Annotated in this window: 54 protein-coding genes (2 of these 54 cut by a window edge); 21 read left to right on the top strand and 33 right to left on the bottom strand. The window is 46.2% G+C overall.

Translation table 11 applies throughout. The annotated features are described in order from the left end of the window. Both HCZ42_RS09580 and HCZ42_RS09575 read right to left on the bottom strand, forming a co-directional pair. On the bottom strand, nt 1-905 hold the 5' portion of the coding sequence (locus tag HCZ42_RS09580; RefSeq protein ID WP_167420486.1) for a cation:proton antiporter. Its footprint begins 901 nt before the window's first position; the window shows 905 of its 1806 coding nt (coding positions 1-905); the start codon lies at nt 903-905; the stop codon falls past the left edge of the window. Nucleotides 906-1120: 215 nt separating this feature from the next. Further along, entirely contained in the window at nt 1121-2005 is an 885-nt protein-coding gene (locus HCZ42_RS09575) for a LysR family transcriptional regulator (RefSeq protein ID WP_167420485.1), read from the bottom strand. A gap of 119 nt (nt 2006-2124) precedes the next feature. On the opposite strand from HCZ42_RS09575, the gene HCZ42_RS09570 reads away from it, so the two are divergent. Further along, nucleotides 2125-2796, top strand: coding sequence for a type 1 glutamine amidotransferase domain-containing protein (locus HCZ42_RS09570; protein WP_167420484.1), 672 nt, complete (start codon nt 2125-2127; stop codon nt 2794-2796). A gap of 73 nt (nt 2797-2869) precedes the next feature. Here the strand turns inward: HCZ42_RS09570 and HCZ42_RS09565 are convergent, their stop codons facing one another. Continuing rightward, nucleotides 2870-4774, bottom strand: coding sequence for a bifunctional metallophosphatase/5'-nucleotidase (locus tag HCZ42_RS09565; RefSeq protein ID WP_167420483.1), 1905 nt, complete (start codon nt 4772-4774; stop codon nt 2870-2872). Nucleotides 4775-5203: 429 nt separating this feature from the next. On the opposite strand from HCZ42_RS09565, the gene HCZ42_RS09560 reads away from it, so the two are divergent. Continuing rightward, a complete protein-coding gene (locus HCZ42_RS09560) occupies nt 5204-6202 on the top strand; it encodes a substrate-binding domain-containing protein (RefSeq protein ID WP_167420482.1) in 999 nt (332 codons plus the stop codon). A gap of 90 nt (nt 6203-6292) precedes the next feature. On the opposite strand, the gene HCZ42_RS09555 is transcribed toward HCZ42_RS09560, so the two are convergent. Both HCZ42_RS09555 and HCZ42_RS09550 read right to left on the bottom strand, forming a co-directional pair. After that, nucleotides 6293-7636 (bottom strand): MFS transporter, encoded by a 1344-nt coding sequence (locus HCZ42_RS09555; protein ID WP_167420522.1) that lies wholly within the window; start codon nt 7634-7636, stop codon nt 6293-6295. 109 nt (nt 7637-7745) lie between these two features. Then, on the bottom strand, nt 7746-8816 hold the full coding sequence (locus HCZ42_RS09550; protein ID WP_167420481.1) for a cellulase family glycosylhydrolase: 1071 nt from the start codon (nt 8814-8816) through the stop codon (nt 7746-7748). Between the two features lie 225 nt (nt 8817-9041). On the opposite strand from HCZ42_RS09550, the gene HCZ42_RS09545 reads away from it, so the two are divergent. After that, nucleotides 9042-10061, top strand: a complete 1020-nt coding sequence (locus HCZ42_RS09545) for a LacI family DNA-binding transcriptional regulator (RefSeq protein ID WP_167420480.1) — start codon at nt 9042-9044, stop codon at nt 10059-10061. An 18-nt stretch (nt 10062-10079) separates the two neighbouring features. Here HCZ42_RS09545 and galM read toward each other — a convergent pair whose 3' ends face one another. From galM to galE, 4 genes are all read right to left on the bottom strand, one after another. Then, nucleotides 10080-11144, bottom strand: a complete 1065-nt coding sequence (galM, locus tag HCZ42_RS09540) for a galactose-1-epimerase (protein ID WP_167420479.1) — start codon at nt 11142-11144, stop codon at nt 10080-10082. A 9-nt stretch (nt 11145-11153) separates the two neighbouring features. After that, on the bottom strand, nt 11154-12314 hold the full coding sequence (gene galK / locus HCZ42_RS09535) for a galactokinase (protein WP_167420478.1): 1161 nt from the start codon (nt 12312-12314) through the stop codon (nt 11154-11156). A gap of 83 nt (nt 12315-12397) precedes the next feature. After that, nucleotides 12398-13453: a UDP-glucose--hexose-1-phosphate uridylyltransferase gene (locus HCZ42_RS09530; RefSeq protein ID WP_167420477.1), complete on the bottom strand. Its 1056-nt coding sequence runs from the start codon at nt 13451-13453 to the stop codon at nt 12398-12400. A 104-nt stretch (nt 13454-13557) separates the two neighbouring features. Continuing rightward, complete coding sequence (galE, locus tag HCZ42_RS09525) at nt 13558-14577, bottom strand: UDP-glucose 4-epimerase GalE (RefSeq protein WP_167420476.1); 1020 nt, start codon at nt 14575-14577, stop codon at nt 13558-13560. A 1031-nt stretch (nt 14578-15608) separates the two neighbouring features. Between galE and HCZ42_RS09520 the strand changes: the two genes are divergently transcribed. Both HCZ42_RS09520 and HCZ42_RS09515 read left to right on the top strand, forming a co-directional pair. After that, nucleotides 15609-16424: a phosphate/phosphite/phosphonate ABC transporter substrate-binding protein gene (locus tag HCZ42_RS09520; RefSeq protein ID WP_167420475.1), complete on the top strand. Its 816-nt coding sequence runs from the start codon at nt 15609-15611 to the stop codon at nt 16422-16424. Nucleotides 16425-16433: 9 nt separating this feature from the next. Then, nucleotides 16434-18092, top strand: a complete 1659-nt coding sequence (locus HCZ42_RS09515) for an ATP-binding protein (RefSeq protein ID WP_167420474.1) — start codon at nt 16434-16436, stop codon at nt 18090-18092. A gap of 159 nt (nt 18093-18251) precedes the next feature. Here HCZ42_RS09515 and HCZ42_RS09510 read toward each other — a convergent pair whose 3' ends face one another. The 6 genes from HCZ42_RS09510 to HCZ42_RS09485 all read right to left on the bottom strand — a co-directional run bounded on the left by HCZ42_RS09510 (nt 18252) and on the right by HCZ42_RS09485 (nt 23660). After that, nucleotides 18252-19556: an HD domain-containing phosphohydrolase gene (locus HCZ42_RS09510; RefSeq protein WP_167420473.1), complete on the bottom strand. Its 1305-nt coding sequence runs from the start codon at nt 19554-19556 to the stop codon at nt 18252-18254. Between the two features lie 117 nt (nt 19557-19673). Further along, nucleotides 19674-20984: a sensor histidine kinase gene (locus HCZ42_RS09505; RefSeq protein WP_175579451.1), complete on the bottom strand. Its 1311-nt coding sequence runs from the start codon at nt 20982-20984 to the stop codon at nt 19674-19676. 12 nt (nt 20985-20996) lie between these two features. After that, nucleotides 20997-21581 (bottom strand): chemotaxis protein CheC, encoded by a 585-nt coding sequence (locus HCZ42_RS09500; RefSeq protein WP_167420472.1) that lies wholly within the window; start codon nt 21579-21581, stop codon nt 20997-20999. Next, nucleotides 21578-21946: a response regulator gene (locus HCZ42_RS09495; protein ID WP_167420471.1), complete on the bottom strand. Its 369-nt coding sequence runs from the start codon at nt 21944-21946 to the stop codon at nt 21578-21580. Before HCZ42_RS09495 ends, HCZ42_RS09500 begins: the two co-directional genes overlap by 4 nt. A 9-nt stretch (nt 21947-21955) precedes the next feature. After that, entirely contained in the window at nt 21956-23107 is a 1152-nt protein-coding gene (locus HCZ42_RS09490; RefSeq protein ID WP_167420470.1) for an HDOD domain-containing protein, read from the bottom strand. A gap of 304 nt (nt 23108-23411) precedes the next feature. Continuing rightward, nucleotides 23412-23660, bottom strand: coding sequence for a Rho-binding antiterminator (locus tag HCZ42_RS09485; protein ID WP_167420469.1), 249 nt, complete (start codon nt 23658-23660; stop codon nt 23412-23414). 183 nt (nt 23661-23843) lie between these two features. Here HCZ42_RS09485 and HCZ42_RS09480 point away from each other — a divergent pair, with 183 nt between their 5' ends. After that, nucleotides 23844-24365, top strand: a complete 522-nt coding sequence (locus HCZ42_RS09480; protein WP_167420468.1) for a DUF2058 domain-containing protein — start codon at nt 23844-23846, stop codon at nt 24363-24365. 76 nt (nt 24366-24441) lie between these two features. Here the strand turns inward: HCZ42_RS09480 and HCZ42_RS09475 are convergent, their stop codons facing one another. The 3 genes from HCZ42_RS09475 to HCZ42_RS09465 form a co-directional block, all read right to left on the bottom strand. Next, nucleotides 24442-27165 (bottom strand): bifunctional diguanylate cyclase/phosphodiesterase, encoded by a 2724-nt coding sequence (locus tag HCZ42_RS09475; protein WP_167420467.1) that lies wholly within the window; start codon nt 27163-27165, stop codon nt 24442-24444. 148 nt (nt 27166-27313) lie between these two features. Next, the gene (locus HCZ42_RS09470; RefSeq protein ID WP_167420466.1) at nt 27314-27751 is read right to left on the bottom strand and encodes a DUF3859 domain-containing protein; all 438 of its coding nucleotides are present in this window, start codon (nt 27749-27751) and stop codon (nt 27314-27316) included. Continuing rightward, complete coding sequence (locus HCZ42_RS09465; RefSeq protein ID WP_167420465.1) at nt 27730-28122, bottom strand: ATP-binding protein; 393 nt, start codon at nt 28120-28122, stop codon at nt 27730-27732. The genes HCZ42_RS09470 and HCZ42_RS09465 overlap by 22 nt, the downstream gene beginning before the upstream one ends. Nucleotides 28123-28253: 131 nt before the next feature. Between HCZ42_RS09465 and metA the strand changes: the two genes are divergently transcribed. Together metA and pilW are read left to right on the top strand one after the other, a co-directional pair. Next, complete coding sequence (metA, locus tag HCZ42_RS09460; RefSeq protein WP_167420464.1) at nt 28254-29198, top strand: homoserine O-acetyltransferase MetA; 945 nt, start codon at nt 28254-28256, stop codon at nt 29196-29198. Between the two features lie 156 nt (nt 29199-29354). Then, a complete protein-coding gene (pilW, locus tag HCZ42_RS09455) occupies nt 29355-30068 on the top strand; it encodes a type IV pilus biogenesis/stability protein PilW (RefSeq protein ID WP_439848996.1) in 714 nt (237 codons plus the stop codon). Between the two features lie 205 nt (nt 30069-30273). On the opposite strand, the gene rlmF is transcribed toward pilW, so the two are convergent. Continuing rightward, nucleotides 30274-31335, bottom strand: a complete 1062-nt coding sequence (gene rlmF, locus HCZ42_RS09445) for a 23S rRNA (adenine(1618)-N(6))-methyltransferase RlmF (protein ID WP_167420461.1) — start codon at nt 31333-31335, stop codon at nt 30274-30276. Further along, on the bottom strand, nt 31332-31844 hold the full coding sequence (locus HCZ42_RS09440) for a M48 metallopeptidase family protein (RefSeq protein WP_167420460.1): 513 nt from the start codon (nt 31842-31844) through the stop codon (nt 31332-31334). Before HCZ42_RS09440 ends, rlmF begins: the two co-directional genes overlap by 4 nt. A 112-nt stretch (nt 31845-31956) precedes the next feature. Here HCZ42_RS09440 and HCZ42_RS09435 point away from each other — a divergent pair, with 112 nt between their 5' ends. Continuing rightward, a complete protein-coding gene (locus tag HCZ42_RS09435; RefSeq protein WP_167420459.1) occupies nt 31957-32187 on the top strand; it encodes a glutaredoxin family protein in 231 nt (76 codons plus the stop codon). Nucleotides 32188-32240: 53 nt separating this feature from the next. Here HCZ42_RS09435 and modF read toward each other — a convergent pair whose 3' ends face one another. Beyond that, nucleotides 32241-33701 carry a molybdate ABC transporter ATP-binding protein ModF gene (gene modF, locus HCZ42_RS09430; RefSeq protein WP_167420458.1) on the bottom strand — a complete coding sequence of 487 codons (1461 nt, stop codon included), beginning with the start codon at nt 33699-33701 and terminating at the stop codon, nt 32241-32243. A gap of 115 nt (nt 33702-33816) precedes the next feature. Then, nucleotides 33817-34695, bottom strand: a complete 879-nt coding sequence (locus HCZ42_RS09425; protein ID WP_167420457.1) for a LysR family transcriptional regulator — start codon at nt 34693-34695, stop codon at nt 33817-33819. A gap of 107 nt (nt 34696-34802) precedes the next feature. Between HCZ42_RS09425 and HCZ42_RS09420 the strand changes: the two genes are divergently transcribed. From HCZ42_RS09420 to HCZ42_RS09410, 3 genes are all read left to right on the top strand, one after another. Continuing rightward, nucleotides 34803-36050: an MFS transporter gene (locus HCZ42_RS09420; protein WP_167420456.1), complete on the top strand. Its 1248-nt coding sequence runs from the start codon at nt 34803-34805 to the stop codon at nt 36048-36050. Next, nucleotides 36047-36607, top strand: coding sequence for a DUF1415 domain-containing protein (locus HCZ42_RS09415; RefSeq protein WP_167420455.1), 561 nt, complete (start codon nt 36047-36049; stop codon nt 36605-36607). Before HCZ42_RS09420 ends, HCZ42_RS09415 begins: the two co-directional genes overlap by 4 nt. A gap of 145 nt (nt 36608-36752) precedes the next feature. Further along, the gene (locus tag HCZ42_RS09410) at nt 36753-37328 is read left to right on the top strand and encodes a nucleoside triphosphate pyrophosphohydrolase family protein (protein ID WP_053410464.1); all 576 of its coding nucleotides are present in this window, start codon (nt 36753-36755) and stop codon (nt 37326-37328) included. Between the two features lie 315 nt (nt 37329-37643). Here the strand turns inward: HCZ42_RS09410 and btuD are convergent, their stop codons facing one another. From btuD to HCZ42_RS09365, 9 genes are all read right to left on the bottom strand, one after another. Further along, on the bottom strand, nt 37644-38399 hold the full coding sequence (btuD, locus tag HCZ42_RS09405; RefSeq protein WP_167420454.1) for a vitamin B12 ABC transporter ATP-binding protein BtuD: 756 nt from the start codon (nt 38397-38399) through the stop codon (nt 37644-37646). Further along, the gene (btuC, locus tag HCZ42_RS09400; RefSeq protein ID WP_167420453.1) at nt 38386-39381 is read right to left on the bottom strand and encodes a vitamin B12 ABC transporter permease BtuC; all 996 of its coding nucleotides are present in this window, start codon (nt 39379-39381) and stop codon (nt 38386-38388) included. Before btuC ends, btuD begins: the two co-directional genes overlap by 14 nt. Before the next feature lie 115 nt (nt 39382-39496). Next, a complete protein-coding gene (locus tag HCZ42_RS09395; RefSeq protein WP_167420452.1) occupies nt 39497-40525 on the bottom strand; it encodes a succinylglutamate desuccinylase in 1029 nt (342 codons plus the stop codon). A 204-nt stretch (nt 40526-40729) separates the two neighbouring features. Next, entirely contained in the window at nt 40730-42520 is a 1791-nt protein-coding gene (locus HCZ42_RS09390; protein ID WP_167420451.1) for a M3 family oligoendopeptidase, read from the bottom strand. A gap of 26 nt (nt 42521-42546) precedes the next feature. Beyond that, complete coding sequence (locus HCZ42_RS09385; protein ID WP_167420450.1) at nt 42547-43161, bottom strand: histidine phosphatase family protein; 615 nt, start codon at nt 43159-43161, stop codon at nt 42547-42549. Between the two features lies 1 nt (nt 43162). Then, nucleotides 43163-43693, bottom strand: a complete 531-nt coding sequence (cobU, locus tag HCZ42_RS09380) for a bifunctional adenosylcobinamide kinase/adenosylcobinamide-phosphate guanylyltransferase (protein ID WP_167420449.1) — start codon at nt 43691-43693, stop codon at nt 43163-43165. Beyond that, complete coding sequence (locus tag HCZ42_RS09375) at nt 43694-44467, bottom strand: adenosylcobinamide-GDP ribazoletransferase (protein WP_167420448.1); 774 nt, start codon at nt 44465-44467, stop codon at nt 43694-43696. After that, entirely contained in the window at nt 44467-45495 is a 1029-nt protein-coding gene (gene cobT, locus HCZ42_RS09370; RefSeq protein WP_167420447.1) for a nicotinate-nucleotide--dimethylbenzimidazole phosphoribosyltransferase, read from the bottom strand. Before cobT ends, HCZ42_RS09375 begins: the two co-directional genes overlap by 1 nt. Before the next feature lie 6 nt (nt 45496-45501). After that, a complete protein-coding gene (locus HCZ42_RS09365; protein WP_167420446.1) occupies nt 45502-46113 on the bottom strand; it encodes a flavin reductase family protein in 612 nt (203 codons plus the stop codon). 409 nt (nt 46114-46522) lie between these two features. On the opposite strand from HCZ42_RS09365, the gene HCZ42_RS09360 reads away from it, so the two are divergent. The 6 genes from HCZ42_RS09360 (at nt 46523) to cdd (ending at nt 52653) form a co-directional block, all read left to right on the top strand. Beyond that, nucleotides 46523-47209 (top strand): NAD(P)H-binding protein, encoded by a 687-nt coding sequence (locus HCZ42_RS09360; RefSeq protein WP_167420445.1) that lies wholly within the window; start codon nt 46523-46525, stop codon nt 47207-47209. Nucleotides 47210-47393: 184 nt separating this feature from the next. Beyond that, nucleotides 47394-48767, top strand: coding sequence for an L-cystine transporter (locus tag HCZ42_RS09355; protein ID WP_167420444.1), 1374 nt, complete (start codon nt 47394-47396; stop codon nt 48765-48767). Between the two features lie 142 nt (nt 48768-48909). Then, nucleotides 48910-50334, top strand: coding sequence for an exodeoxyribonuclease I (gene sbcB / locus HCZ42_RS09350; protein WP_167420443.1), 1425 nt, complete (start codon nt 48910-48912; stop codon nt 50332-50334). Nucleotides 50335-50473: 139 nt separating this feature from the next. Next, a complete protein-coding gene (locus tag HCZ42_RS09345; RefSeq protein WP_167420442.1) occupies nt 50474-50839 on the top strand; it encodes a CidA/LrgA family protein in 366 nt (121 codons plus the stop codon). Beyond that, complete coding sequence (locus HCZ42_RS09340; RefSeq protein WP_167420441.1) at nt 50839-51516, top strand: LrgB family protein; 678 nt, start codon at nt 50839-50841, stop codon at nt 51514-51516. Before HCZ42_RS09345 ends, HCZ42_RS09340 begins: the two co-directional genes overlap by 1 nt. Nucleotides 51517-51765: 249 nt before the next feature. Next, nucleotides 51766-52653, top strand: coding sequence for a cytidine deaminase (gene cdd, locus HCZ42_RS09335; RefSeq protein ID WP_167420440.1), 888 nt, complete (start codon nt 51766-51768; stop codon nt 52651-52653). A 31-nt stretch (nt 52654-52684) separates the two neighbouring features. On the opposite strand, the gene HCZ42_RS09330 is transcribed toward cdd, so the two are convergent. After that, nucleotides 52685-53887, bottom strand: a complete 1203-nt coding sequence (locus HCZ42_RS09330) for an HD-GYP domain-containing protein (RefSeq protein WP_167420439.1) — start codon at nt 53885-53887, stop codon at nt 52685-52687. Between the two features lie 353 nt (nt 53888-54240). Between HCZ42_RS09330 and purT the strand changes: the two genes are divergently transcribed. Continuing rightward, complete coding sequence (gene purT, locus HCZ42_RS09325) at nt 54241-55416, top strand: formate-dependent phosphoribosylglycinamide formyltransferase (protein ID WP_167420438.1); 1176 nt, start codon at nt 54241-54243, stop codon at nt 55414-55416. Between the two features lie 73 nt (nt 55417-55489). Here the strand turns inward: purT and HCZ42_RS09320 are convergent, their stop codons facing one another. Then, a complete protein-coding gene (locus HCZ42_RS09320) occupies nt 55490-56137 on the bottom strand; it encodes a thiopurine S-methyltransferase (protein ID WP_167420437.1) in 648 nt (215 codons plus the stop codon). A gap of 313 nt (nt 56138-56450) precedes the next feature. On the opposite strand from HCZ42_RS09320, the gene HCZ42_RS09315 reads away from it, so the two are divergent. Together HCZ42_RS09315 and HCZ42_RS09310 are read left to right on the top strand one after the other, a co-directional pair. Further along, the gene (locus HCZ42_RS09315) at nt 56451-57224 is read left to right on the top strand and encodes a phosphoribosylglycinamide formyltransferase (protein WP_167420436.1); all 774 of its coding nucleotides are present in this window, start codon (nt 56451-56453) and stop codon (nt 57222-57224) included. A gap of 62 nt (nt 57225-57286) precedes the next feature. After that, nucleotides 57287-57671, top strand: partial view of an ASCH domain-containing protein gene (locus HCZ42_RS09310; protein ID WP_167420435.1) — the 5' portion only. 86 nt of this gene lie beyond the right edge of the window; only the first 385 of its 471 coding nucleotides appear in the window; it begins with the start codon at nt 57287-57289; its stop codon lies off the right edge, out of view.

Here is a 57671-nt window from a genome sequence, read left to right as displayed (position 1 = left end):
AACAGCAGCGCAGCGCCCCATCCTAGTGCGTGGAAATCATCTACCGTGATACGAGATGCAAGCAGTAAGAACAAGCCTGAGATCAGCAAGATCGTCAGGTTCTCTTTGAAGTGGAGAATATGTTTAATATCAACCTCTTTGGCGTTAGCAAGCCACATACCCATTACAGTAACTGCCAAAAGTCCCGCTTCAGATTCAATCGCGTTCGAGCCAGCAAATACGCCAAGTACTACTGCCAACACCGCAAAGGGCTGCAGGTACTCTGGCAACATTTGGCGGCGTAATACCACAGCAATAAACTGTCCTGCGGCTGCGCCAATCAAGAAACCGACGACGATGATAATGCCGAATACTTCAAAGCTGTGCGCTTTGCTGTTCGAGACAATGAACTCATACACGATGACGACAAACAGCGCGCCAATTGGGTCAATCAAGATCCCTTCCCAGCGCAGTATATTGGCGAGTTTTGCTTTAGGTCGAACAGTGCGCAGCAAAGGCACAATCACGGTTGGGCCAGTCACGACCGTCATACTGCCGAATAGCCAAGCCAGTGGCCAATCAAAGCCGAGAATATAATGAGTCGCACAACTGGTGATCACCCAAGTCACGAGTGCACCTAGCGTGACAATACTTTGTACTGTTCTGCTGACTTCTTTGATCTCTTTAAAGTTGAGGGTCAAACTGCCTTCGAACAGGATCACCGCGACCGCTAACGAAATGAGAGGAAACAGTAGTTCACCAAACAGCGCGTTAGGTTCAAACAGGCCAGTAAATGGTCCGATCGCCAAACCAGCAATCAATAACAATAAAATGGCTGGAAGTTTTAATCTCCAAGCCAACCATTGGCACATTAAGCCGACCACACCAAGCGCGGCCAAAGTTAAGCCAATCATTTCCTCATGCATTTTGTATCTCGCAAGTTATTTAGTTGAGAGCATGTATCTATTGAATCTAATACAAGTATTTTTATTTATCGGTATTACATTAGCGAAGCGGTTACTCGCTTTGAAATTTTAATCACTAGTTTGCGATTTTATCATTACAACTATGGTCAAATTTGATACTTCCACAAACTCTGTCTAGACGGAACCTAACCTAAAACAGTAACTCGCAATCTCTGCTATTCGCTCCAATCAGAAAAATGGGCAACTAAGAAGTCAATCGCGAGCCTAACTCGTAAAGGCAAAAATCGTCGGTTTTGGTAAACAATCCAACTGCTAGTGCCACTTCCCCAATAGTCCTCTAGCACAGGAACGAGTCGACCATCATTCAGCGCGCCGTTGTAACTGCTTTTGGGCTGATAAGCAATGCCAAGCCCCTCTTCACACGCTTTAATCACCGCGCTTGAGCTATTGCTACGCCAGCGCCCGTGAACTCGCACCTCGTTTAGCGGCATGCCGTCTTTTTCAAACAACCAATGATCATTGTTCGCGATAATACAGCTATGATGTTTCAGTTGTTCTGGATGTGTTGGGAGACCAAACTGTTCAATGTAACCCTGACTGGCCGCCGCTGCCATTGGTCTATCCACCAGCTTTCTCGCGATCAGACCAGAGTCGTTGAGTCGTCCGTAGCGAATCGCGAAATCAATGCCGTCTTCAATGAAGTTAACCATTCGCGTATTGAAGTTCATTTCCACACTGAGGTTTGGGTGTGCTTTGCAAAACTCCATTAGAGCGGGCGCGACATAGTTCTCGGCAAACGCACCGGCCGCACTGACGCGCAACGTGCCGCTTAGCTGGGTTTGTTGTGATGTGATCTGCTCGTTAGCTTGTTGAAGCCCTACTACTAAATCCTTGCAGTGTTGGTAGTACGCTTGACCTGCTTCTGTCAAGGTGACCATACGCGTCGAACGGGCAAATAACGCGACGCCGACTCTATCTTCTAGCCGTGATATTTGACGACTAACGTGACTGGTACTGCACCCAAGTTGCTTCGCCGCGGCAGAAAATCCGTGACTTTCTGCGACAGCAACAAACTCATTGATACCTTCAAAACTGTCCATGCCTCACCTTTGCTAAATAGCAATAATGTTTTGCGTATAAGCCGTATTATCACTCATTTAGTTTAAGTTTAGTATTGATGCATACAACAAAGACAAGTCAGAACAAAAAGGAAAGCGTTATGAAACGAGTACTAATCCCGGTGACTAACCACGCGACTCTTGGCGATACCGATCAAGCGAACGGGACTTACGCACCAGAACTTACCCATGCGCTCAACGAGCTTCTTGCTGCAGGCTTTGAGTATGACATCGCCTCTATCCAAGGTGGTAAAGCTCCACTGTACGGCACAGACATTGAGGGAGATGCCGTCAACGCGAGCATTTTGACAAACGATGATTTCTTAAACCGTGTCAACAACACGATTCCTGTTTCGCAGGTTAATGGCGAAGATTATGATGCGATTTTCTATCCAGGCGGCTTCGGCTTGCTGTCAGATTTGTCGAGCAATGAAGAGTTTGCTCGTATCGCCGCTAAGCATTACGAAAACGGCGGTGTGATTGCGGCAGTCTGCCATGGTCCTGGTGCGTTGCTACCCATCACGCTAAGCAATGGAGAGAAACTGTTGGCTTCTAAGTCGGTGACAGGCTTTACCCGCGAAGAAGAAATTGATTTTAACACCATCAACGACATTCCGTTTTTGCTAGAAGAGTCGCTAACGCGTAGCGCGGCTCGCTATAACAAAGTTCAGCCATGGCAAGAGTTTGTGATTGTTGACGAGCGCGTTATTACTGGTCAAAACCCAGCAAGTGCTCACGGCGTTGGTAAAGCACTGGTAGATTTGCTGTCATAGTTATATCCGCACTAACAGAAAAGGCTTGGAATGATCCAAGCCTTTTACGTTTGATAGAGAATAAGCAGAAAAATCAGTTCAGTGCGTCGATTAGAATTAACTCGCGCTCTAGTGTCACTTTCTCTGCATCACTCGCGTCCTTTAGCTTTTCATTGCGAAGCGCGATCGCTTGCTGCTTGTCTTTATCTGAAGCAAACAACAGCGGCTTAACATTAATCGACCCAATGTTACTGTAGCGCCCATCTGCACTGCTTGGTACATCAAACTTGCCGTCGTTGATCAACTGCTTAACCACATCACGCTGCTTAGCATAATTGTCTTCTAGTCCTTTAAGCTGCCAGCGCTGCATAGGTTTACCAATATAGACACCGTCTTTCACCTCAGTTAAATAACGGATGGTTAAGTTGCGAATGGTGCCCTGCTCTTCACCGTATTCCGCTTCGGTATCAAATAGGACTGGGAAGTTGCGCCCTTCTAACACACCACCTTTTTTGGTTAAGTGACCCATTCGGTAGCTGTTCATGCCAATGCGGATTTCACTGTCATCTTGCACCGGTGTTCCGTCAGCAAATTTGAGATCAGTGATTCGCTTTCCTTTCGGTTGCGTCAGATCGATGGTGTAAGTGGCGCCAGCAAAGAAGTCATTGGTCGAGTATTTTGACGCGCGTCTTTCAGGATCAAAGCTGTATGTGACATCGCCTGGTTTTACAGAGTTAAAATAGCCAGCCGACCACTCCATATAAGTTTTCAGCTCTTTGCCTGTCATCTGGTAAACCGTGATTTCACCACCCGCATATTGATAATTGTAGGCAATGTCTTTTGCTTTAATCGGGCCAACGTCCAACTCGGCGTTGTCATTGTCGATTTGCAGAGCGATAACGTTCGCTTTCGGCGCATAATAGAAGCTCGCTTCTTGGAACAGCGCACTGATGCCAGTGTCTTGAATGTGGACTTGTGGAATGCCGCGAATTTCATTTTCAGGAACGAGGTCGACGCCTTTTAACTCAGCCACTTCGCGGTTGGCCATGTCACGTAAACGCTTGTGATACGGCTGATAGAGGCTTTCCATCGTCTTATCAGAGTCAATGCCATTTATCTTATAGGTAAAGCTGTCTTTGTTGATGAGGGTGAACTTGCCATCGCGTTCCTCGAATTGGAGGTCAATTCTTGATAGCGCACGACCGTATTTATCCGGTTCGGTCACGATAACACCGTTGATCACCGCTTTATCAATGCGAGTATGCATGTGACCCGCAACAATTGCATCTAACTCTGGGTTTGAGTTGGCGATGTCACTCACGCCAGTATCCGCAATGTCATTCTCGTTATCTAATCCCATATGAGCGACAAGCACAATCGCATCGACTTTATCATCAATCTCGGTAATCAGCTTTTTCACTTCTAGGGTTGGATTGGTAAAAGTAACCCCTTCGAGACGATTAGTACCTTCTGCAAAAACTTGCGTCATTGGTGTATCCATACCAATCACACCAATCTTAATGCCATTTCTCTCGAGTACGGTATAACCCGGTAAGAAAGGATTGCCATCTGGGCGTTTGATGTTGCCACCTAACGACTGGCCTTTAAACTGGCTAAGAGAACGGTTTAAGACATTCAAGCCGAAATCGAACTCATGGTTACCCAGCACCCAAACATCGTATTTCATTTGATTAAAGCCAAGCATCATTGGATCTACAGGCTCGTCCTTAAATGTCTCAACGAAATTGCCCTGAATGGTGTCGCCTGCGTCTACCAAGATAGTATTCGGTTGTTGCTGACGGATTTCTTGTACTTTGGTGGCTATCTGGCTCAGGCTACCACGCATATTGAGCTTGTCAGCTGCGTAGTCCCAAGGCATAAAATGCCCGTGTAGGTCTGAGGTACCCAGTACGGTGACTTGATGAATATCACCGTCAGCCGCCCATGTAGGCAGCGCTAGTGATAGTAGGATTGCGCTAGAGAGGAGGTTCTTTTTCATATTGTTATTCATTCTGTTGTAGGTAAATCGAATGAATACCATTTTAGAATTAAAGCTCTATTTGTGATCGAGTTCCTCTTTAAACAACCCATTAACATGATGTTGCATATATTTGAGAGATAAGACTCACAAATAGCATTCAGATAATCGCCGTAATTTGTTCGCTGATGCGTCGGTTAGCTAATCACCTTAGTCATTTTCCCAGTACGAGTCCCAAGTTTGCCAAAGCCGAAATAAGTGATAGTTTCCATCGCTAAATCCCACATAACACGTCACTAAAAGTAAACGTTTACACCACCATTAATCCTATTAAAAACAAGTGGTAAATATCTAACTTTGGAGAGCAAGTGATGCGTTCAATTGCACTCATTACATAAACAAGGTTTAATACATTATTAAGTTGATAAATCGAGTCAGTGAAGGTTCAAAATGGCAACGATCAAGGATGTTGCGAAAGAAGCAGGCGTTTCTGTCGCAACAGTATCTCGCGTGATCAATAAATCTCCCAAAGCAAGTCGCTCTTCAATTGAGTCCGTAACCAAAGCAATGAGTAAGCTCGGGTACAGACCGAATGCGGCCGCTCGCGCGCTCGTCAGCCAGAGTACCAATACAATGGGCGTTTTAGTCGGTGATGTCTCTGACCCCTTCTTTGGCACCTTGATAAAGTCAGTTGATAACGTTGCACGTGAGAACGGCAAACACATTTTGATTGGTAACGGTTACCACAATCCAGATGACGAGCGTCAGGCACTGGAGCTACTAATAAACAGCCGTTGCGAAGCGATCATCGTCCACTCTAAAGGCTTGCCTGACGAAGAACTGATTGAATACGCGAAAGAAGTCAAAGGCTTAGTGCTGATCAATCGTCATATTCCGCAGATTGCAGAGCGCTGCATATCCTTGGACAACAAAAAAGGCGCGTACTTGGCGACGGAGCATTTGATCCGCCAAGGGCATCGCAAAATCGCTTGTATTGCCTCATCTCACCAAATTGAAGATACCCACGCACGTCTGCAAGGCTATCAAGCCGCTTTGTTGGACAACGGTATTGAACTGACGAAGAGTTACATCGAGTACGGTGAACCAAACAGTGACGGTGGTGAAGTCGCGATGACTAACCTGCTTACGAAATCGGTCGAGATAACTGGCGTAGTCGCCTATAACGACTACATGGCGGCTGGTGCAATGGCGACATTAAACCAAAACGGAATTGATGTACCCGAGAAAGTCTCGATTGTCGGATTTGATGACGGCTTAATTGCACGTTATGTCACCCCAAGCCTAACGACGGTTCGTTATCCGATTGAGATGATGGCGGAGCGAGCAGCACGTTTGGCACTGAGTTTGTCTCGTGGCGAAGAACTCGAAAATGAAACCGCGATTTATAGTCCAACGTTAATAAGCCGACATTCCGTTTCTCGTGCTTAACTATCAATACAACTTTGCCTCAAATACACAACTATTAATACAAAAAGCCCGCTACATACGTCGCGGGCTTTTTATTTTCTGAGCTTTTGATTAGTTTACCGCTTGTTGCGCGGGGGTCACTTCAACGCCTTCTGCAAATTCACCACGTTTTAGTTTTTCACGTAGGATAGCGTGTTTGTCTTCCGTGAAGGTGTAGCGAGACATGATCAGGATTCGAATCAGCGCGCCAAGTGCTGGCAGTAGAGCGATACAGAAAAACATACCATTCAACGCCGTTTCTGTTTGCTCTGCATTTGGCACATAACCAATCATGGTCAAGATAATACCAGTTAGGCCACCAGCCACTGCGACCGACAACTTACCCGTAAAGGTTTGACCCGAGAACGTAATTGCGGCAGTACGTTTACCTGAGTGGTAGTACGAGTACTCAACCGTATCGGCAATCATTGCTGAGATCAGCGGGTTGGTCATCATAAAGATACCGGTAATGACCGCCAACCAAGCCATAACGACAGTTGGGTTGGAGTATCCAGTAAAGTAGAAGCCAACGCGGGCGATGATTTCCAATACACACAGTGCGATGAAAATATCACGTTTTTTAAAGCGCTTAGTTAGCATTGGCGTCGCCAAACACGCGATGGCGCTGACCAAAGTGATGGTACCAATTAACGAAACCAAGCCTGCATCACCCATGTTGTAGGTAAAGAAGAAGATGTACAGACCGTTCACTAAGTTAAAGAACACATTCATAAAGAAGGCGGCCAGAATGAAAAACAGTGGCTTGTTTTTACGTACTGCTTGGAAAGTTTGCTTGAGCGTGACTTTTTCACAGTTTGCGGTCGAGATACGTTCTTTGGTGTTGTAGAAGCCATTGAGCATAAACAGTAAACCAGCGATCATCAGCACGATCACGGCTGGTAAATAACCTTGGTCTGCACGGCCATCAGCGAAGTACGCACTCAGTTTTGGAAAAATAACCAAAGTAGCACCGATACCCGCATTGACGCCCAACATCGCACACGTTGCCGCTTTTGCACGCTCTTGTGGTTCGTCTGTCATCACAGAAGACATTGACCAGAATGGTACGTCGGAAACCGTATACAGAGTGCCCCACAAGATGTAAGTGATACCTGCGTACATCACTTTCGTCGTAGTATCGGCATCGATATTGTAGAACGAGGCAATTGTCACCAACACAATTAAGAACGGAGTGAATAGCATGTATGGTCGGAATTTGCCGAAGCGCGATTCCAGGGTATCCATGTATCCTGCAATGATTGGGTCATTAACGGCATCCCAAACCCTTGCGATCAAAAAAATCGTACTTGCTGCAATTGGTGATATACCAAGGATGTCGGTATAAAAGTAAAGAATAAACGAACCGACTAGACCAAAGCTAAAGCACTGGCCTACTCCGTAGCCGAAGTAAGACATCAGCTCCTTGTTTGGAATTTTGTTTTGTAGAGTAGTCATATTTCACATCTCAATTGAGTTAATTATAGATTGGCTGCCGATCCAAAACTTTGGATCGGCTCTCAGGCAGTTAATCCACTTCTGCGAGTGTTTTGATTAATTGCACTTCGCTTGGGTCATATGGGCGTCCTTGCTCATCAAGCAGGTCGTGAAACCACTGACTCGCGTAATTGGCATCGTTGCGTTTAATCTCAGGCCAAGGTAAATGGGTTTGTGTTTTGCCTTTCACTAAACCCCATTGGTAACAACCAATGTTCTTTTTTTTGAAAATTGGTAGCTGCTCGTGCATGTAAGATTCAGCGTGACGAGCAAGCCATTCGGTACACATCATTGGGCGGTTGTACGCTTCCACCACTTCCACCGCTTTGTGGAAAAGGTCGATAGGTAAATAAGCGTGGAAAGTGATGATGTCTGACAATTCCATCGCTTTGCGATCGGTTGGGTGTTCATAAATAGGCAGATTGCGGTCAAGAATGCTTGGCGCGTGCCATGCACCAACGGTTAGTGGTTGCGTTGGGCTTTCTTCACGCGCCCACTCAAATGCTTTTTCCATCAACTCGTGGCTGAATGCTTCCATCTGTTCGTCGTAAGCGATTTCACCAGTGGTGGTGAAAATCATTCGATTGGTTGGCTCGTTGTATAAATCCCAAATCACGATGCGTGGGTCATTTTTATAGGTCGAAACGATGTCGCGGATGTACGCTTCAACTTCACCCCACTGAGATTTATCCATCACCACATTGCGACCAGGGCTCGCTGCTGCTTGGCTGTTGTGTAAATCAGGGATTGGCGCTTTCTGCTCGCCAAGATAAGGGTGGTCGCCAGAGAACCCGCAATCATCCATTGGCGTCATCATCACTTTGATTTGGTTGCGCTCGCAGATATCTAAGAAACGCTGAATTCGGTTATGCAGGCCTTCACGATCGGCTTGCCAAACGATGAACGGCAAGTTGGTGCGCAAGGTGTTGTACCCCACTTCACGTGCCCACGCTAACTCTTGCTCCATCACTTCTGGTGCGAACGATTCCGCTTGCCACATCTCGTTCCAGTTCACCGCCGTGCGAGGTAGGTAGTTAAAACCGCACAACCAGCCGTGCTCTTTCTGCCATTGCCACGCTTTCTCTTCTGACCATTTTTGCATCTTACTCACCTTAAAACTAAATTATTAACTAATAATATTAGCTAATATATTAAGTGATAAATTTATGACTAGGTGGTGAAAGAATAAACGTGGGTTGAATCACAGCTTTGATGCCATGTAAGGCAACTTTTGTGATCTTGCTCTTTTCAGGATGATCGCGACTTAATCTTTAGCTAATATATTTAGCTAACGAAATTAGGTTAAACATAGTAAGTTAAAATAACCATGGCTAAGAAAATCACCATGAGTGACATTGCGGCAGCGGCGGGCGTGTCTCAATCGACGGTATCTTTGGTATTGAACGGCTCGACGTCAGTAAAAATCGCCGAATCGACCAAGCGTAAAGTGCTCGAAACCGCTGAATCACTCGGCTACAAAAATAAGAAAGTCGCTCACGCTTTGGGACGCCCGAAAAAGATCGCACTGGTGATCAACGGCTTAACCAGCTATGACCCATTCATCGATGCCATTAACGCGGCGCGAGAAGAAGCTTGGTCGAATGATTACATTCTGGTGACGTTCAATTACAGCCACGACGAGGTGCTGGCAAGTAAGATTGAAGCCGAAATAAACGGCGGAGACTATGCGGGCTTGGTTTACGCATCTAGTATGACTCGTGAACTAGAAGAGCAACGCGTAAGCACCTCTCTCCCAACGGTGTTGCTTAACTGCACCAATGATAAGCTCTCCGATGCTCCGAGTATTTTGCCTGCAGATATGATCGGCGCTTATAAAGCGGTTTCGCACCTGACTGAGCAAGGCTACCGTCGTATTGCGATGCTCTCTGGTGAAAGCTGGATGCTAGCGAGTAAACAACGTACTGAGGGCTATCGTCAGGCTTTGGTTGATGCCGATATCATCCCAAATTCAGACTACTTATTGGAAGCAAACTGGTCGCTAAAAGAAGCGCATCAGCAAACGCTAGCGCTGTTTCATTTAACTCAGCCACCAGAAGCAATTTTCTGCAGCAGTGATTATATGGCAATGGGCTGTTATCAAGCGATAGCGGAGTTGGGTATGAAGATTCCACAAGATGTGGCGGTGGTTGGTTATGATAACCAACAAATCGCGTCAGAGAGTTTTCCGGCGTTAACCTCTGTTGACTTACCCTACTCGGATATGGGCAAACTGGCGGTAGAATCTTTGATGGCGTTAATTGAAGATCAGCCTTTGTTGTCTAACAAACGCAAAGTAGAGGGAGAATTGATCATTAGAACTTCTTCGACAAAAAAGGTGGGTATCTAGCCCACCAAAAAACGCCATCTAAAATTCAAACTGGTATACGGTCTGATGCTGATAGCAGTCCCCAGAGTTCAACACCCCACTGTTGAGTCCCCATTCTGGTTTGTTTGGTCCGTCCGGGAAGTATTGTGTTTCCAAAGCCAGCCCGTCATAAAGTTCATAGGTTTTGCTTACGCCCGGTGTGCCCGCTAAGAAATTCCCAGAATAGAATTGAATCGCGGGCTTAGTGGTGACCACCTTCATGATGACATCCTCTTTCGGTGCAATCAGAACCACGGCCGTCGACACACCATCGATCACTTCAGGCTTGAACACAAAGGTGTGATCATAACCGCTTGCAGTTTTCTGATCTTGCTCACTCAAGAACTCATCACCAATACGCTTCGGCTGCGTAAAGTCGAAACTGGTACCGAATACTGGCTTTTTCTCGCCAGTTGGGATCAACCCTGAGTCAGTTGGCAGATAGTAGTCGGCGTTTAGCTGCAACGTATGATCCAAACTTTTCGCACCACTGTCCTCTCCCGCCAGATTGAAATAGGCATGGTTAGTTAGGTTCACCGGACAGGTTTTATCGGTGTAGGCTTCATAAGCGATAGAAAGCTCATTCGCATCCGTTAACGTGTAAGTCACTTTAATGTCGAGATTACCGGGATAGCCTTGGTCGCAATCTTGTGAGCGCAGCGAAAACACGACCTGATTTTCACTACACTCGACAACTGTCCAGCGCTTTTTATCAAACCCTTCCAAACCGCCATGTAGCGAGTTTTCACCGTTGTTAACCCCCACTTGATAGCGTTTTCCGTCAACCTCAAACTGCCCTTTTGCAATTCGGTTAGCAAAACGCCCCACTATCGAACCAAAGTACGCGTCTTGCTTCATGTGCTCGGCCATCGTTGGCGAACGCAGTAATACTTCACGACGCTGTCCATCGAGCGGAAGCGTACAACTCAGCCAAGTTGCGCCAATGTCCATGAACGACGCTGTCATACCATGCGCGTTCGTTAGGTGAATAAGCTTAGCAATTTGACCGTCAAACGATGGTGTTTGTGCCATCGCTTGCTCTAGTTGTGTAAAATAGGTTTTCATCACTCACCCTTACAACACTTCAACCAGACTTGCGCCATCTTTGGCTTGGCAAACATAGATCGCCTCTTTTAACCCTGTCGCTGCTTGGTACTTTGCTTCAACCACGGCTTTAATCTCATCAACCAAGCTTGGTGGCACTAACGCTACGACGCAGCCACCGAAACCGCCGCCTGTCATGCGCACGCCACCTTGATCACCGATCACACCTTTGACCATTTCAACAAGAACGTCGATCTCTTTCACCGTGATTTCAAAATCATCCCGCATAGACGCGTGCGACTGGGCCATTAGCTCGCCCATACGCTTCATATCGTGGGCACGCAGAGCTTTCGCCGCTTCGACGGTTCGGTCATTTTCAGTAATAACGTGACGCGCTCGTTTGGCCACTAACTCATCCAACTGCGAGGCTTTTTGGTTAAACTGTTCAATGCTGACATCACGCAGCGCTTTAACACCAAAACTACGCGCTGCTTCTTCACATTGCTGACGACGAGTATTGTATTCGCTGTCAACTAAACCGCGCTTTTTGTTGGAGTTGATGATCACCACGGTCATATCTTCAGGCATTGATACGGCTTGAGTTTCTAAGCTACGACAATCCAGTAGCATGGCATGATTTTCACGGCCTTCTGCCGAGATCATTTGATCCATAATGCCGCAGTTACAAGCCACGAATTCGTTTTCTGCCTGTTGGCCGTTTAAAGCAATTTCCGCTTGACTGATCTCTAAATTAAATAGCACTTTGAATGTTTGACCAATCACAACTTCAAGCGCAGCGGATGAACTCAAACCCGCACCTTGAGGCACGTTACCGCTAACAGAAATATCGGCACCGGTGAACTGATAGCCGTGTGCAAGTAGACATTTCACCACTCCGCGGATGTAGTTCGCCCACATTTTGTCTTGCTGGAAAGTGATCTCTTGGGTGATATCAAACTCGTCAACTGCGTTGTCGTAATCGACAGAAACCACACGCACTAGGTTATCCTCACGCTTTGCCGCAGCGACAACGGTTTGGTAGTTAATCGCGCAAGGCAGAACAAAACCGTCATTGTAATCGGTATGTTCACCAATCAGGTTAACGCGACCTGGTGCTTGGATAATATGGCTTGGTGCATAGCCCAACACTTGCTCAAATGACGCTTTCACATTTTGGATAAGTTCAGACATGGTTAAATCTCGGCTTTAATTTGGTTTCAATCCCGACAACACTCAACATGGTTGTCGATAATCAGATACTTAGTAACAATTCGTTATTGTTGTTCTTTGTAGTGCACATCGCTCAAGTCACGCAGACGCTGCGCGGCTTGCTCAGCGGTTAAGTCGCGTTGACTCTCTGCTAGCATTTCGTAGCCCACCATAAACTTACGTACCGTTGCACTGCGCAGTAGTGGCGGATAAAACAAGGCGTGAAGCTGCCAATGCTCAATATCTGTGCCCTGCTCAAAAAACGGCGCGTAGTGCCAGCCCATTGAGTAAGGGAATGAGCACTGGAACAGGTTGTCGTAGCGGCTGGTGAGCTTTTTGATTGCTACAGCCAAGTCGTCACGCTGTTCGTTGTTAAGCTCACTCATACGACGAATGTGCGCTTTGGGCAGCAACATGGTTTCGAATGGCCATGCCGCCCAATATGGAACAAGTGCAACCCAATGGTCGGTTTCTACTACGACGCGAGATCCGTCTTTCAGCTCTGCCTGTACATAGTCCACCAGCAAGTTACTGCCGTTTTCTTGGTAGTAAGATTTTAGGTTGTGCTCTTTACGCTCAATCTCATTGGGTAGGAAACTGTTTGCCCAAATTTGTCCGTGCGGATGCGGTTGAGAACAACCCATTGTTTCGCCTTTGTTCTCAAACGCTTGCACCCAAACAAAATCTTTACCCAGCTCTTCGATTTGTTCGTCCCAGGTATCAATCACACCTCGTATTTTATCGACTGGTAGTTCAGGCAACGTTTTGCTGTGATCTGGAGAGAAACAAATCACTCGGCTTAAACCACGCACACCTTGGGTTTTAAATAGTGAACTGTCTGATTCCGGCGCATCTGGCGAGTCCACCATCAATGCGGCGAAATCGTTATTGAACACATAAGTCCCTTGGTAATCTGGATTCACATCACCGGAAATTCGCTCATTGGTCGGACAAAGGAAACATTTTTCGTCATAGCTTGGCAGCTCATTCAACGCGGGCTTTTCATCCGCCCCACTCCAAGGTCGTTTTGCACGATGCGGTGAGACTAAAATCCATTGTCCCGTCAGTGGGTTGTAACGACGATGTGGATGATCCACTGGGTTAAATTCAACGTTTGACATCTTACTTACTCAACTCTAAAAATTTTTCAATCTTCAAACTGCGTTTCTCCGTTAGTTCAGAAACGCAGTGAATAATGCAGTCGCCTTATTGACTTAGTCACCAATTACTCAGCGCTATAGCCTTGCGGGTTATTGGACTGCCAGTTCCAAGTATCCGTGGTCATTTCTGCAACACTGCGTGTCGCTTTCCAACCTAAGTCTCGCTCGGCTTTTGCTGTGCTCGCCCAGCATTCTGCAATATCCCCAGGGCGACGCGGGCACAGCTCGTATGGGACAGGTTTGCCGCAAGCCGCAGCAAATGCATCAACCATTTCCAACACACTTGAGCCCTTGCCAGTTCCTAAGTTGTAAATATGCAGTCCTGCTTTTTCGCCTACCGATTTAAGTGCGGCGATATGACCATCGGCTAAGTCCATCACGTGAATATAATCACGTACGCCGGTTCCATCCGGCGTTGAGTAGTCGTTGCCGAACACCGACAGTTTTTCTCGGCGGCCAACCGCTACCTGAGCAATGAACGGCATTAAGTTGTTTGGGATCCCTTGCGGGTCTTCACCCATGGTGCCTGATGGATGCGCACCGACAGGGTTAAAGTAGCGCAGTAATGTGATGCTCCAATCATTCTCAGCATGGAACAAATCGCTTAAACACTCTTCCACCATATATTTGCTGCGCCCATATGGGTTGGTGGTTGCGCCTGTTGGTGAATCTTCTGTAATCGGCACGATCTCTGGATCGCCGTAGACGGTTGCTGAAGAGCTGAATACGATGCTTTTCACTCCGGCTTTACGCATGCTGCGTGCTAACACCAATGAACCATTCACATTGTTGTCGTAGTATTCCAGCGGCTTGGCCACCGATTCACCCACCGCCTTTAAGCCCGCAAAGTGAATCACGGCCTGGATTTCGTGTTTAGCGAAGACCGAATCTAAAAAGGCTTCATCTCGAATATCACCCAGATAGAACTCTGGTTGCTTTCCTGTTAGCGCTTCTATACGGCTCAGCACTTCCATTTTGGCGTTGCACAAGTTGTCGACGATGATAGGTTCCATCCCCGCTTCAATCATCTGAACGCATGTGTGACTACCGATGTAGCCCATACCGCCTGTGACAAGAACTTTCACTTTTGCTTCTCCATTGTTGCTGCTTGATGCCGGAAATCGTGCTCTGGCGCTAATAGAAGTTTGCCTTGCTAACGCCGGATAAGTACGCCCATTTCTTAACTGGCTAAAAGTCTAGCAATCAAAACCGATCCAGATCCGTGATCAACCTCAAGTTGTGTAAACGTTTCCACAAATTTTCATTCAACACTTACCCAGAGATTGAAATTTGGTTAAATCTGGCAAAACAAATCTTATATCCATAGAGCATTTTCTGATGTAACGGGACTTAGCCACAACACACACTGTTTTATTAAAAGTTTGTGCCTGATTAAGTTGCTGTTTACGATGCTGATATTCTTGATTGCTCACTAACTCGTGAACTACCCCTATAAAATGTGGTAGATAAAAGCATTAAAAGACGTCATAACAGAAGTAGACGTTTGTGTGCGTAGCTCTATTAGCGTATGAATTTACCTACTTTCACTCTAATTTCCACGTACCACACCTCACCAACATTTAGGTTATCTACTCGCCAAGGCTTTTCACTCACAATGTAAATAGACCGAGTGAAAACGTTTCCAAAAATCATCCTATTAGATGCTTTTCTAGACTTTCAACCCCATTCCATCAAGCACATCAATTAGGCCAGTTGCTGAACCGGAGGCTAAAGGGCTCAACCCTTCTAGCTCATTTGAGTTTGTGTTCGACAAAGTCTGCAATTAGCCAGTGACTTTTACGTGGTCAAGATAGAGAGAGTAGTCTTTCATTTTGTATCTATTGAACGACAACATAAGAAATGACATGCACACGGAGTTTTTCGTGCTTTGGAGATATAGCGAAACAATCTGACATATGAAGTTATTTCCAAAACCGTACAGCCTTCACAGTAAAAAGCGTAAGAGAAACAAATTCACACTAAGGGAATGGCGCTTACGCCAAATAGTTCACCTTTTTGCTTTCAAAGTCATGAAAATTGGGGAAAAAACTCGTAAATGAAAGTCTATTGGCTACGCTTTAATTAGATCTGTCAACGAAGGCGGTAAGGTTAAAGTATGAAGAAACTATGGTTGTTAGCATTATTCGTTTGTATTCCCGTTCACGCTCAAGAAAAGATATTAACGTTTGGCATTGTTCCGCAACAATCCGCCATTACCCTAGCGAAAAACTGGGGGCCAATTTTAGGAAAACTGTCTGAAGACACGGGTTATAAAATCGTGTTTAGAACAGCCAAAAATATCCCGGAGTTTGAACAGCGTGTTTTGAATGGTGAGTATGACATTGCTTACATGAACCCTTATCACTACACCGTTTTTCATCAAAAACCTGGCTACCAAGCTTTTGCAAAACAACAAGACAAGCGTATACACGGTATTATTGTCGTGAAGAAAGACAGCAATATCACAGACCTCAAACAGCTTGATGGGGAAACGCTGGTATTCCCTTCCCCAGCCGCCTTTGCCGCCAGTGTTATTCCGCGCTCATCACTCAAGGCGATGGGAATTAACATCACACCTCAATACGTTTCTTCTCATGATTCCGTTTATCTGAATGTTGTCAAAGGGCTGTTTCCCGCCGGTGGAGGTATTGAACGTACATTAAATAACACCGATGGCACTGTGCGTGATGACCTAAAAATACTTTGGCGTACACCTGGTTATACTCCACACGCGTTTGCAACTCATCCTGATCTGCCAAAAGAGGTCAGTGAGAAAATAGCAAGCGCAATGCTCGCGCTCAACGATACTAACGCCGGGCAAACACTCTTAGCTCGTATTAAGTTCAAAGGAATAGAGGCTGCTCAAAATGAGGATTGGGATGACGTAAGAGCTTTGAATATTACCCTGCTCGATAAACTTCTTGAGCAATAGGTATATGTCATGTCTTTAAGATTAAAGACCATTTTTGGCGTCGCGCTGATTGAAGCAATATTGCTAGCAATATTGCTGTCATTGACACTCAATTACCTTCGTACCACCAACTTTGACGGTCTAGATCAACGGGCTTACTCAACCTCAGCGTTATTTGCATCTACAGTAAAGAATGCCGTGCTGTCGTACGATCTTGCAACGGTTGAATCATTCACAAAAGAGCTAGTGAGCCAAGACAGCATCGACTATGTCGCGGTATTCGGAGATGCAGGACAGCTTCTCTCTGGCGTGGGCGAGCTTCCCGATGATTTTGATCCTTCGCGTCTTGAACGAAACTCCAGTGAAGTAAACGATGGTATTTTTGATGTTTCAAGCCCCATCGAAGAATCAGGGATACTCTTTGGTTCTGTCTGGCTGGGTTATGATATGTCTGCATTAAACACAGCAATCAATGATGCAAAAAAATGGAGCACCTTCATTGTTGTTGGCGAGATGACATTGGTGGCCCTGTTCTCATACGTCCTAGGGGCATATTTGACTCAACGCCTTAGTGAACTCCGCAATGCAGCAGATGTGATTGCTGCTGGTGGACGTGATATAAGCATACGTGACCAAGGCAAAGATGAACTGGCGACCGTATCGCGCGCATTCAAAAACATGGTCGACCAAATCAAATTATCCGAAAGCAAAGCAGAGCGTTACTATCGAGAACTCGAACAAGTTAATGAAACTCTAGAAACTCGAGTGAAAAAGCGCACACAGGCTTTACTTGATGCAAATAATCAACTTACCGCCACAAACGAGCGACTGAAACGTACGCAGAAAAAACTGGTTGAGTCAGAAAAAATGGCGTCAATCGGTACGATGGCAGCAGGCGTTGCACATGAGATTAACAATCCAGTGGCGTCTGTAAACAGTAACCTTCAAATGTGTCAAAAATACTTAGCGACCTACCAAGAATGGCTTTCACAAAGCGAGCAGTTACACCAAAAACAAATCACTGACGAGGATAAAGAACAGTTAGCGCGCTGGAAACAAGAACATTACGTTGAGTACCTCGATGAAGACTTCAATGACAGTTTGAATGACGCAATGATCAGCGTTGAACGTGTACGCAACATCGTGACCGCACTGCAGCAATACGCCAACAAAATCAACCAAGAAAAAGGGATGCGTAAGCCAGTCTTCCTCGATCAACTTCTGTCAGAATGCATAAGTACACTCCCTCGCCCTGAAAAAGTACAGGTTTCTCTGACAGCGACATTGTCCCAACTCCCTCCGCTACTGATTCACCAAGACGATTTCCGCCAACTGTTCACAGAGTTAATTAAGAATTCAATACAAGCGTGTGCACGTCAAGATGATGAAGCTCAAGGAACGATCGAAATTTCAGCGGAGGAAACCGAACACCATCTAATCGTCTCGGTAACCGATAATGGCCAAGGTATTTCTGATGACAACCTGAAACGTATTTATGATCCATTTTTCACTACACTACCGGTTGGGCAAGGGATGGGATTGGGCCTCACGTTTGCCTATAACATCGTCCATAGCCATGAGGGCATTATGCATATCGAAAACCGAGGCTCTGAAGGTACCTCGGTGCTGCTAACATTCCCAATATCTATTATGGCGAATACCGCAAATGATACTGCAAGCAATGCCTAGCCTGATACGTATTGTATCTATGAATACTGTTGGGAATACTGTTGGGCTGGAGTGAGAAATGAGTATTACCCCATTATTCAATGACACACTCCCCTTGGTATTTCCTAACTTCAATTAGAACCAAGGGGAGAATTATTTTATATTTAACCTAGGTCGAATCTAGATATAGACAGCGATGGGTACCGATACGGAAGCTTCAATTTGCTTTAATCGGCTCAACATTGCCGGAGTGATTTTTTGCCCTGCTGATAGCATCATTTGACCATTTGGATGATAAACGTCTTGCTTTAGTACCGCACCGATTTTCAGCTCGTCCAGCCCGACGCAAAGATCAACATTCGACTGTTCAACGTCATGCTTTAATACGTCGATAAAATGCTTAACAACATCAGGATCATATAAGCCGCCCGCGTGCTGACTCAGGAAAGCTCGTGCACTACTTGGTTTTAGACGACCAGAGTTTTGTTCGCTAGAAACAAAAAACTCGTAGTTCTTTACAACACGTATAATACGTGCACCGATTGGGATTGCATCGCCTGCTAAATGATCTGGACTCCCGGTACCATCAAAGTTTTCGTCTTGGTGACGAATGATATCAACCAAAGGCGCGAAGCGTTTAATCTGGCCAATAATAATCGCACCGACTTCCGCATTCGCAGGTGGTGCCAAACGAATTTGAGTACCATCAGAACGTGCAGTAGTGTGTCTCATGTCGTGAGTATCACTGCGTTCAATTAACCCAATTTCGTGTAAAAGCGCGCTCAAATAACACTGTGTCACTTGTGCTTCTGACAACCCCATTCTGATTGCAATGAGTTTTGTGTACTCCGCAATACGATCATTCTGTTTATGCGGCTGCCCTGTCGCATGTTGTATGATGGCAGACAAAGCCGCGAGGATATCTTTAAATGTGCGGGTACGATTCGCCAACAAGACTTCCAGCTTTTTGTTCGACTCTTGCAACGCAGCCGTTCGCTGTTTCACTCTGTCTTCTAATACGTTGTTCCACTCGCTCAGCTGTTCGTTCTTTTGTTGCAGCTCTTCGGTTAATGCCTGTTTCTGCAAACGTAACTGAAACAACTCTGATGCCTGTGATAGTGTCTGCTTTAAGCTCTCATTGTCCCACGGCTTAGCGAGATAAGTCTGAATACCTCCTCCATTCACCGCCCGGATCGTTGATTCGATATCACTGTAACCCGTCAGTAAAAAGCGGATAGAATCAGGTCTTATCGCTTTCGCTTTGGTCAGAAACTCGGCGCCGTCCATTTCAGGCATTCGCATATCCGAAATAATGATCGACACATCATTATCCGCTAAATGATCCAGTGCTTCGTGCCCACAAGTAAAAGACACAACATCGTAGTCATATCTCAGAACCCGAGTCAGAGACTTCAAAATGTCTGGTTCATCGTCCAGTAGCAACAGCTTCAATTTTTCTACTGGAGAGTTCAGGTCGTCGTTCATATATCGGCTCCTGCAACACAGTGTGTTAGAAATACATTACCTTCATCCATGAATGGTATAAGACTGATTTAATTAGTTATTTTCACAACTAAACGTCAACGGTTTATCAACATGCTTTTACTTAGCCACCGCTTGTGCTTCTTGTTCGTTCGTTTTGTGGACTGGGAGAGTAATCGTAAACGTCGTTCCTACTCCGACTTCACTCTCAACCTCAATCTTGCCTTTGTGCTCATTGATGATTCCATAGGAAACCGACAGTCCTAATCCAGTCCCATGACCAACTGGCTTGGTCGTAAAAAAAGGTTCGAATATATTGGTTAAGTTCTCTTCAGGGATACCGGTACCGTTGTCTTGGATCTTAATTTGAACATAGTCGTCGTTAGTTGATTGCACGCTGACTCGAATAACACCGTTCTCCTTAATCGCTTGGCTCGCATTGACCAGAAGGTTAAGGAAGACCTGATTGAGCTGCATAGGTTGGCAATAGACAAGCGGCAGGTCGTCGTCATATTCCAGCTCAACTGTTGCCGTATATTTAATTTCATTGTTAATGATACGTAGCGTTGAATCTAATCCTTGGCATAAGTCGCTGTAAGCCCATTCTGAATCATCAGCATGCGAAAACTCTTTGAGGTTTTTCACGATTGCCATCACGCGTGAAGAACCTTCAAGTGACTCTGAAATCAAGTCCGTGACGTCTTCCAGCACATAAGCTAATTGTGACTGCTCCATCAACGTACGCTTCTTGGCAACCAGCGCTTCGTCGTCCGTATCATCAATCACTTGCTCTAACGATTTCACCACTTCCGTAATCTTGCGAAAGTAGTCATCTAACGTCTGAATATTCGACGTGATAAAACCCAATGGGTTGTTAATCTCATGCGCAATACCCGCCGATAATTGGCCAATAGAGGCCATTTTTTCGGATTGTAGTAATTGGCTCTGAGCCTTTTTCAAGTTGATCAGTGTTTTTTTCAGTTCATTCTGCTCACGACGAAGACGACGTGACAATGTCGTCAGGTCATTTTGCTGACACGCCTGAGTCGTCAGGTCATAAACACAAATGCACACGTGGTCGAGTGAACCGTCCTGAGTGTGGATAGGAATAAACTCTAAGTTCTGGAACATCACATCTTCTTGCCCCGAGACTTGGCGCGAAGACTGAAATGGCAGTACGTGAGGCGCTTGCTCCCACGAAGAAAAGCTGGGCGATTCGATTACAAAAGCAGTATCAATCTTTCTCTTCAATACAGACGCGCCATCAGGGAACACTGTCAGGACATTTTTACCAACTATATCTTCTTTCGCTAATCCAGAACGAGTCTGAAAATAGGCATTCGCCATTGCAATAGTGTAGTCTTTACGGACGATACATATGGCCACAGATAGTTGATTCAGCAAATCCGAGAGTGCTAACTTTGCTTTCATAATCTCTCCTTCCTAGAGCCATTCATCCAACCGCTTCACCACGACATTAAATCCATCTTCTGAAAAGCAAATAATGGTCTTGGTTTCAAAACTTACGGACTCAACGAGAAACGACACGTGCAGTACAAGTGCTTGCTTCCATTTGTTCTTGGGTATCGGTTGGCGCGCCGGCGAATACATGACGGGAGGCTGCGTTCTCGTCGCTAGCTGAATTTGCTCACATAATCCCCTCAAGCTTGCCCCCGACAGAATGTTCGAGATTTCCAATAGACAGTCTTTAAATGTTTGGCTATCAATCGCGTTTTCATCGTCAAGATCAAGCAACTCACCTGCGAGAGTTCTCCCACCTTGTTTGGTCAACTGGGTTATCACTTCCCCTGCCATCTGTCCAAAGAAGGGTTGGCGCGTGAAGTAGTACTCATCAAGATCACCAAACATTTCCATCAGTCTTTCAGGCGATGCAAGATCGATACTGGGAACAGTTAAGGTCACAGGATGATTAGATAACATGGCAAGCTTACATGCCGCTTGTCCCATTGAAATATTGAGTAACTCTTTGAGAGAGTCTTCATGGTCAGCACTGAGTATTTGATTCATATCAGGCCTACCTCATGTAACACCTGACGCAATGAGGTTGCGTCTAACGGTTTTTTTAGAAACGAAACAGCACCAAGCTCCATAACTTTTTGTTGTGATGCTGGCTGGATATCAGCACTAATGACGAAAACAAAGTTTCTTGCAGCCTGTTTTTTCAACTCAGAAAGGACTTCAAACCCATCCATCTCTGGCATGGTTAAATCCAAAAACATCACATCAGCTTTGCCTTCACGAAACTTTTCCAACGCTTCTAATCCATTAGCAGCTTCATGTACGTTGTCGCTTAACTCCGGAGGAAGTGCACGTATAACCGCTTTCCTCGACATTTTGGAGTCATCAACAATAGTAATCGAAACGGACGACATACCTTCCTCCTACTCTACTGGTGATAACAAAGGTTTAGACAACATGACGAGATTATCAGGCAATGAATCATACCAATCATTCAATGACGCTTCTGACCGCGCCTCTAGAAAGGTTTCAGCAAACTTAACAATATGACAGATGTCCCAACGGGTCGGGTCTTCGCCAAGTTCGGCGCGACCCAACTCCAACACGGCTTCGGCAACTTGTAAATCATAGCCCCACAAAATCAGAATATAGGCACTGATGACATCGCTATCCTGATACTTATGCTGTAAAGCCAGTGGGTTGTCCTTGCAGACTTCAGGTACGTGACCCATTTCTCGCATGGTCAATTTGCCGATAGAAGAGAGTAAACATACCAAATACAATTTTTCTTGCTGTTCACTATCCCACCCAAGCATTTTAGCAATAGTCACTGATACGCTAGCGAGATCCCGATGGTGCAGCACTATGCGTTCGTGTTCGGTATTCTTCAGTCGTTTAAAACAATGGCGACTCAACATCGCAAGTGCAAAAGCGCTCACAACACTCATACCCAGTCTTGAGACAGCAGTGTTGAGAGAACTGGTTTGTGTTTCAAATCCAAAATAAGCAGAGTTAGCTGCTTTGAGGACTTGGCCTACCAACGGAGGTTCGTTTGCCACTATTTGTGCAAACTCAGCACAACCGCATTGGTCATTTTTAATACAACGCTCAAGTTGTTTGACGATACCAGGCATAACAGGCAAGGTTTCGATACCTGCTAGCTTCTCTCGACACAAAGAAGAAAATGGAAACGTTCTTAAGCGCTCTGCACACGTTAAAACCTGTTCGAAGTCCTTCTCAGTGAATGGTTTGGGTAAGATGAAATGCGTCCAGTTGTTGCTCAACGCATCAATCTCGAGGGTCGTATCACCGGTAATCAAAGCTCGTGTACTATTGGGAAACTGTTTACGTACTTGGACTAGCAGCTCGTCCCCTCTGATTCCCGGCATCAGTAAATCACAAAGGACTAAATCTGGAGATGTGGTATGCGACGTCACATAGTCTAGCCAAGAAATCGGCTCTTCAATTAGCGTAACAGACCATTCAGGCCTGAGTCGTCTCAGCAACCGACTGGCTGCTTTCAACATGAATTTATCATCATCAATGTACAGAACATGAAAACCACTACTTGCCATATCTGCTCGCTTTTGGTCCTACCGCACTAAGTTTGCACGCGGATTCGAACGCAAACTTACTCCCTATCTTGAGCATAGTTAAGAACTAAAGTTTTGCAGGCAGATCACCAACTTGTATGAACATTTGTGGTTTAGAGCACAGCGTACAATGATATTTATTTGTACCGATGGAAAATTTTGCCGTACTTCGTCACGAAAAGAGCCGAGAGAATATCGTCAAGTATTAACACTTGAGTGTGAAGCTAGGGTCACACTCATGCATAGGCTGGGATATCTATGAGTAACGGCAACTTCGGTCTATCTCTTATTGTGAAAAGCGCACCGCCTGAAAATGAGGGTTCGTGACTAATACATCTAAACTAACGAGCGTGTCGAGCTCTATTAATGTGTGTTCGCCGTTTTGATCGATTTTTATGCACTCTTGACGAGCGTTATTACGTGCAGTATCCAATGCAACGCACTCCAACACTTCGCCTGATTTGAGTGTCAGTTTAATTGGGTAACGATACATACATGCGATTTCGATGTAGTCATATTCATTGCAGCTAATCATTAACGTCTTCCTATTTTCGGCTGTGCTGAGTCTACTTTATGCCCAGATTGCGGTCTTTTGCTATGTATTATTCATCAAGGTTGGAGAATAGACAGATGAAAAAGGCGGAATCTTTCCTGCTATTCTTTATTTGATTTCGCTGTCCTTATACAATGCGGACAAATTGGATAAAACGGATTAATCATGGCAAAACTAACGCTACAAGAGCAGATGCTAAAAGCTGGCTTGGTGAATGAGAAAAAGCTGAAGAAAGCGAAGAAAGGTTCTAAAAAATCTCGCGTACAAGCACGTGAAGTAAAAGCCGCAGTCGAAGAGAACAAACGCCTGCAGCAGCAACGCGACAAAGAGCTGAGCACGCAACAGAAAGAGCAACGCTTAAGCAAAGAAGTTCAGGCTCAAATCAAGCAGTTGATCGAAATGAACAAGATTGATTTAGCTGACGGTGACATTAAGTACAACTTCACCGATGGTACGCTGGTTAAATCACTTTACACACCAGCTCTTATCCGCGACCAACTTGTTAAAGGCATTCTCGCGATTGCGCGTTATGAAGAAAGCTATGTAGTGATTCCGAGCAGTGTGGCAAACAAGATTGCACAACGTGATGAGCAAGTGATCATTGCACAAAACGAAACTGAATCGGATGCGGTGGACGAGGATGACCCGTACGCGGATTTCGTCGTACCAGACGATCTAATGTGGTAATCACCAACAACACAAACCCCAAAGCAAAAAGTAGCCCACATTGGGCTACTTTTTTTATGATGACATCTACCAGCGATTACCGCTGAGCGATAATAAACGCTTCTTCTACTGGCATAGGTTTATAGAAGTAAAAACCCTGAATCTCCTCGATGTTCCAGTTTCTCAACTTACGCACCTGAGACGCTGTTTCAACGCCTTCCGCAACTGTGGTCAAACCAAGCTCCTGCGCCATTTTAACGATATTCCGAATAAGAATTTTAGCGCGTTCGTTTTGGTCCAATTGGTCGATATACGACTTATCCAGCTTAACGATATCCAGTGGGAAACTGCACAATGTACTGAACGACGAGTAACCTGTCCCAAAGTCATCCAACGCGAGTTGAATACCCAGAGACTTAATCTCTTCCATTCGGCTGATCACTTCGGTTTCTACACCCATCAGCATGCTTTCTGTCATCTCTACCACTAATTGGCCCGCCTGAACTTGGTGCCGAGCGGTGACTTCTTCTAAGTATTTCACTAAGTGGGTGTGATAGAAATGCGTTGAACTCAAGTTAACATGAACCGTTACCGGACGAAGATTCGCGTTACCACGTTGGGTATTTACTTTTTCGATAAACTGACAGGCTTGTTCAATAATCGATTCACCTAGCTCAATTTCAAGATTGTTCTGCTCAGCTAGTGGAATAAATACGCCCGGAGAAACAATACCCAGCGTCGGATGAAGCCAACGTGCCAGGGCCTCAAAGCCATTGATCTCACCGGTTTTGGTATCCACAATCGGCTGATAATACGCTACGATTTGTTGCTCTCGAATTGCACTTGCCAGCTCACGGCAAATATCAGAAGAAAGTTTCGCGCGCTCAAAGATCTCTTTTCCGACCTTAATGATTTTTAACGTCGACTCTTTACTCGCTTCATTTTGTACTGCGTGTACAGCCGCTTGGAGTAAGTAGTCAAGTTCTTCATGAGTGATTTCTGGGTCTAAAATTGCAGCTTGGGCACTCAAGTCCAGCTCCACGCCCAAGATCTGCTTCTTGGATGACAACTCGTCTAACACACGGGTAGTACCATGAACCGCTTCTTCGCACGCTTTGTAATCTGGGATAAGTACAACAAACTCGTGCACGCTAATGCGGCCTACCTGAAACTGCGGTAGATGATTGACAAACATAGAAGCGATATAGCGAATGGCATCGTCAAAAATTTGGTTGCCGAACACTTCTGACACCACTTTTAAACGTGGAATACTGATGTAAATAAAAGAGAACTGGTTTGGTGTAGAAACGATAAAGTTGTTCGCTTTATCGAAAATGGCTTTACGATTGCTGAGCTCGGACAAGTAGTCTTGTTCACTCAGTGTCTCAATCAACTGCTCTTGGAGTTTCTTCTCTCGTTGGTCCTGAATCGCCAGCATGATCGCATCTTCACCTTCATGCTGAATCAACGTCGTCTCAATCGAACACTCAACCTGTTCGCCTTTGCTTGTCAACACACAAGCTTCAAAATGCTTTTTGCCGCGATTAAATTCGCGATACATAATGTCCACTTGGCACTCTGGTTGGTCTTCATTTTCAGGACACAGTAAATCCAGCGGGTGTTGTAATACGTCTTCTTTCTCGTATTCAAGTAGCTCCAATGCGGTCTGGTTGATATCGATAATTTCTCTGTTACGTACCAGCACCATCGCAATATTACGACTTTGATATAAGGCTTCAAACTTTTGCAACGTATCTTTTAAACGCTCTTGAGCCATCGATGTGTTGCTAGATAGCGCCTGAAGAAGATGAGCTAAAATATCCAGCTCATCTTTGCTTTTCGACTCTGAACGCTCAAGTTGGTGAGTTGAGAATAACTCTTCAATGTGCTTTTCTAGATCAGAAAATCTCACCGCCACTTTCTTACGGAATATCAATAATGTAACCAACGAAATTACCGTGGTTGCGAAGATAAATGCGGCAAGCAAATACTTAAATAGTTGGCTGCCTTTCATATAATGTGTACGTTGTATTTGTGTGCACAATGTTGCGACCGGCTGCCCTGATAGCCCGGTCAACTCAGACCATTCGGTCAATGTTGTATCCGTTCTATCTAAATGAATGTGACCATCTCCAGTACTAGAGTACGACTCAGGGAGCCGTTCGATGACATTACTCCCAGTTAGAATATTTGAGTAATCCCCAGGAAAACGTGCCGAGAGGTTTTGACCCCAAATCATCCAACCAGAAGAAGCCGATGTCCCCTCACTGTTTCTGACCGGAGTTAAACTCACCGACCAAATGTTATCACCAAGCCATACTAAACCACTTTTGCTGACGCGCTTGCCATCTAAAGTTTGGTTCATTGCCTTAATGTAACTGACAACGTCGTCATGCGAAGATAACAAAGGAATTAGGTCAGCAAACTGGCTGTCCCCTTCGTAGCGAGATAAAGAAGTGACAATGTCACCCTTCAGAGTCATAAACAACATAAGATCGAGGTTCAACGCATCTAGCGTTTCTGCCATTAAGTTTCGTTCCGTGTAGGCTTCGACATCCGCACCGGAAAGTAACTCATGTGTTTCGTCCCACATCGCCCAATCGTAAGAATGCTCTTCTTGGCTGGTGACCATCATACTGATCACGCTACTCGCCTGCTTTCTAGCGGCTGCTATATCCGTCCTTTCTAGCTCATCTAAGCTGACCAAAAAGAAATAACGAATGATGAATAAGCTACTAAGGGTTACCCCAAGTAATCCTATGGCGAAATAGAGCGCGGTTTTGGTTTGCAAGTTGAAGTTCAGAAAGCGAAAAAATCTCATATGTCATTGTTATATTTTTATAATTACAAAGAGTTTATGAAATTTATCGATGTGCTGGTTTGATATAGTTCTAAATTATTGATTAATACGTCACAGTATCCTGTAAAAGTGGCGCTGAATTAAGAAACCAGCGCCCTATGAAAGTTGGCTAAAAGCCGCGGCTTTTCCAGAACTCGCCTTCGTCTCTGGCATAAACGTCGAATGTTTTGTCTGCGATCACTTTGCCGCCTAGCGTGATCGTCATGCGCCACTTACCGATGTTGGACTCCATACCATTGATTGGGTCGAGCAGTTGAATCGTGTCGCCTAAGTAGAAGTCCCAGTCATTGCTACCAACGTGCAAGTCACCGGTGAATGGTTCGAGTACCTGCCCTTTTTTACCCAGCACGCCAGGATGGTCAATGCAGAACTCAATCACCTCGCCCTTGGCTTTCTTGATATTGACGATGTAACCAAACTCAACCTCTTCATCGGCGGGTACTTTGGTGGTGAATTCTTGGATCTTCGGTAGATGCTTGGAATGAGAATCCCACTCTTTGTAAATGCCATAAGAAGTCATTTCTACTACTGGGGAACGCTTTGCCATTCTTGCCACCGCTTTTTCATTTTTTCGATTGTTTCAGGCTCAACGCCATGAATATTGCCAAAGTTCTCTGTGCATTCGATCACTTCCAGTTTCGCCCCGTAGCGCTTTGCCATTTTTAAGTAAGGCGCCATCTCCCAGCGACGAACAAAGGTATTGGAGACCACAACACTTTGCTTACGCGCCAAACTTTTCTCTGTCATCGACTGGCACCATTGATGCGCCAACGCGAGCTTTTCAGCTTGGTACGCATAACAGCCTTTGTTATCAACAAAGTACATATCAGCTTCGTAATGATTAGCGTGAAAGGTTTTCGCTAGAGTGCTTTTTCCTGAGCCGGGTAAACCACGAATAAGAGTCAGTTTGAGGGTCATCAAATGTGAGATTAGAGTTTGTTTGCCCGAATCATAATATGAAATGGCTCTAAATTGCTATCGACAAGCCGATCTTATTGGGTTAAGTTTAGATGTATAGACGTCCATAAATAATGCTTAGGGAGTAAGCTGTGCCTATTAAGATCCCCGATCAATTACCTGCAACTGACGTATTAAGACAGGAACACATATTCGTCATGCCGGAATCTCGTGCTTCAACGCAGGAGATTCGTCCGCTCAAGGTTCTGATCCTCAATCTTATGCCTAAGAAAATTGAGACGGAAACTCAGTTCCTACGTCTGTTGTCCAACAGTCCGCTACAAGTCGATATCGAGCTTCTGAGAATCGACGACCGCCCGAGTAAAAATACCCCAACCGAACACTTGGATAATTTTTATCGTCAGTTCGAGACCATCAAAGGACGAAATTTCGATGGCCTGATTATTACCGGCGCGCCGCTAGGCTTAGTTCAGTTTGAAGATGTGATCTATTGGGATCACTTACAAACGATTATGAGCTGGGCAAAAGACCACGTTACCTCAACATTGTATGTCTGTTGGGCAGCGCAAGCGGGTTTGAAGCTGCTTTACAACCTGCCAAAACGCACCCGTAAAGAGAAGTTATCAGGCGTGTATCACCACGAGATCCACCACCCGTATCACCCAGTTTTACGCGGTTTTGATGACACATTCTTAGCGCCACATTCGCGCTACGCGGATTTCTCGCAGGAATACCTAGAGGAACACACTGACCTAGATATTCTTGCTACGTCTGATGTCGCAGGTGTTTATCTCGCATCGACCAAAGATAAGCGTAATGTGTTTGTCACCGGGCATCCGGAGTACGACCCGTTAACACTGCACAACGAGTACATCCGCGATTTAGGCGAAGGTATGGAGCCGGCGATTCCGGTTAACTATTACCCGAACAACAACCCAGATAATAAGCCAAGCGCAAGCTGGCGAAGCCACGGACACCTTCTGTTCGCAAATTGGCTCAATTACTGCGTTTACCAACAAACTCCATACGATCTCGACCACTTTAGCGAAGCCAACTTCACTAAAGACGACGATTAAACCATCCAACAAAGGGCTTACTTCAAGCCCTTTTGTTTTCTCTGCCTTTTCATTCTGGCGATAATTGCCGTGTCAGTCGCATACTTCCGTTATGCACCTAATCACAAGCCTTTGTTTACGTTATACATGCTACTAAATTCTTCAGGGTAGAAAGATATTATGCGTCGTTTAGGAATTCTGTTGGCGATCACTTTATCAGGCTGTGTCACTGTGGAAACGAGTAGCAACTCGGAACCCGTCGCCGAACCAAAAGAGCGTGCAGAAGCGCGAATTGCACTGGGTATTGGCTACCTAGAGCAAGGCAACATGTACAAAGCGCGAGAAAATCTAGAAAAGGCGATGGAACACTACCCTGGCTACTACCGAGCTCAGCTCTCGATGGCGCACTACTTCGAAAAAGTCGGTGAACCAAAATCTGCACGACGCATGTATGAAACGGCGCTAAGGCAGCACCCACGCAACGGTAACGTACTCAATAACTACGGCACTTTCCTGTGTAAGCTCGGTGACTATGACAAAGCCGATAAGTTTTTTAGGAAAGCCGTTGAGCAGCCCTATTATTACCTCATTTCCGCCAGCTACGAAAATGCCGCGTTTTGTGCGTTGAAAGCTGGAAATGTCGAACAGGCGAAAACCTACTTCAGTCGCACACTAGACCACGACCCAAACCGAGTCCGAGCACTGCTTAACTTAGCAAAACTAGAGATAGATGCTGGCGAGTTTACCGAAGCTAGAATTCGACTAATGAAGTTTAATCAGAGATACGGAGTGCAAAAGGCGTCACTACAACTGCTGGCAGAATTAGAGAGCAAAGCCGGAAACGAAGTATTGGAGCAGAAATATCGTAAAACGCTTGAACAGTTGGGATAAACTATTTTCTATGTCGGTGGTGCGTCCTGCGCCTCCGACGTACTCTGGAAGCGCGTAAGATCTTCTTGTGTTCTTTGTACAGAATTCGAATGAACCCGACTAATCCAATGATTAACAGAACGCTAAAGAGCCATAGAAAACTGGTGCAAAACCACTCTGGCTGACAGGGCATATAAATTTCAAAGTCCATACACCCTCTCCTTTATCAACTCTTCAGTTTTAACCAATCTTGACGCTGCTCAGGCGTTTTGAACGTCCAAGCGACAAAGCGACTCACTTTTTGTCCTTGACTCATTTCAACAATCTGAACTTCTGCTGCTCCTGCTTTCTCAAGGTTTTTGCGCATCCAACGCACATTGTCCTTTTTCGAAATCAGTGTTGAGAACCAAAGTACTTGGTCAGCAAAGTCTCGACTTTCAAAAGCCATGTTCTTGATGAACGCGGCTTCGCCACCCGGACACCAAAGCTCAGCATTCTGACCACCAAAGTTGAGTATAGGTGATTCTTTCAGCTTGAGATTTTGACTTGCTTGGCCTCTTTTGGCTTTGTTAGCCGATAGATTTTTCAATTTGCGATCTGTGCCTTGCTGGGCTTCTTGCAGAGACTTATGGAATGGCGGGTTACAAGTCGTCAGATCGTAATGCTCGCCCGGCTGAATGATGCCTTTGAAAAAATGGCGGCTATCACTTTGCAGTCGACATTCGATCTTACCTTTCAGACCTTTATTCTGCTGTGCAATCAAATTGGCGTTTTTCACCGATACTGGATCAACATCAGACCCCACATACGTCCACCCGTATTGTGTGCTACCGACAATTGGATAAATGCAGTTGGCACCCACGCCAACATCCAATGCACGAACCAAGTTATGCTTTAACGACTTAGACTCTTTCGTCAACAATTCCGCTAAGCGGTGCACATAGTCTGCACGACCCGGAATGGGTGGACAAAGATAACCCTGAGGGATATCCCAAAAAGTGACACCGTAATGATGAGCTAACAACGCCTTATTCAACAACTTAACCGCGACAGGATCAGAAAAGTTGATGCTCTGTTCACCTTTCGGATTCTTGATCACAAAAGGTTTCAACTCTGGCAACGCTGCGGTCAACTTAGGAAAATCATAACGCCCTTGATGTGCATTTCGAGAATGCAGTCCCGCTTTCCCTTTGACGGTGGTCACTTTCATCTCACGGGTGTTGACCGTCGGTTTCGCTGATTTGTTTGGCTTGGCTTTGGCTCGGTTTGGCTTATTCGCTTGGTTCATTTCGGTTCATTCTGTTTAGCGGTTTCAAGGTAAATCATAAACAAACGAGCATCCAGCTCTAGCTGATGGTATTCCGGTTCCATGTGACAACACAGCTGATAAAACGATTTGTTGTGCTCTTTCTCTTTTAGATGTGCCAGTTCATGCACGACTAACATGCGCAACAACGGCTCTGGAGCATTTCTGAACACGCTGGCGATGCGGATTTCGTTTTTAGATTTGATTTTTCCACCATGAACTTTCGCGACATAGGTATGTAGGCCAAGTGCATTATTGATAAGGTGGATTTTGCTGTCATACACCACTTTACTTAGCGGCGCGGTTTTCTTCATGTAACGATTTTTGATCGCCATGGTGTATTCAAACAGCGCTTTTTCACTCTTAATGGTATGGTTCTCAGGGTAGCGGTTTTCAAACCAGGCTTTCAATCGACCAGACTCCACCAGCTTAGTCACCGGCGCCGTTATGTGCTCTGGGTATCCCTGAATATATCGAAGTGCAGGATTCATTATCCAATTCATCAGCTGTTTGAATTAAAGAGGCGTAAGTCTACCCGATTCAGACTTGCCATTCATCGTCTTTTCATTACACTTCACCAGACTCAGAATTAGGAGCTCACGAATGAAACGACTTGTACTGTACGTTAAAGACAAATGCCCGCACTGCAAAGATGCGCAGCGTTATCTTGACTCCAAAGGTTACCAGTACCGTTTAACCAACGCGAAAATGCAACGCGGACGTAAAGAGTTGGACGCCATCGGCGCGCGCTCTCTACCTGTTTTGAAGATCGGCGACCGCTATATGATCGGCTGGAATCCGAAAAACTTCGAGCGCATGTATAAAGACAGCTAAGCTACTTTGCGCGGTCATTCCAGCACCGCGCTTAGATAGCCAACTCCAGCCTATCAGTTCATATCCGTCATGATTTGCGCTTTGTAACACTGCGCGCTGTCATCAAATACAAACTCTAACTCGTTTTTGATGCTCTCGAGCTTGTCCTTTTGATAGTGTGAGACATACAGCAATTGACTTAGATTCTCGCGGGCGATTAACTCTAGCGCGTTTTTGACTAAGCGACGCCCTAAATAATCCAACCCTTGGTATGGTTCATCTAGAATCAGCAAAGCGGGCTGTTTGACGATTGCCCGTGCGATTAGCAGTAGGCGCTGTTGTCCATACTCCAACGAGCGGAACGACACATTGGCGTACTCTGTCATATGTAGGATTTCCAACCACTCGCGAGCAATTTGAATCTCTTTTTTTGACGGCTGCTGATACAAGCCAATTGAGTCGTAAAAGCCTGAAAGGATCACTTCTAAGGCGTTACAACTCACGCGGTACTGTAAATGCAGTGCGGAAGAGACCATACCGATGTTCTTCTTGATCTCCCAAATCGTTTCGCCGCTGCCACGCTTTTTACCGAAGATATCGATGTCGTTGGAATAACACTGAGGATGATCACCAAAGATAAGCCCTAACAGGGTACTTTTACCACAGCCATTCGGGCCTTTGATTTGCCAATGCTGGCCGTTTTCTATGCGCCAGTTAAGGTCGGTGAAAATGGTTTTATCCGTGTACTCTACTCGCCCACTACGGATTTCAAAGACAGGATTGGAGAAATAAGGATCGTGCTGGTGACGATGGATAAGCGCCAGCATCTCTTCACTTTGCTGTTGAGATTGTGATTTGATTTGCGCAATGACCGGATGGTTTTCCCACTCGCTCTTGCCCATCACACTCTCTAAATGGCCGTGATTAAACAGCGCGATATGCTCTACCCAATCTGGCATGTCTTCTTCGCGGTTGAAGGTCACCAACAGCTGAGTGGTTTTCGCCAGCTCAGTCAGGTAAGTCGCAAGCGTTGCTCGGTGTGCAATATCCAAACCCGTAAATGGGTTGTCCAGCACCAGTAATTCAGGCTGAGTGGCTAACGCGCGCGCGAGCATCACACGCCTTGTTTCGCCAGTAGAAAGCACCCGAAAACCGCTCGATGCTAAGTGGGACAAGTCTAAGTCTTCGATTAACTGCTCGGTTAGCTCTTTATTTTGGCATTGGTCAAAAATCAATGAATAAACGCTACTACCTTTATCAATTCGGTCCAGAAAATCAGTGTCGTCTTTGGCGATCTCGTCTTCCAATAATCGCTGTTGTTCAACCAAAGAGACTTGGGCAACTTTACCTTCTCCCTTGCTAACGACACCCGCAGTTACGTCTAATTCTTCGCACAACAAGCATCCTAGCGCTGAGCCAATATCGCCCTCGGTACTAAATACCCCCCAAGATTCATTGTCGGCTATGTTCCAGTTATCGATGGTTAAGCGGTTGGTTCCCGAATCTACGCTCAGGTCTTTGATGTTGATTTGCATGGTTAGGCTTCCTTACCCTCGTTCTTTTTAGAGTTTTAGACAAACTACTGTAATCAATCAGTTGGTGCGATTAAGGATGTAAAAAACGTGATATTGGCATCTTTCAATCCGTTTATTATTTATGCGCGGCATACTGCTTAACGAACTCAATAAAGGTGCGGTCAGCAACAGAAAGATAGCCGTCCCTGCGCCAAGCAAGGGCGAGGTTGAGTTTTACCCGTTCGTCAAATGGCACGGCCACGACTTCCGATTCGTGCTCGGTCACCAATTCGAGCAAAGCGGTAATCGCAAACTCGTGTTTAACGATACTCAAGATCATCGGCAATAGGTTCGTCTCAAACGAGAACTGCATTTCAGTACCGTATTGCTGCGCTTTCTTCTCGATAAAATCACGATGAAAGTAACCACGTTGGAACATCACCAGTTCGTGCTCAAAGAACTGCTCAAAGCTGATGGTGTTTTGCTTGGCGATTGGGTGCTGCTTGCCGACCACCGCGACCATTTCGCTGTCGAGTAACGAGTCTACTTCCAAATCATCCGGTACGTTTTCGTTATTGATCACCCCGATATCGAGTTCACCATTGAGCAGCATTTGTTTGATTGATCCAGTGCCCGCATCAACCAAAGTGAGTTTTAAGTTTGGGTAGCGCATCTTAAACGCCATCATGATCTCTGGGAAAAAGTAGGATCCCATCATACTTGGTGCGCCCAAACGCACTTCACCTTTCTCCAGCCCTTTTAGCTCATCAATCGCCAGTTGAGCGTCTTCGAGTTGCTGCAGAACCCGCTTGGCGTGTTCATACAGCACTTTGCCTTCATCGGTCAGAGTCACTTTACGTTCTTCACGGCGAAACAGCTCAACGCCCAATTGCTGCTCAAATTTCTTAATTGAAATACTCAGTGCGGGCTGGGCAATGTGCAACGCTTTCGCGGCGAGCGTGAAGTGATTGTGCTCGGCAACAGCAACAAAATGGCGTAGGTGTTTGGAGTCCATAACTCTCGATATATAAAATATATGATGTCGATATTTTTAATATATTTTATCAATCCAATATCCACTGATACATTGGTCACACTATCCACACAATAGCTAACGGCAAAATGATTGAATCCGGCACGAAAGAGTATCGACAAGTCACCCTATGTTTGGCATTGGGCTCTTTCCTTGTATTTTGTAACTTGTACTTATTCCAGCCGATGCTGCCTTACATGGCGCAGCACTTTGCTGTGAGTGAAACACAGATCAACTGGATCTTTGCCGCTTCAACACTGGCGCTTTCTGTTTGTTTAGTACCTTGGGCGGTCGCTTCTGAGTCTTTTGGCCGCCGCAACGTAATGTTATTTGGCTTGCTCGCTATGCCTGTCATTGGTATCGCGATGCTGCTTAGCCAGACGTTAATCAGCATTATCATACTCAGAGCGATCATGGGTATTGCCCTAGCCGCGTTTGCTTCGGTGGCCGTGGCTTACATGGTGGAAGAGCTCTCAGAGCAAGCATTTAGCCGTGCGATTGGCGGCTACATCGCCGCCAACTCATTGGGGGGTATCGTAGGGCGAATCGCTGGCGGTACGTTAACCGATGCATTTGGCTGGCAACAAGCGGTGGTTGTTATCGCCGTTGTGACACTCATTGCGGGCATTGCCGTTGCGTACCTACTACCAAAGCAGCAACACTTTACGCCACAGCGTGGCATGCTGCGTTATCACAATCGAGCCTTGGTCAAACATCTTCAAAACAAGACCATCTTAGTTGCGATGCTGATCGGCGGCGTCAACTTTGCTCTGTTCGTCAACCTCTACTCGGTAATGGGCTTTAGAATGGTCGCAGAGCCGCATTCCCTACCGATTGGTTTAGCGTCTTTGATCTTCCTGTGCTATCTGGCTGGCACGCTCAGCTCAAAGCTTACCTCGGTGTGGAACAAACACTACGCGCCGATTCCGGGTATGGTGGTGGGCTCTTTGATTAGCTTATCCGGCATGTTACTCGCTTACTTCGAGAGTATTCCAGCGATGGTCATTGGTTTGATGTTGATAAGCTCGGGCGCGTTTTTCACTCATACACTTGCCTACGCTTGGGTGAGCCAAAAAGCCACTCACGCGAAAGCAACCGCAACGGCACTCTACTTGGTGCACTACTATGTCGGTGGTAGTTTGGGGGGCTTCTTCCTAATTTATTGCTGGCAACATGGTGGCTGGGGAACGGTGATTCAGGGAGGCTTAGCACTTTACGCTGCTTTATTTGCGCTGTTTTTCATCTTGTCTAAGACCTACGCAAATAGCACACAAAGCGCGCCACAATCCAGAGATTCTGCTATTCTTCCAGCAAATTCAAATCTGGAACCAAAATGACAATGAATCGCTCAACGGTTGAGATCGCTGAACAAGTAAACCAATGGCTCAACGATGTGGTTATCGGGCTCAACTTATGCCCTTTCGCGGCTAAACCTCAACGCAATAAACAGATCAAAATCTACGTCAGCGAGGCAAGCCAAGAAGAAGCGCTGCTAGAAGATATTCTTACTCAGTTGATGGAGCTGGACTCAACAACCGTAGAAGAGTTAGAGACAACACTGGTAGTTGTACCCAACATGCTAAGTGACTTCTACGATTACAACTTGTTTATTGATTGGGTTGAAACGCTGATTCGTCAGCAAAACTGGGAAGGTGTTTTCCAACTCGCAACTTTCCATCCAGACTACTGTTTTGGTGGTACAGAACCAGAAGACGATGAGAACTTAACTAACCGCTCACCATATCCAGTCTTCCATCTGATCCGTGAAGAAAGCATGGAAAAAGTACTCAGGCATTACCCAAATCCAGAAGCGATTCCTGATACCAATATTGCCCGTGTTGAATCACTGACCGATGAAGATAGACGCAAGCTATTCCCTTATCTCTTCCGGTAACATCGTCACTAAAAGAGCATCTTAGCGATGCTCTTTTTGGTTTCTGCCCAGCCATCACTATTACCCGCTCTATCTTGCATAAAAATGGCAGCATGCGCCCAGCTTTGGTAGTATTGCGCCACCATAAATTAATCAGGTTCAAGACATGCACCTTTCAAAACTTACCAACGAAATCTTTGAGCATCTTTACCGTGATATCACTGAATTCCGTAGTACTTTCGACCTTCCAGTCGCCTCTCCAGAAAGCTTAGATGAGAAAGCAGATACGCTGCACACGTCGCTAGCAATTGAAGAGCTGACTGAACTAGCCGAAGCGGATTGTAAAACAGAGCAAGCAGATGCGATCGTTGATAGTGTTTATGTCTTAATGGGTCGTCTGGTTCATTTGGGACACGATAAAATCGAAGATAACCTTGCGATTAACTACTTAATTGATCTGCTACTTAACGTTGCGGTAAACCGTGGCATCGACTTTGTCCCTTGTTGGGATGAAGTGCATTCAAGCAACATGAGCAAAGTATGTCGCAACGAGAAAGAGTACGCAGATACAGAAGCTTACTACGCTGAGCAAGGCATCAAGCTGATGGCGGTTCAGAAAGGCGATTACATCATCGCTAAGTGCGCGGAAGACTTCGTGTCTGACAGCAAAACTATTCGTCAAGGTAAGGTACTGAAATCGGTTTACTACCGCCCGGCGGATCTTGCGTCTTTGACGGCATAATCAAGATCGTCAGATAAAAAGCCGCCACCTTGGGCGAACCCTAGGTGGCGGAAGCTGCCATAAAACAAAGTGGCTTTAGCTATACCAATCGTAATGCTAACTGGTATGGGCCAATTTTCTGGTTTCCCTTCAAATTTGCCAAGCCTAACAAGAACGAGAATGTATCGATTTAACTAAAGCGATTAGCGTGCCAAGTTTGCCAACATTCGTAAGTTATTGATTTATGGTGCAGCTCGATTTTGTGTCCCTATTTGAGTTGATGAGGTTGAGCAAAGTGAGTGCAACTTGCACCACATTGAACACGCGGTTCCTCTGTTATTCGAAGATCAGTACGGGCTTTTCGTTAACCCACGCTTTAGTGACACTGGTTTTAAATACTCGAGCCAATTCTTCTTCGCTCAGCACATCTTCGGGGGTTCCCCATTGCTGGAGTACGCCATTATCCAGCATCAACACTTTATCTGCGTTGTGTAGAGTACGGTTAAGGTCATGATTCGACATCACCACTGCAATGCCCATATCAGCAACCGTGCGAATCAATTTATACAGCAACCCTTCTTGCCCGATATCTAACGGCGCAGCAGGCTCATCAAGCATCAGCACTTTAGCGTCTGGATTGAGCGTCGGCCAAACCTGAAGACAAATCGCGCATAGACGCACACGTTGCCACTCACCGCCAGAAAGGTGATGAATAGGTCGCATCAACTTGTCTTCGAGTTCAAGTAGCTGAGCGAGATCTCGCACCACACCATCGACGAGATCCAATTGCTTTTGAGCACGTGTGGGGACAGACAACATGAGATACTGTGCAACGACTAAGTTGAATGCAGGTCGGTCACTTTGGCTCAAAAAAGCGCGATAGCTCGCCAACGCTTCCACCGAAGCTTGCTGAACATTGAGATCCGCAATCGTGACGTCACCGCCATGTTCAAGCAAGCCTGAAATCGCCGACAAAAATGTACTCTTACCACTGCCATTCGGGCCGATAACATGGAGTATTTCACCCTGCTCTACTGTCAATGAGAGCGGTAAAAGGCGTGAGCCGACCGATAAACTACTAACGCGAATCATGATTCTTCACCAACATCCAAATGAAAATTGGTGCTCCGATTGACGTTGTCACTACGCCTAAAGGCAGCTCCGCTGAGTCGAGAGAGGTGCGTGCAATAATATCGGCGAAAACCAGCAGTGCCGCGCCGCTCAAAGCCGACATCGGTAACAAGTAGCGGTTTTCGCTGCCAAGTGAAAGGCGCAATAAATGTGGAACGACCAATCCGACAAAACCGATGACTCCGCCCAATGCCACTGCGCCGCCAACCAATACCGAGACGGCGAGGATCAGCTTCCATCGCACCGCTTCAACGTCAATGCCCAATTGTTTCGCGTGCGTTTCACCCATCATCAGTTTGTCTAGCACTTGTCCTTTAAAGCAAAGCCAAATCAACACTGGTAAGAGCATTAGCGTCAGAATATGGTGATACCAACTCGCACCACCAACACTACCCATTAACCAGTACATCAGTTGCCTTAAGCTCAGATCATCACTGAAATAGAACGCCCAGGTGACCACCGCGCCGCTCAAAATACCCAGAGCCACACCAACCAGCAGCAAACGCGTGGTGGTTAAACGGGCAACTTGTGCGAAAGAGACCAAAAGCAAAGTAAAGAGTAACGCGCCAACCACCGCAGCCAGCATAAAGCCGACAGGCGTAGCAAACACTGGAATGAAGAACAGCACCAACACCATCATTACGCTAGCGCCACCTGATATTCCTAGTACGCCAGGTTCAGCGAGCACATTGCCGAGCAGCACTTGCAATACCGCACCTGAGACAGCCAAAGCGGCACCAATGGCAATTGCCGTCAGCAATCGAGGTAAGCGCAATTGCAAGACCAGTTGCTCCATCAGCGGAGTCACTTCTGAAAACGGAGAGATAAAGACTTCACCTACCATCAGGTAGAGCAAAGAGAAAAGCAGAAGGCTCAGAATGGCCGCAATCGCGAAGAGGTTCCAACGGCGCTGCTTTCTGTAGATAAGTTGGCTAAATTCCATGTGTGTCCGACAAAACGAGTTTGTTGATCCTTTTGGTACAACAATTAATGGCTTAACGATACCGTTAAGCCATTTAAATAGAAAGCCTGAACAATGAATTTAGCGCAGGATAGCTTTAGTCGTAAACGACTTGACCTTCTTCGTAGCGTGTTTTCACCGGGCATACCATCAGAGCGGCACGCTGACCGATTGCAACAGTGCGGTTCGGAAAGACAATCGCCTCACCTTCGTTTTTCGCCATCAGCGGTTTGTCGCCATCATGACCAAACACTTCGCCGTGTTTAAACGCTGTAAAGTTCTCTACATTATCGTCAAACATAAAATCAAAATCGTCGTGCAGACGAACGATCGTGCGACTCACGCGGTACATCACTGGTGTGCGAGGCAAATGCTCTGGCTCACTAGACGCCACTAAATCACGTAGTGCTAAATCAAACGCAACCAGTTTTTCTAGCTCGTTTTCGCCAATACGTGCAACGCGTCCTAATTCAATCGTTAGAGCCTGCGCGCCAAATTTCTCAGCGCTGTACCAGCTAAAGGTGCTAGATGGCGCATTGGAGAACATAACCGCGTCGATATGACCACTTGCAACAAAATCCATTAATGCTTTGCTGCGAACCGGATGACGCGTTTTCGGGCTGACAACAAACGAATAGTGTTTAGAAAGGCGAATCGCGCAGTGCATGTCTAGATGCCAACGCTGATGCTGTTCTGTGCCCTGGTAAAAATCACTCACAATACGTTTTAAATTGGCGGCAATATCGAGTTCTTTTGAAGGCTCGTACTCTTTGTCATCAAAAAGTCGGTTTAGGTTAACATCGATAAAGCGCGTATGTGCGTTGGTCGCCTCTGGATGGGCAACAATAAACAGCAATCGCTCGGTCACTGGCTGAAAACCAGTTTGAATATCGGAAATGATCTTGTCGGCAATTTCCATCGGCGCAGTTTCGTCACCATGAACGCCACAAGATAAAATAATGTGTTTGCTATCCGCAGATAGATTCTTAGGAATGACTTCCAGAACACCACGTTGATGCAATTTAAAGACGGTTCCACCAGCAACTGTCATTTCTGCAGCTGGCATTTCTTGTGCTAAATCTAAGCTGTCGAAAAGAAAAGATTGGCGAAAGAGTTTTTTCGTCATGCGCTACTCCTTTATTGCACAGCGAGTATGTTAATGAATTGTTTTGACAAATTATGTAGGGCGGATCTCACTTATTAATTCTAAATGCGAACCCGATTTGTAATTTGGTCAGTTTGTGCACTATGGGGTGCTACTTTATGCTCTCGCGATGCAAAATAGCCGAGGATTGCTCGGCTACGCAATAATACCATAAATGGAAAAGGACTATAGTTGATCTAGCAAAGATTCAAACTCATCGATTTTACTTGCGACTCGATCGATACTTTGTTGCCAGAATTCAGCACCAGACAAATCCATACCCAGATGCTTCTGCACCACTTCTTCTGCCATCATTGAGCCTGTGTCACGCAACAGATTGACGTAATCTTGGTAGAACTGTTGCCCTTTCGCTTCGCGTTGCGCGTAAACCCCAATACTGAACAAGTAACCAAACAGGTATGGATAGTTGTAAAAGCTCACTTCTGAAATCGAGAAATGCAACTTGCTCGCCCAGAAGTAAGGATCACTCCCTTCCATCGAATCGCCGTACCAGTCTTGCCAAGTCGAGCTCATCAACTCGCACAGCTGTGACGCTTCCAATTCACCCTTGCAGCGCTGCTCGTAAAACGATTTTTCAAACTCGTATCGAACTGGGATGTTAATCATCAATGCGTAGCAGCTCGACAACTCTTCCCACAGCATCTCGAGTTTTTCTTCGCGAGTTTCGACTTGCTCTAAGAGGTAATCACGAACGATGTTTTCCGCAAAGATAGACGCGGTTTCAGCCAGCGTCATCGGGTAACGCGTCATACACAATGGCATATCACGCATCACCCAGTTATGGAACGCGTGGCCAATTTCGTGCGCTAGTGTCAGCAAGTTTGAGCGGCTTCCCCCCCATGTCATAAACACAAGTGGTGTTCTGGTTGCGGCAAACTTGGTGCAATACGCGCCAAGACGGCGATTGTCACTTGGTGCCGCATCAATCCAACCATTGTTGACCATAGTCGTGACAAACTCAGCCATTTCAGGGTTCACTGTCGCAAACGCCGAGCGAATGATTTCGATTGCTTCGTCAAACGGGTAAGTTTTCGGCTCGGCATTCGTCAGACTTGGCATTCCTGCTAAGTGGTTCCATGGCGTCATCTTGTCTAGGCCATGCACTCGAGCCATCAACGCGCCCGCTTTCTGGCCGACCGCTCGGTTTGCTTTCGCGGTGTCCATCATCGCGTCTAAGGTGCTCGCTTCAATGCGGCTACCGTGCAAACTCGGCTCAAGAAAATGAACGTCTCGTAGACGTGAGCGCTTTTGATACTCGGTCAAACGCCAACCAGACAACGCATTCAGAATGGCGGCGAAAGACTCTTGGTTCTGACGCATCGCGTTTTGGATACCCTGCCACGCTGGCTTCTGCGCATCGAAGTCCGTACCGTAAAGTACACTCGCTGCTTGTGAGAAACCCATTTTATTGTTTGAGCCGTCTTCTAACGTCACTTGCAGTGAGCCTGTAATGTTGTCGTACAAACGCCCCCAAGCGTCTTTACCATCGACTTGCAGCGCAGACACAAGTTGCTCTTCGGCAATACTCAGTTTGGTATCCGCCAGTTTGCGTTGACAAGCAATCTGGAAACGTTGACCAGCGACATCTTCACTTTCATGTGCCAGCACTTCATCAATAAAGCCTTCAGGCGCGCTGACCAGCGCATCTTGATAAGGTGTGAATGCCTGTTCCAGTTCAGAGCTCAATTTTGCCAAACGCCCAACCAAGCTTTTTGCTTCTGCATTGGTTGCATCTACCGATGCATGACAATTCGCAAAGGTGTTGATGGTGGAGAGTAACTTACCTGCTGCTTCGCGGGTTTGAATCGCGTTTTGCATTACCGATACCGAGTTTCTGGAATCGGCGTGAACTTCAAGCGTTTGAATGCACTGCTGAATAAGTGAGATATCTTGCGTAATTTTGCTATCACCTAGCCCTTGGTAAGCGATAGTAAGGTCCCATTTTGGTGTGGTCATCTATTTGAATTCCTTGCTGCAGTGATTTACTGAATCGGGGCTGAAATTGAGCATACCCGATTGTAAGTCGTCTCTGCTTTAATGAGCTGTATATGGCTAATTGACTGATGGTTTATTTGCAATACTGAGTAAAGCGCGCTGTTTTGCCAATCGAGCGGCAACAGTGACGCCAAAATCATCCTTATCGTACCACCATGACAAATAATCAATGTGTCGTCTGCGACATCTTCGACAAACTGCGTCCAGTAGGTTGATATTCTTGTATAAAATTCGCCTAGTCTTTCTGCATTAGGTAGGTTGTGTTGTGCAGGGTTTTGCCAGAAGCTTTCAAGCTGCGGCCAGTGCTCAGGGATCGAATCAAAAGCTTGGCCATCCAAGTCCCCGAAGTCCATTTCGCGCAGCTCTGGCGCGATAGCGAGTTCCAACTCGGGTTGAGCGAGAAGCAACTTTAGCGCGAGGTCTCGACAGCGAGCTAAAGGAGAACTGATCACTTTAGTTACGCGCAATTGGCGCTTAACGAGTTGCCGACAGATCTGCTCTTGTACTCTAACGTCTACTTTTACGTCAGTTTTGCCATAAAGCGCGGGGGCACCGAGCGTTTTACCGTGTCGAAGCAGATAGATATTGATGGTTTTGCTCATCTTAGCCCTTTAGTTTCATCGGTAAACCCGCCGCAACAAACGTTACTTGATCGGCAACTTTTGCCAGAGCTTGGTTCATCCAGCCAGCGTGGTCAACGAATAGCCTAGTCACTTCGCCCATTGGCACAACCCCAAGACCAACTTCATTCGAGACCAGTACGATATGTGCGGAGCTATCTGCGAGCGCCGCCACCAATTCATCGACTTTACTGCGGATCGTTTCGTCTTGTGCCGCTTCGCCTTGTTCAAAAATTACGTTGTTCAGCCACAAGGTCAGGCAATCGACCAAGACAACATCATCAGCAGTAAAGCGGCTGATCAGTTGAGGCAGTTGCAATGGGCATTCGTGCTCTTGCCAGCTTTCATCGCGTCTTTGCTGATGGTGCTGAATGCGCTTCTGCATTTCTTGGTCAAACGCGATTGCCGTGGCAACGTAGTGAAGCACTTTGCCTTCCGCGCATTGCTTAACGTTTGTTTCGGCGAAACTCGACTTGCCCGAGCGCGCGCCACCTAAGATTAAATGTACCGACATTTATACTCCAAACCACGCAAGGATAACGAGATAACTCAGCAGTTCGGTTAACTGTTGAGCGGCGCCCAAGCAGTCCCCAGTAAAACCGCCTAATCGCTTAAGTAACCAATGTTTTAGCGCAAAACGAAATACCAGCGCCACCGCAACAAGTGCGACCATCAATCCGGTTTCAAAACAGATTAGCGGCAGCAACGAGGTGACGATCAGGATCGTCAGCTCCAATTGCGATTGCTTATTCGCAAGCGGCTTGCTTTTGCTGGTATCGATATCTGACACGTAAGGCATGTCATAAATTAAACTCGCCGCAACGCCTCGGCTGAACGCGTACACAGCGATGATCACGACGACTAAGTCGGTAAACTGCGCAAGCTGTGAAAGGAACACAAACTTACCCAGCAATGCCATGACTAGCGCGCTCGCGCCATAGGTTCCGATGCGGCTATCTTTCATGATGGTCAAACGTCTTTCGACCGTCATCCCACCACCGATACCATCGGCCATGTCCGTCAAACCGTCTTCATGAAATGCGCCTGTCAGCATCAAGCTAAAGCACATCATCAAAAACACCGCGACTTCCGTGCTAAACAGCGTACTGGCTAGCCAGTAAACCAGCGCACATAAGGAGCCAAGTAATACCCCCACCAGCGCGAAGTAGCGCCCGGCTTGGTTCATTCTCTGCTCAGAATACGGCGTATCACTCGGAATCGGTAAGCGAGAGAAAAAGCCCAAAGATAGCCAAAACAGCTCAAGCTGATATTTAAGCCCAGCAAGCATTACACTGTCACTCCTGCTTGCTCAAAGCTGGCCATATTATTGTAAAACTCCACCGCTGCTCGTACCAAAGGCACTGCCAGTACCGCGCCCGTGCCTTCACCCAATCTCAACGAGAGGTCGAGCAGAGGCTCAGCGTGTAGCTCTTCCAGCATGTACTTGTGTCCTGCCTCGTGGGATTGATGGGCAAAGATCATATAATCTCGACACTGTGGGTTTAATTGGGTCGCCGCGTAAGCTGCTGCAGTGGCAATAAAGCCGTCGACTAATACTGGTGTCTTCTGCTCCGTTGCTTCAAGATACGCCCCCACCATTTGAACGATTTCAAATCCGCCAACTTGCTCAAGAACCTCGTACACCTCTTGTCCTACACAGCGCTCTACGCCTTGTGCCACCAAGGTCACTTTCTTAGCGTATTGTTGGTCAGAAATACCTGTGCCACGACCAACGCACTCAGCTATAGGGCGATTTGAAAGCGCCGCTAAGATAGCCGATGCACTCGATGTGTTACCGATACCCATTTCGCCAAACATCACTAAGTTTGAGCCAGATTCGACAATGGTTTTGAGCACTCGTCGGCCAAGTAAAATCCCCTCACTCACCTGCTCCGCAGTCATTGCAGCTTGTTGGGCAAAGTTATTGGTTCGGGTGCCCAATCGCTGCACGATAAAGTCATCGCTTTGGTGCTCCACTGGCAGCAAGATGCCACAATCAACCACCTTTAGCGCTACATCATTCGCACGGCAAAAACAGTTGACCGCTGCACCACCCGCCATAAAGTTGAGCACCATTTGTTGAGTCACAGCACTCGGCGCAATGCTCACGCCTTCATCGGCGATGCCGTGGTCACCGGCAAACACAGCCACGGTTGGCTGCATAATCTCGAGTTGAGTAACTAGCTCACCTTTTTGATTGCTTTGAATCAGCGCGAGTTGATGAGCAAGTTGCTCCAGTTGTCCTAGCGAACCAAGCGGCTTGGTTTTTTGGTTAATGCGATGCCAGATAGCATCAGAATATGATTGGTCTAACATGATGATTTACTTCGGTCTCGCTACTGAAAAGGTTTTCTCTAACACAGCGTATTGACTACCGCCCAAACGCGACAGCGGATTCACTTGTAACGCGTCAACCACCACACGGTCTTCACGCTCTCCGATCACTTGTGGATCGATATAAATATTTTCTATCTCAGCGAAAATCAGACTTTGAGGCGTCTCACCAATTTCTTTAACTTCAAACAACTTACAACCAAATGCAATTGGGCAATCTTTAATTCTCGGCAGCTCACAACCATCAAACTCAACCAGTTCAACACCTGCAAGATCAATTTCAGACTCGCCGTGTTCTAGCGTCGCAGCACTTTGCGTCACCGCATCTGCAAAATCAACACTGGCGATATGGACAACCATTCTCCCTGTTTCTAATGCATTACGCGTTGTGTCTTTCACCTCTCCACCCGGCTTTTTGCCGACCGAAAACATCATCAAAGGAGGATTACTCGATACTGGCGTGAAATAAGAAAATGGCGCTAAGTTGTAATTTTCATCACCCGATTCAGTCAACACCCACGCAATCGGGCGCGGAATGATGGTTTGAGTCATCAGATGATAAATTTGAGTCGGCGCAAGCGTGCTGAGGTCGATATTCATCGTAAATCCCTTTCTTGGCGTGTATTCCTGAGAAGCTCTGAGTGTAACGTGAAATCATAGGGTTAACATCTGCTTTATGCTTTCGGGTGAGCAACCGTTTGTCAGCTCATGCTTGAAAATGAGACAAGAATAAGAAAGATGAAATTTTTTCGGCGTTCGGTCTATCCTTATAATCGAACACCTTTTTTTATTTTAAGCAAAATATGAGGAAAGGTTTCGGATACTGAATGGTATAAAAACATGATTCTAACAAGAATGCTGAGCACGACTCAGCGAGTAGTGAAGGAGGTCTGTTATGCTTGCCAATCAACGACAAAAGAAACAGAAACAAAAAAAATCGAGTCCAAAAACACAAAAACGTGTGCCATTATCTCTTACCTGACTGTAATTTAATCAAGCTCGAGATCTTATGACTAATCAGGGTAATCTCATCGTCATCACGGCCGGTGGTTCTGGCTTAATTGGACACGAACTGGTCAAACAGCTCTTAGAGCAAGAACCAATTGATAAAATCTACGCACTCAGCCGACGGGAGTTGCCCTTTACTCACAATAAGTTGGACGTCATTTCCGATGCAAACCTAGAGGTAAAACATTGGGATGACGAATGTGCACGTCCGCAGTACGGATTTATTTCTCTAGGCACAACAAAAAAACAGGCAGGTAGCCCACAAGGGCTTGAGAAAGTTGACTACGAGTTGGTGTGCAAAGTCGCACAACAAATGAAGCTACTGGGCGTGAAACGTTTATGCGTCGTTTCTAGCTTTGGCGCTTCACCTCATTCGCCTTCTCACTATCTGCGTTGCAAAGGCAAGATGGAGTTAGCGCTTGAGAAAATGGAGTTCGAGCAACTTGTGTTTGTCCGCCCAGGCCCTTTGGTCGGTATTCGCGATAACCCACGTACCGACGAGCAAGTCGTCCAATCTATTTTGAGCGTACTTCGTCCACTGATGGTTGGCCCGCTCGCAAAGCTGATTCCGATCCATGCCAGTGATGTCGCCAAGGCGATGCAATACAGTGTGTTTAAGCGTTCCAATAAGAGAGTCACCATTTTAAACAGCGTCGATATGCGCCAGCTCATCAAGCAATATCAATAGCTTTTTACTTCAATCGAATAGCAAACATTACGCCTAAGAGAGATTAATAACTTTTAGGCATAAGAAATTACTTTTAATCACTTTATTCATTATCCTCGAATCATTATCTTGCCCATCCGAATTCTATTCTTCATAAGCATTAAGTCCCTTAATGCACCTTAAAAATACATAAGGATAATCAGACATGTCAGTAGCTGCTATTGCGTCGTTAGCGGTATTTGCCGGCATTCTCTTCTTGCTGTTTGCTCAACAAAGAAAAGAGAATACTCTATCGCGCCTGGTACTTTTCGGTTTAGTGCTAGGTAGTGCTTTTGGTTTGGCTCTTCAACTGATCTTCGGTGAAGGCAATCCTGTAATTAACGAAACCCTAGAATGGGTCAACGTCGTGGGTCGTGGTTATGTCGGCCTGCTGAAAATGGTGATTATGCCGTTAGTACTCGTTTCTATGATCGCTGCGGTCGTGAAACTTGAAAAAGGCGGTTCACTAGGCAAGATTTCAGCACTCACCATTTCTATCCTTTTGATCACTACAGCAATCTCTGCCATCGTTGCTATCTTTGTCACTCAGGCATTTGGTCTTACGGCTGAAGGTCTAACTGAAGGTGCGCGTGAAACAGCTCGTATCGCAGTACTAGAGAGTCGTGCAGACCGTGTGAGTGACCTAACTATCCCGCAAATGCTGGTTAGCTTTATTCCAACTAACCCATTCGCAGACCTAACTGGCGCTCGCTCGACTTCGATCATTGCAGTGGTTATCTTTGGCGTGCTAACGGGCATTGCTGCACGTAAAGTCATGGCGGAGAAGCACGAGCTAGAAGCACCAATTCGCACTTTCGTCGAAGCGATTCAATCTATCGTCATGCGTTTAGTGAAAATGATCATGGCGCTAACGCCTTACGGTATTGCAGCGTTAATGGCGAAAGTCGTCGCGACATCAAGTGCAGGTGATATCCTGAACCTACTTGGCTTTATCGTCGCGTCTTACGTGGCAATAGCGCTGATGTTTGTTGTTCACGGCATTCTTGTGGCGTTCTTCGGTGTGAACCCGAAAGAGTTCTTCCAGAAGATCTGGCCAGTACTGACCTTTGCGTTTACGTCTCGTAGCTCTGCAGCGTCTATCCCACTGAACGTAGAAGCGCAAATCGAAAAACTAAACGTGCCACCAGCGATCGCGAACCTTTCCGCGTCATTTGGTGCGACGATTGGTCAAAACGGTTGTGCGGGTATCTACCCTGCAATGCTCGCGGTTATGGTTGCGCCGATGGTCGGTATTGACCCGATGGATATCAACTTCATCCTGTCGCTAATTGCGATCATCGTGGTGAGTTCATTCGGTATTGCAGGCGTTGGTGGCGGTGCGACATTCGCAGCACTTATCGTACTACCAGCCATGGGCTTGCCAGTGACTATCGCTGCGCTGCTTATCTCTATCGAGCCATTAATCGATATGGCGCGTACCGCACTGAACGTATCAGGTGCGATGACGGCAGGTACAATCACTAGCCGCATCATGGGTAAGAAAACAGTAAGCGAAGAGCTGGAAACGCAAAAAGCGTAAGCAGAATCATTCCTTCCTCAATGGCCGACATCATGTCGGCCATTTTTTTAGCACTCAAGCTAAGAATATCCCTTGTCGATTGCCTTGATGCAGCGGCAGTGTTCTAATACCTAAGTGAATTTCAAATACTTGGTAATAGAGCATGCAACAAGAGCACCAACCTACGTTTTTCTTTTTTGATTACGAAACGTGGGGAACTAGCCCTGCTAAAGACCGTCCGTGTCAGTTTGCAGGCGTTCGCACCGATCAGGACTTTAATATCATCGGTGAACCTCTTGTCATCTACTGCCAACCGCCAACTGATTATCTACCGTCGCCAGAAGCGGCGCTGATTACTGGAATCACGCCACAAACCGCGCAAACAAAAGGTCTGTCTGAGCCAGAGTTCATTGCCAAAATCCATCAGCAGTTGGCGACACCAAATACAACGAGTCTTGGCTACAACAGCATTCGCTTTGATGACGAAGTCACCCGCTACACCTGTTACCGCAACTTCTTTGACCCGTACGCGTGGAGCTGGCAAAACGGCAACTCTCGCTGGGATTTGCTGGATGTCATGCGTGCGTGCCATGCCTTGCGCCCTGAAGGGATCAACTGGCCAGAAAACGAAGAAGGTTTTATCAGCTTTAAGCTTGAACACTTATCGGTTGCCAACGGTATTGAACACGAAAATGCGCACGACGCAATGGCGGACGTTATCGCCACTATTGAGATGGCGAAAAAGCTAAAAGCGGCACAGCCAAAACTGTTCGACTATTTCCTCAATATGCGCCATAAACGCAAGTTGAATGAGCTTATCGACATCGTCAATATGACGCCGTTGATGCACGTATCAGGCATGTTAGGTCGTGAATGCAACTACACCAGTTGGATTGTGCCGGTGGCTTGGCATCCGACCAATAAAAATGCAGTCATCACGGTGGATTTGGCCAAAGACCCTCAACCACTCCTCGATTTGACGACCGAGCAATTGCACGAGCGTCTATACACCAAACATAGTGAGTTGGCAGAAGGTGAGCTACCAGTCCCTGTTAAACTGGTTCACTTGAATAAGTGCCCTATTCTCGCTCCGGCTAAGACGCTAACCGCAGAGAACGCAGAAAACATTGGTATCAACCGCGAGCAATGCTTAAAGAATTTGGCAATCTTGCGCCAGAATCCAGAAGTTCGTGAAAAGCTGCAGGGCTTATACAGCATCGAGCGAGAGTATGAGGGCAGCAATGACGTTGACACTCAACTCTATGACGGTTTTTTCTCTCCCGCAGACAAAGCGTCAATGGATATCATCCGTGAAACTGACCCAAACAATCTAGCCGCACTGGACATTTCGTTTAATGACCAGCGAATCGCACCACTTCTATTCCGCTACCGCGCCCGAAATTTCCCGTGGACTTTGGACGAAACTGAGCAACAACGCTGGGCTATGCACTGTCGCGAGTACTTCGAAAGTCGTATTGAAGAGTATATGCTCAATTTGGAAAACTTAGTTCACGAACATGGAAGTGATGAAAAGAAGATGGCTATTTTAAAATCCGTATACCAATACGTTCAAAAGCTAGTATCTTAAGTAGTCATAACGCCTGCACCCTACTCCTCACCGATTATTAAAATAAAACGGCTGGTGAGGTTTTGAACTCCAACTCCGATTGGAATCTTACGTTGTGAAAATGCAACGAGCAGTTTATATACTTGGACGACAACTTCATATGGCTAAAAATTTGCTTAAATACGTCGTATCTTTGGGGCTGATCTTCTTGTGCCTTGTGGCAGGCATCAATCTTCAACACCTCTTAGACATTTCTATCCCGGGCAGCATCATTGGCATGCTGATTCTATTTGGCCTTATGGCGAGTGGGTTGGTACCGGTTGAATGGGTCCGTAGTGGCGCTACGCTGCTTATCCGTTACATGGTGCTACTGTTTGTGCCGATCAGTGTCGGGCTAATGGATCATTTTGACCTGTTGTTTGCGAACGCAGTGCCGATTCTCGCAAGTGCCATTGGCGGTACCGCGATTGTGTTGGTGGTACTCGGATTGTTCTTAGATCGCGTACTTAAAGGAGGAAACAAGTAATGTGGTTATTAGTTACTGTCATCGTCTTCCTTGCAGCGCGCTGGATCTGCAGAAAGTGCAACACACCGTTGATGAACCCGCTCATCATCAGTCTTGTAGTGATAATCCCGATTCTCACTTACTTCAAAGTCCCATTTGAAACCTATTACGAAGCAAACGGATGGCTTAACTATCTGCTACAACCAGCGGTCGTTGCCTTGGCGTTTCCGCTCTACGAGCAACTGCCACAGATTCGAGCCAACTGGCGAATTATCGCGCTTGCGTGTGGTGTTGGTAGTGCGATGTCAATGCTAACCAGCAGCGTTATCGCTGTATACATGCAAGCTGATATTACGCTAATCGCTAGTCTATTAGGAAAATCGGTGACAACGCCTATCGCGATGGAAGTATCGAGCCATTTAGGTGGTGAACCAGCGATCGCCGCAATTTTGGTACTGTTAGTTGGCCTGTTTGGGGCGATGGTTGCTTACCCAATTTACAATCTGCTCAACATTACCCACCCTATTGCCAAAGGATTGACGATGGGCACCGTTTCTCACGCATTGGGCACTGCAGCCTGCGCAGAAAGAGATGGGCAAGATGCGGCGTTCAGTTCGTTGGCGCTCGTGCTATGCGGCGTGATCACCTCTATTCTCGCACCATCATTCTTTGCCTTTGCAGTCTGGTTAGCGGCATAAAAATGGTCTGCTTCGCCGAGTAACGGATGTTTATTCGGCGTAGTTCACTTAATTTTTGACTGCAATCGTTATCATGTGTGACCTCACTCTAACTATGAAACAGAGAATCTCATTGCATTATTTAATGTGATTTTATTCACAGATTTATTTGCTACTTTCCATAAAATGAAATGCCAGTATCGAAGTGGGTTCACGCTGTAATGCACTGCTTGTCTTCGATATCACCACATGTTTACACAAGGATTCAACATGAGAAGCCGCATTGAACAAGCGCTTTCAGAAGCGCCAAGCAAGGTAGCAGAGTACCTGTCCCCGATTCTGCTCGCTGATGATTTTGACGCGACTATTTCTGCTAAGCAGTTCCAACAACTACTTGCGATCTCTGGTCTGCAAGATGACGAACTGCGCGTTGCGTTACTGCCGTTTGCTGCAGCCTATTCTTACGCGCCTATCTCTAATTTTTATGTGGGTGCAATCGTACGTGGCTTGTCTGGCCGTCTTTACTTTGGTGCTAACGTCGAAATTTTAGGTGCTCAACTAGGACAGACTGTTCACGCAGAGCAATCCGCGATTAGCCATGCTTGGATGAAAGGCGAACAAGGCGTCTCTGACATCACGATTAACTTCAGTCCTTGCGGTCACTGTCGTCAGTTTATGAACGAGCTGACAACAGCAAATGAGCTGGTGGTTCAACTACCTCAACGTGACGAAATGACACTGCAACAATACTTACCAGAGTCATTCGGCCCTGCCGATTTAGGCATTGAATCAGGATTGATGACTGCCGTCGATCACGGTAAAACGACCGAAGAATCCGACGAACTAGTCCTTGAAGCGCTAAAAGGCCTCAACAAGAGCCACGCGCCGTATACGCACAACCTAAGCGGTATCGCAATCAAAGCGAAAAACGACAAAGTATACTTGGGTGCTTACGCAGAGAATGCGGCATTTAACCCAAGCCTACCTCCGCTGCAAGTCGCAATGATTCAGATGTTACTAGACGGTCAGTCTTTGGAGCAAATTGACTCTGTTGCGTTGGCAGAAATGGCCGATGGCAGCATCAGCCACTTGGCCGATACACAAGCGACACTAGAAGCGGTCAACCCAGACATTCAGGTTTCATACCTCGCAGTATAGAACTCAAAAAGGCGCTCAGTGAGCGCCTTTTTTATATGTCATAAAATGGACTTGGATCGACTTCCAACAGGCTTGGGGCTATCGCCTTTTCTATACTGAGCTGGCTGTGTTTGAGATCGACGTAGCAAACATCGATAAAGTGACGGTACTTGCGCGAGTAGAAACATTTTACTTCTGGCTTAAGAGGATTGGCACTGTTCGAGGTCCACACGATTCCCACTTTCCCGTCACTCAGTTCAACCAACGCGCCCACCGGATAGATACCCACGCAGTTGATGAACTTATAGACCATTTTCTTATCCAGTTGAAACGGTGTCAGGCTAAGCAAAATCTTAAACGCTTCAGCCGAACTCATGCCGCGTTTATAACAGCGGTCTGCGGTCAAAGCATCATAGATATCAACAATCGAGCTCATGCGACCGTAAATTGAAATTTGCTCGCCGCTCAAGCCCTTTGGATACCCTTGACCATCTAGCTTCTCATGGTGCATCAAACAGACATCTCGACTGATATCACTCACACCAACAACCGAACCAATCATCTGTTTGGCATGTGTTTGGTGGCCTTTCATGTGCTCAAATTCTTCTGACGTCAAACGCCCTGGCTTATGGAGGATTTTGTCGTCCACTTTGATTTTTCCGATATCGTGGATGATGCCACCAATTGCTACATGTTTTAGTTCCTCTTTGGAAAGTCCTAAATGCTTACCAAAAGAGACAAGTAAGGTTGCGACATTCACTGAATGCTCAAGCAAATATTCGTCTTTGTTTCGTAATGCTGAAACACAATGAAGAGCGTCTGAATCAACTAAGACTTGCTCGATCAAATCATCCGCCCAACGCTCCAATTCATCGACGTGGACCGAATTACCTGCAAATGTTTGGTTGAGAATTCTATGGGCAAGCGTTTTTGCCTCTCGAATGATCCGTGAGGCGCGTTTTTGGTGAGAAAAACGACTTTTATGAACGCGTTTAAACTTAAGCGGAGACGCCTCTTCAGGTTCATCGTTGGTCAACTTAACCGGCTTAAACACGCAACCTTTTACCGACAGGCTTTGGTCAACCCAAGCGTATTTGATGCTGTTCTTTTTCAGCTCGTCAATCGCACGCTGAGAAGACACCCGCCCTGCATTCGACAGGTTTACCCGCTTATTATCTTCAATCGCGGTAACAAACATGCCAATGCTAAGCGTGTCTAAAGGTATTTTTATTGAGTTCTTAGGATCGTAATGCATCTATTCAATTTCTATTGTGACAATCAATGTCACTTATCTATTAAACCCTCACACCCACAGAGTGAGGAATGAACATCGGGTATCACCGCGATCCATGGCGACCCGTTAAATTTAGTTTAAGAATCTTGTACTAACCCCATGAATATTTCCCAATATAAACATGTAGTTGCATAATGATTTAGAGTAATAATACTAACACACTTTCAAAAGTGTGATCTTCATCATATTGCAAAAATTACCAACTAATAAGAATGCCGTTTGTTTAACAAGATAACGCAAACGTTTGCTTTTCTAGTGTTAATCAGTATGATCCGTCGCATTAATTCAAATCCGCTCTGTTAGAAAGGTTAATTATGTTTGGTACGGCTACTCGTAAAAATGCTACTCGCGTACTTCTATTAGGTTCTGGTGAACTCGGTAAAGAAGTGGCGATTGAATGTCAGCGTCTTGGATTGGAAGTGATCGCGTGCGACCGTTATGAATCGGCTCCAGCGATGCAGGTTGCTCACCGCAGCTACACTCTTGATATGTTGGACGGTGATGCTTTGCAGGCCATTATTGAAAAAGAGCAGCCTGATTACGTCGTACCAGAAATTGAAGCTATCGCGACCGACAAGCTCGTGGAGCTAGAAAGCCAAGGCTTAAACGTTGTGCCAACAGCGAAAGCCACTAAACTGACGATGAACCGTGAAGGCATTCGTCGTTTGGCAGCAGAAGAGTTGCAACTGACTACCTCACCGTATCGTTTTGCTGACAGCTATGAAGAGTTTACCGCTGCGATTGAAGCGGTCGGTATTCCTTGTGTTTGTAAACCGGTGATGAGTTCATCAGGCAAAGGTCAGAGCGTGATCAAAAGTGCCGATGACGTAGATAAAGCGTGGAGCTATGCTCAAGAAGGTGGTCGTACTGGCGCAGGTCGCGTGATTGTCGAAGGCTTTATCGATTTTGATTACGAAATTACCCTTCTGACTGTGCGCGCAGTTGATGGTGTTCATTTCTGCGCACCAATTGGCCACCGCCAGGAAGACGGTGACTACCGCGAATCTTGGCAGCCACAAGTAATGTCAGATGCGGCCCTACAAGCAGCACAAGATGCAGCAGGCAAAGTGGTTAACGCACTTGGCGGTTACGGCATCTTTGGTGTAGAGCTGTTTGTAAAAGGCGATACGGTTATCTTTAATGAAGTCTCCCCTCGCCCACACGATACTGGTCTGGTTACCCTGATGTCTCAAGACAGTTCAGAGTTTGCCCTACACGTTCGTGCGTTCACTGGTTTACCAATCTCAGCCATTACCCAATACGGCCCTTGTGCATCTGCGGTTATCCTTGGTCAAGGCACTTCTGAAGACATTCGCTTCGAAGGAATGGAATTAGCACTGGCTCAACCTCAAACTCAGTTGCGTCTGTTTGGCAAGCCAGATATCGATGGACGTCGTCGTCTTGGTGTCGCCATTACGCGCCGTGACACCATTGAGCAAGCCATTGAAGACGCTGTCAGCAGTGCGAGCAAGGTTAAAGTTATCTACTAACGGTAAACAACCAAAAAGAAAAAGGCTTGGATATTCCAAGCCTTTTTACGTTTAAACTATTGGTTTATGTCGTTTAAGCTTCCAACAAATAGACTTCTTCAGCAAAGCGCGACAACCCTTTTTTGGCGATTTTAGGGTGGTCCTCATCCGCGTCATCACGGTTGAGTTTGGTTATCTTGAATTCTGCAAACAAACGACGTACTTCCTGCTCAGAAACCGAGAAAGGAGGTCCAGACATTTCTTCCTGAACATAGTCCAATGTCACCAATAAGATACGACCTCCGGGATTAAGCAATGATTTCACGCGCTGAGCGTATTCTTCACGCATCTCTTGTGGCAAAGCAACCAGCGCTGCACGGTCATAAATGATATCCGCGTTCTGAACAGGCGCAGTAAAAAAATCACCGGTGTAAATCGATAACTCGTCAAACTGATACAGCTCATGCATACCATTGATTGACGTCACCATCGGCGTGTAAAAGTGTTCAGCAAAAAACGCTCGAACCGCAATCTTACTTAGCTCAACACCTTGCACATCTTCGTGTTTAGTCGCTAACCAAACCAAGTCTTCTGACTTACCGCACAGTGGCACCAAGACTTTATCTTCATAGCTTGGATTGGTGTGCTGCCAATATTTGATCAGTAGTGGATTCACATCATCAAGGTGAAAACCGATCTGATTACTGGCCCACTTTCCGTGCCAAAATTCTGGATCTCTCATTATTATCTCGGGTCTGACTTTAATAGCCATAGACTATACGAAAGCCGTCGGCAGTGGTATCCCCACATTAACTGACTGTTCATACTTGGTTCAGATTAGTTCTATATACTCAAACACGTACTCAAAATTGAACGTTTGCTTTTTTGCCGCTTGATACGAATGAGAGCTAGCTCTAAAAACGCAAATAGTCAGAGTTGTTTGGATTGGGATTCACTATTTTGCCCCAATATATCAAACAGAGAGTCGTAGGACTTAGTGCTTGAAACCTTTTTCGACACCTTTTTCTAAGCCGCTACGAATCTAAGGAGAGTGAATGAGCTTATTCCTGCGAACAACAGCACTGATGCTATTAATGCTCAGCCGAGCGCCGGCGTTTGCCGCGATTCCAACCGCTCCGGCTGGGGAACAAAATCGTTCTGGTAATCAGAACGAAATGTGTTCTAAAGCGTTTAGACATAACTTGAGTGGTCTGTATGGCATTGCCTCTACCAACAACACACCACGCCAGCCATATTCTGACTTCGACATCCTCTACTCCAAAGCACATCAAGCTCAAGCCGAGCTAGAAACTCTATGTAAAAGTGCCGCGCTACTGACCTCCACTGAAGCTTACTTCGCCGGCGTGAAGTCTTCTGACCGAGCGAAAGCAAAAATCGAACACGAGCTCGACGGACAAGTAGAGCGCATTACTGACTTGGCGCGCGCAACGATCGTTGCCGATGACATTGAGAGTCTGACCACGGTGTACGAAATCCTTAACCGCGAAACAACCATCGTAAAAGTAAAAAATCGCTTTAAAAATCCAGCCGCATCAGGCTATCGCGATCTAAACCTGCTTGTTCAGTTGCCAAAAACTCAACTCGTAGCGGAAGTACAAATTCACTTAAAAGCGATTGCAGATGTGAAAAGTGGCCCTGAACACGATCTTTATGAGAAAATTCAAAAGATTGAACGACAAGCTGCAGCAGAAAGCCGTGACCTGTCTGAATTTGAAATGGCGAAAATCCGCACCATGCGCAGCCAGTCAAAAGAGCTCTACCAACACGCTTGGCAGCCTTATTTGACCACAAACTTAAGTGCTGCTTAACAGCCATAAACCAACGACAACGCCTTTCAGCACTGTTGAAAGGCGTATTTACAAGGACCCGTATGACACCCGAGCAACAAGCTTTCCTCGACCAATATTTGCAAACGCTGAGCGTTGAAGAACGTGATGCGATTCCTCAAACCATCGCTGAATACTTCTGTGCTGACGAGTACAACGCCAATGAATGCGCGCGCTTGATCAATATTGGTCAAAAACGGGCGTCGTGTAGCCTTAAACAGGGTTATGAGATTGAAAATGAACCTTTCCCAGAAGTTGGCCGACTCACCGTTGTTCTCAACTGGAAAGAAGAACCCGTCTGCATTGTGAAATTAACCGATGTGTCTTTCTGTCCGTTTGACCAGGTAAGCGAAGAGTTTGCTCAATCGGAAGGCGAAGGAGATGGGACTTATGAATGGTGGCGAAAGGCGCATATCGATTTCTTCACCC

Source organism: Vibrio hepatarius (assembly GCF_011806575.1).
Lineage (GTDB): Bacteria > Pseudomonadota > Gammaproteobacteria > Enterobacterales > Vibrionaceae > Vibrio > Vibrio hepatarius_A.
This window is presented reverse-complemented; position numbering and strand designations above follow the sequence as displayed.

Excerpts from the sequence above, each read along its gene's own strand:
- purT (WP_167420438.1), top strand. The coding sequence starts at position 54,241 with ATGTTTGGTACGGCTACTCGTAAAAATGCTACTCGCGTACTTCTATTA.
- HCZ42_RS09395 (WP_167420452.1), bottom strand. The coding sequence starts at position 40,525 with ATGACGAAAAAACTCTTTCGCCAATCTTTTCTTTTCGACAGCTTAGAT.
- HCZ42_RS09510 (WP_167420473.1), bottom strand. The coding sequence starts at position 19,556 with ATGAACGACGACCTGAACTCTCCAGTAGAAAAATTGAAGCTGTTGCTA.
- galK (WP_167420478.1), bottom strand. The coding sequence starts at position 12,314 with ATGTCTGAACTTATCCAAAATGTGAAAGCGTCATTTGAGCAAGTGTTG.
- HCZ42_RS09330 (WP_167420439.1), bottom strand. The coding sequence starts at position 53,887 with ATGCATTACGATCCTAAGAACTCAATAAAAATACCTTTAGACACGCTT.
- modF (WP_167420458.1), bottom strand. The coding sequence starts at position 33,701 with ATGCAAATCAACATCAAAGACCTGAGCGTAGATTCGGGAACCAACCGC.
- HCZ42_RS09360 (WP_167420445.1), top strand. The coding sequence starts at position 46,523 with ATGACTAATCAGGGTAATCTCATCGTCATCACGGCCGGTGGTTCTGGC.
- HCZ42_RS09555 (WP_167420522.1), bottom strand. The coding sequence starts at position 7,636 with ATGTCTTACTTCGGCTACGGAGTAGGCCAGTGCTTTAGCTTTGGTCTA.
- HCZ42_RS09515 (WP_167420474.1), top strand. The coding sequence starts at position 16,434 with ATGTCTTTAAGATTAAAGACCATTTTTGGCGTCGCGCTGATTGAAGCA.
- HCZ42_RS09345 (WP_167420442.1), top strand. The coding sequence starts at position 50,474 with ATGGCTAAAAATTTGCTTAAATACGTCGTATCTTTGGGGCTGATCTTC.
- HCZ42_RS09505 (WP_175579451.1), bottom strand. The coding sequence starts at position 20,984 with ATGAAAGCAAAGTTAGCACTCTCGGATTTGCTGAATCAACTATCTGTG.
- HCZ42_RS09420 (WP_167420456.1), top strand. The coding sequence starts at position 34,803 with ATGATTGAATCCGGCACGAAAGAGTATCGACAAGTCACCCTATGTTTG.
- HCZ42_RS09470 (WP_167420466.1), bottom strand. The coding sequence starts at position 27,751 with ATGGCAAAGCGTTCCCCAGTAGTAGAAATGACTTCTTATGGCATTTAC.
- galM (WP_167420479.1), bottom strand. The coding sequence starts at position 11,144 with ATGAAAACCTATTTTACACAACTAGAGCAAGCGATGGCACAAACACCA.
- btuC (WP_167420453.1), bottom strand. The coding sequence starts at position 39,381 with ATGGAATTTAGCCAACTTATCTACAGAAAGCAGCGCCGTTGGAACCTC.
- HCZ42_RS09465 (WP_167420465.1), bottom strand. The coding sequence starts at position 28,122 with ATGACCCTCAAACTGACTCTTATTCGTGGTTTACCCGGCTCAGGAAAA.
- HCZ42_RS09575 (WP_167420485.1), bottom strand. The coding sequence starts at position 2,005 with ATGGACAGTTTTGAAGGTATCAATGAGTTTGTTGCTGTCGCAGAAAGT.
- HCZ42_RS09500 (WP_167420472.1), bottom strand. The coding sequence starts at position 21,581 with ATGAATCAAATACTCAGTGCTGACCATGAAGACTCTCTCAAAGAGTTA.
- HCZ42_RS09410 (WP_053410464.1), top strand. The coding sequence starts at position 36,753 with ATGCACCTTTCAAAACTTACCAACGAAATCTTTGAGCATCTTTACCGT.
- HCZ42_RS09390 (WP_167420451.1), bottom strand. The coding sequence starts at position 42,520 with ATGACCACACCAAAATGGGACCTTACTATCGCTTACCAAGGGCTAGGT.
- HCZ42_RS09560 (WP_167420482.1), top strand. The coding sequence starts at position 5,204 with ATGGCAACGATCAAGGATGTTGCGAAAGAAGCAGGCGTTTCTGTCGCA.
- HCZ42_RS09385 (WP_167420450.1), bottom strand. The coding sequence starts at position 43,161 with ATGAGCAAAACCATCAATATCTATCTGCTTCGACACGGTAAAACGCTC.
- HCZ42_RS09435 (WP_167420459.1), top strand. The coding sequence starts at position 31,957 with ATGAAACGACTTGTACTGTACGTTAAAGACAAATGCCCGCACTGCAAA.
- sbcB (WP_167420443.1), top strand. The coding sequence starts at position 48,910 with ATGCAACAAGAGCACCAACCTACGTTTTTCTTTTTTGATTACGAAACG.
- HCZ42_RS09440 (WP_167420460.1), bottom strand. The coding sequence starts at position 31,844 with ATGAATCCTGCACTTCGATATATTCAGGGATACCCAGAGCACATAACG.
- HCZ42_RS09485 (WP_167420469.1), bottom strand. The coding sequence starts at position 23,660 with ATGATTAGCTGCAATGAATATGACTACATCGAAATCGCATGTATGTAT.
- cobU (WP_167420449.1), bottom strand. The coding sequence starts at position 43,693 with ATGTCGGTACATTTAATCTTAGGTGGCGCGCGCTCGGGCAAGTCGAGT.
- rlmF (WP_167420461.1), bottom strand. The coding sequence starts at position 31,335 with ATGAACCAAGCGAATAAGCCAAACCGAGCCAAAGCCAAGCCAAACAAA.
- HCZ42_RS09375 (WP_167420448.1), bottom strand. The coding sequence starts at position 44,467 with ATGCTTGCTGGGCTTAAATATCAGCTTGAGCTGTTTTGGCTATCTTTG.
- HCZ42_RS09490 (WP_167420470.1), bottom strand. The coding sequence starts at position 23,107 with ATGGCAAGTAGTGGTTTTCATGTTCTGTACATTGATGATGATAAATTC.
- HCZ42_RS09320 (WP_167420437.1), bottom strand. The coding sequence starts at position 56,137 with ATGAGAGATCCAGAATTTTGGCACGGAAAGTGGGCCAGTAATCAGATC.
- HCZ42_RS09415 (WP_167420455.1), top strand. The coding sequence starts at position 36,047 with ATGACAATGAATCGCTCAACGGTTGAGATCGCTGAACAAGTAAACCAA.
- HCZ42_RS09355 (WP_167420444.1), top strand. The coding sequence starts at position 47,394 with ATGTCAGTAGCTGCTATTGCGTCGTTAGCGGTATTTGCCGGCATTCTC.
- HCZ42_RS09340 (WP_167420441.1), top strand. The coding sequence starts at position 50,839 with ATGTGGTTATTAGTTACTGTCATCGTCTTCCTTGCAGCGCGCTGGATC.
- HCZ42_RS09530 (WP_167420477.1), bottom strand. The coding sequence starts at position 13,453 with ATGTCAAACGTTGAATTTAACCCAGTGGATCATCCACATCGTCGTTAC.
- HCZ42_RS09365 (WP_167420446.1), bottom strand. The coding sequence starts at position 46,113 with ATGAATATCGACCTCAGCACGCTTGCGCCGACTCAAATTTATCATCTG.
- HCZ42_RS09475 (WP_167420467.1), bottom strand. The coding sequence starts at position 27,165 with ATGAGATTTTTTCGCTTTCTGAACTTCAACTTGCAAACCAAAACCGCG.
- HCZ42_RS09550 (WP_167420481.1), bottom strand. The coding sequence starts at position 8,816 with ATGCAAAAATGGTCAGAAGAGAAAGCGTGGCAATGGCAGAAAGAGCAC.
- HCZ42_RS09520 (WP_167420475.1), top strand. The coding sequence starts at position 15,609 with ATGAAGAAACTATGGTTGTTAGCATTATTCGTTTGTATTCCCGTTCAC.
- HCZ42_RS09570 (WP_167420484.1), top strand. The coding sequence starts at position 2,125 with ATGAAACGAGTACTAATCCCGGTGACTAACCACGCGACTCTTGGCGAT.
- cdd (WP_167420440.1), top strand. The coding sequence starts at position 51,766 with ATGAGAAGCCGCATTGAACAAGCGCTTTCAGAAGCGCCAAGCAAGGTA.
- HCZ42_RS09315 (WP_167420436.1), top strand. The coding sequence starts at position 56,451 with ATGAGCTTATTCCTGCGAACAACAGCACTGATGCTATTAATGCTCAGC.
- HCZ42_RS09425 (WP_167420457.1), bottom strand. The coding sequence starts at position 34,695 with ATGGACTCCAAACACCTACGCCATTTTGTTGCTGTTGCCGAGCACAAT.
- cobT (WP_167420447.1), bottom strand. The coding sequence starts at position 45,495 with ATGTTAGACCAATCATATTCTGATGCTATCTGGCATCGCATTAACCAA.
- HCZ42_RS09480 (WP_167420468.1), top strand. The coding sequence starts at position 23,844 with ATGGCAAAACTAACGCTACAAGAGCAGATGCTAAAAGCTGGCTTGGTG.
- HCZ42_RS09495 (WP_167420471.1), bottom strand. The coding sequence starts at position 21,946 with ATGTCGTCCGTTTCGATTACTATTGTTGATGACTCCAAAATGTCGAGG.
- HCZ42_RS09545 (WP_167420480.1), top strand. The coding sequence starts at position 9,042 with ATGGCTAAGAAAATCACCATGAGTGACATTGCGGCAGCGGCGGGCGTG.
- HCZ42_RS09565 (WP_167420483.1), bottom strand. The coding sequence starts at position 4,774 with ATGAAAAAGAACCTCCTCTCTAGCGCAATCCTACTATCACTAGCGCTG.
- btuD (WP_167420454.1), bottom strand. The coding sequence starts at position 38,399 with ATGATTCGCGTTAGTAGTTTATCGGTCGGCTCACGCCTTTTACCGCTC.